This window comes from Nostoc sp., assembly GCF_036919495.1.
GTDB lineage: Bacteria > Cyanobacteriota > Cyanobacteriia > Cyanobacteriales > Nostocaceae > Nostoc.
The window spans coordinates 115,343-173,013 of record NZ_JBALBZ010000079.1 but is presented as its reverse complement, the minus strand read 5'-3'; the positions used below and the strand labels follow the sequence as shown (position 1 = coordinate 173,013).

Genomic DNA, 57,671 nt, shown 5'->3' with positions numbered 1-57,671 from the left:
ATATGATGTGCATCGAGTTGAACGGGGCGGCGAGGTTACTTACCATTGTCCTGGTCAATTGGTGGGGTATCCAATTTTAAATCTGCAACGTTATCGTAAAGACCTCCATTGGTACTTACGCGAACTCGAAGAAGTCATAATTCGCGTATTGGCAGTTTATGGGTTGCAGGGAGAAAGAATTCCGGCTTTTACTGGCGTTTGGTTACAAGGGCGAAAAGTTGCGGCTATTGGGATTAAAGTCAGTCGTTGGATTACTATGCACGGCTTTGCATTAAATGTTTGTCCAGACATGACAGGCTTTGAGCGCATTGTACCCTGCGGTATTTCTGATAGACCTGTAGGCAGTTTAGCCGAATGGATTCCAGGTATCACCTGCGAAGAAGTGCGTTTTTATATAGCACAGTCCTTTGCTGAAGTCTTCGGTGTGGAATTAGTCGAGTCAGTTCCTCAATAATAATTAACTAAGTTTTATTTTGGTTATTAGACTCCTTAGAAACATGATTATGTTTGTTTCAGCGATAACGAATTATTTTCGTTAGAGGTCACGTTTAATTAACGAAGGTCACGAACATAGCATACAGGTTCAGCACCTCCAGTTCTTACGTATGCTGACCTATCCCCGCATAAATCCCCTGTTTGGTCTAAATTATAAGGACAATAACAATAACCTTCAAATGTATACGGCTTATGAACAGGCGTATAAGGATTTATCTCTCTGTGCCTAGTGGATGAGTTTCTAGAATTAATAACCGTAACAAAGATAAAAATCCCCACAATCCAAGGGAGTTTTTTCATAACTTTTTGAATAGTTTTTCACTGCTATAATTTATTAAACTTTTATCTCATTATTTATCATCTCTGTTCGCAAATAACTCCAAACAATACACCAGGGTGAATTCCTTCCCACTTTGGATTAACAGAGACTATTGCCAAAACTTCACCATTACTTAAATAAAGTTGAGGTGGGTATTGTGCGCGGGGATTGTAGGCACTAAAGTCTGAATAGCGGCTGCCATAATCACCGTAACTATTGTGTATACTCAACTCTTCATACTTACTGCCATAAGTATCGTAGGGATTGCAGATTGACTTTTCATCATAACGATTACTGGAGACAATACCTAAAAACTTTCCTGTTTGAGGATTACCTAAGAAAGCATTGCCATCTAAATCAGATAAACTTTGAGCTTTGCTAGGTGTTGTTACACCACCAATAAGACCTAAGGTTAATGCTAAAACTAAAGCTGTTTGTTTCGGTTGCATGATAAGAGTTAGATTGTAGGTTGATACTCCTGGATAAACAAGCAGTAGCTTGTGCATCTTACCTAACATCTTGTCCTGCTCATAGTAATTGTGGCTTCCGAATTAATACCGTTCTTCTGACAAGCTTTCCTGAAGTTATAAAAACTTGATGGGTTTCCACAAGTTATGCAAATTCAAATTAATTTCTAAAGTGTGCAAGGTTTACTATTAACACTGTGACTACAACAGTCTAAGCTAGAATATAATTATTTACAAACCATTAGACTAATTTTTACGGCTGTCAACCACAACTTTGCGCGTGAATTACTCAAATAATCTCCAGGTATATCCCCCATCTTTAACGTCTTTGAGAGAACGTGATTGGACAGCTTTGATAGAACTATTTGATAGAGATGACGTTGATGAAATTGAAGCCGATATTCACAGAAGTTTGTTTTGGCTGATACCTGAACCTTGTTGGGAAGATGATCCCTTTGATTTCTTGCGTGAGTATCTTTGAATAGCGGGGAGTGGGGAGTGGGCAGTGGGGAGGCAGAAATAAGCAATGCCCAATTACGAATTACGAATTACGAATTACGAATTACGAATTATTTGAAGGCGACTGAGGAAAAGACGTAGGCGATCGCTTTGGGGATTGGTCAGCAGTTCATAGGCTGGGCCTTGTTCTGTCACAATACCGTTGTCTAAAAATATCACCTGATGGGCTACTTCTTTTGCAAATTGCATTTCATGGGTGACAACTACCATTGTCATCCCTTCAGATGCCAATTGTTGCATCACTTGCAAAACTTCGCCGACGAGTTCAGGATCTAAGGCGCTGGTGGGTTCGTCAAATAACATGATTTGGGGATTCATACATAAACTACGAGCGATGGCTACTCGTTGCTTTTGTCCCCCAGAAAGTTGTTCGGGATAAGCCGAGGCTTTTTCAGATAAGCCAACTTTTTCGAGATATAACCTTGCTAGTTGGGCGCTTTCCTTCGGTGTTTTTCCCAAGACTTTCTGAGGTGCAAGTGTCATATTTTCTAAGACGCTCAGATGGGGAAACAGGTTGAACTGTTGAAAAACCATACCTACTTGTGTTCGTAGTTGCCGCACTTGGCTATAGTTGAGAGTGGGCCTAGATAAGTTAATTCCGTTGATGATTAAACGCCCTTTATCAATTGTTTCTAGGCGGTTGAAGCAGCGTAGTAGGGTACTTTTACCACAGCCGGAGGAACCAATAACTGCAACGACTTCTCCCCGGTTAATTTCGCCGGTGATTCCTTTAAGAACTTTGAGGGAACCAAAGTTTTTTTCGATATTGTCAAAAATAATGGCGGGGATGGTATTGTTCATTACTTGTGTCAAACTACTCTACAGTTGATTGTAAGGTTTTAAGGTAGACGTGCAGCAGTCCTAAAAAACGCCTCAGAATTAATTTTGAGGCTAATAGCTAAAGTCTTCAAAAGAAGACTAAGTAAGGGTTTTAGTCTACTTCCAGTAGACTTAAGCTAGAAGCCTGTGAAATTTATTTCTTGACGGGAGATTGAACAGCTGCAAGATGTAACTTAAACGAACCGCCAAGACGCCAAGAGCGCAGAGAGGGAGAGAAAATAATATGGTTAAATTTGGTTTTGTGCGCTGGTGTGTGGTTGTAGGTTTTAGCTGTTTGTTACTAGCTGGCTGTGCTGTGAACTCTAGCGCGGGTAAAACTCTGCAAGTTGCTACTGATCCGACGTTTCCACCTTTTGAGTTTCAAAGACAAAGTGGTGAGTTACAAGGTTTTTCTATTGATGTGATGAATGCGATCGCAGTTGCTGCTAACTTTAAATTCAATTTTAAAAGTCTGCCTTTTGATGGCATAATCTCAGCTTTAGGAGCCAAAACGGTAGATGCGGCGATTAGTTCCATCACGATTACAGAGGAGAGGGCAAAGACTATTTCTTTTTCCCGTCCTTATTTTAAATCTGGGTTAGCGATCGCGATTCGTGTAGACAATCAAGATATTACTGGTTTTGACAGTCTCAAAAATAAAAAAATTGCTGTACAAATTGGTACAACTGGGGCTATAAAGGCTAAAAGTATTCCTGGGGTGCAAATTCGCAGCTTTGATTCTGCGCCCATAGCTTTGCAAGAATTGCTCAATGGCAATGTGGATGCAGTAATTAATGATGCACCTATGACTGTATATGCCATTAATACGGGCAATCTTCAGGGAATTAAAATAGTCCAAAAATTGCTGACGGAGGAGTTTTATGGAATTGCTACACCAAAAAACTCGCCGAATTTGGCATTGATAAATGATGGCTTGGATAAGGTGCTGAAAAATGGCACTTATTCTCAAATTTACCAGAAATGGTTTAAAGTCGAACCGCCATCACTACCAGCTAAATCACTATTTGAGAATCAAACTAACACTAACACGCCTAAAATATTTACCTCATTTGGCGTGATTTTACAAGCTTTTCCAACTTTATTACAAGGTGCATTGGTAACCTTGCAATTGACGATACTTTCTGTAGTGTTTGGTTTAATTGGGGGTTCCCTGATTGGTATTATCCGCCTTTCTCATATTGCACCTGTGCGTTGGCTAGCGAGGGCGTATGTAGATTTTTTCCGGGGAACACCATTGTTGGTGCAAATTTTTATGATTTACTTTGGATTACCTGCAATTTTGCAAGAACTTGGTTTGACATTTAGTTTTGATCGCCTAACTGCTGGGGTAATTGCTTTAAGTTTGAATAGTGCCGCATACATTGCCGAAGTTGTTCGTGCGGGTATTCAATCAATTGAACCAGGACAAGCAGAAGCTGCACAGTCATTAGGTTTGAGTTCTGTACAAACAATGAGTTATATAATTTTTCCCCAGGCTTTTCGACGAATGATTCCACCTTTAGGTAATGAATTTATTAGTTTGTTGAAAGATACAAGCTTAGTTGCAGTGATTGGTTTTGAAGAATTGTTTCGCAAAGGACAACTAATTGTCGCCGATAACTATCGCGCTTTTGAAATTTACGCGGCTGTGGCGTTGGTTTATTTATGTTTGACTTTACTTTCTTCACAAGCATTTAGTCGGTTAGAAGTGTGGATGAATCCAGTGAAACGGCACAGAAAGTACGATACTTAATAATTTTTGAGTGATGTTATGATTTATCCATTTCACATAGTCGTAAAAACCTAATCTCATGAGGATTTACTGGTTCCCATGATGAATATTTTCTACTGAGAAATAATCTGCGATCGCTTGTAAATCACTATTAGCTTTTTCTATGATAGAGCCATGATAATTAAGATCCTTAATTAGTAGGACTTACGCAAAAATCGTCCAAAAGCTTAATTTGTCGAACCGCCATCGCGCTTCGCGTCTCGCAGAGAAGACGCCATCTCTACGAGAGGCTTCCGCCAACGCGCAGCGTCTCGTTAGAGAAGAACGCCAAAAATTCGTAGAGTGTGCGTAAGTCCTATTAATGTATTAAGTTGGGTTGACGCTTGAAATAATCTTGCTGAAAAACGGGAAGACTATGGTTACTCTCTAATGGAGAAATTTCCATGAAAGCCCTCAACAGCAAAATTCTCAAAAAATCTCTGCTTAACTCTTTGATTTTGCCTTTTTCTATAGTGCCCTGGCTGTGTGTGGGAACGCTTTTTGATTCTCAAGCCAATGCTTTACCAGGGCAAAGTACAGAGGAAGTAGGCACTTGGATTAAAGCACATCCCACACTCCGCCCCAGGAGTGGGGAACAATTATTTGTGCAAAAGACTGATACAGCTGCTCAACGATTCACTTTTCAAGCATCGGTATTGCCTCCCGGTAGGGTAGAGTTTACCAAAGATCGTGGCACAATTCGGACTGAGCGCATTGCCATGTATGATGCCATTAATGGCATGACATTTACGCGTCTCCAAGAATCTTTGCGGGTGATTTATGGTTTAGAGATTTATCAAGATTACGATCGCGCCCAAGTCGTGTACCAGTATCCCAACGAAAACGTAGTTAACTCAGCGCGTTTTGCCAAAACTCCAATTCGGGAAGCTTTAAAGGGAGAATTACGAGTAGGCGATCGCTATGTATACTGGGTAGAAATTGCCCAACCCAAGACTGGCAAAGCTTTTACTGGTCAAATGACGATTTTGCTCAAAACTGATCTAGACAAGTTAGAAAGGGAACTCCAAATTCGATAATGGGCATCGGGCAGAAGTTCTTTAATTTTTAATTTTTAATTGATTTCTCCCCTGCTCCCTCATCCCTTCTCATTTAAAGATGACTGAATTTTCTACAACTTCCCCAACCCTATAGGAGCAAGAGTTTGCCATGTACCCGAAAAGATACTTTCAGATGCTAAGGAAATTCGTAGTAAATCTTCCTTTAGTAGTGGCGGCCAATCAACCCCGGCTTTACGCCCTGCGGCAAACAGCTGTTGCGCCTTAATGCTTAACTGAAAAAGGGTTAAAGCCAGCTCTCGGTCTAGGCTCTTTGCATCTTTGAGGGCTTCAAACACCACTTTCAATGCCAACAAAATCGAGGTGATCTGACCGGGTACCGGTGGTTTTCCCTGTTTCATACGCGTCAACAGCGCATCTGGGTTTTCCTCGGTTGTGCTTGTCTGATCTATGAGGAGTTTCCGAGCTGTTTCGTAATTCATGTAGCCAGTTTAGCGTACATTCTGCTTCAGCAGGAATACCTAATTAAAAAGTCATTAAACTGGCTTTTGGTTATTTATAGCAATCTCTTTTGACATCCACCTCGCCGTAAACGGCAGGGATTCCTAATACTCACGGATTAGGTTTCTGCAACATCGTATTCCTTTAGGACTGCAACACAATGTTGTCCTAAACTTTGGAGTCCGCATACTAAGAAAAGGTCTTGGCGTTTTTTTTGATTGGTGCTAGGAGGAGGATGCACTTTCTGTTGATAGCAGCATTCAATACTGCTAACAGTATGTGTTTGCTAATATTATACAGCAGTTTTCGTTTTTCACGACAGCAAACTAGCAGAATTGACATCCAAAAATAACGTCGCTTGGGATTGTTGACGGAGAATAGAAGCAGGACAGTCTGTACTTATAGCTCCTTGCAACATCTGTTTTACCACATTTGCTTTACGTGTTTCGGGAGCTAGACAGATAATTTTTTTTGCTGAACAAATCGTCGGGATGGTGACAGTAAAAGCATATTGTGGGACATTTTCTAGATTCGGAAACTGACCTGTGCTTACTTGTTGCTGACGGTTCACTGTATCCAGTTTTGCAAGTTTTACGCTGTAAGGATCTTGGAAATTCGCTACTGCTGGATCGTTAAAAGCCAAATGTCCATTTTCGCCGACACCAAGACAGCATAAGTCAATTGGTTGTGCAAGGAGTAGTTTAGTGTAGCGATCGCACTCTGCTACTGGTTGCAATGTATCACCTTCTATATAGTGAAATTCTTTAGGAACAACCCGCTTCTCTACACGTTCTCGCATATAGCGCCGGAAACTAGCAGAATGGTCAGCCGTAATTCCCAAATATTCATCTAGATGGAACAGAATAATCCGTGACCAATCTATACCACCCAATGCAATCAAAGCATCAAGAAATTTGAGTTGGGAGTTACCTGTTGCTAACAATACAGCAGTTGTATCCTGAAGATTAAGAACTTGCTGTAAATGCTTTTGGGCGATTTCGGCAACATCTTGAGCCATTTCGACTTCAGAGTTGTAAATCTGCACTAGTAAATCATCAACGCGAAAAAAGTTTGTAGCGGCTAGCATTTTGCTTACACAGAAGGTTATCAATTATACGGTAGTTACTTGAGAAGCTCTACCTGTCTGTCTTGACATCGCTTATCCAATATAGATTTTAGGATTTAGCAGATTAATTTATAGCTTTTTGCGCTGTATAAAGGCAAAAAAACAATGTAAACTATTTAAATTAAGTTAACAATTATTTACATTTTAACCAAAAATCATGCTGGCTGCAATTCTCTTTGACCTAGACGGCACTATTGTCAACACTGACCCCATACACTACCGAGCTTGGCGGGAAATGCTGTTAAATTACAGCATAGAAATTGACGAAACATTTTATAAATCCCGAATTAGTGGGCGGCTAAATCCAGAAATTGTTAAGGATATTCTGCCACAATTATCAACAGCAGAAGGGCAAAAATTTGCAGACGAAAAAGAGGCGTTTTTCCGCAAACTCGCCCCGCATCTAAAACCGTTAAGTGGATTTTCTGAACTACTAGCATGGACACAGACACATCAGTTAAAGCGGGCATTAGTAACTAATGCCCCTAGATTAAATGCAGAATTTATGCTAGAGGTTTTGGGAATCAAAGAAGCTTTTCATACAATTGTTGTAGCAGATGATTGTATTGCAGGTAAACCCGATCCTGCACCCTATCAAGTCGCCCTGAGTAACTTGGGGATTACAGCAGAGGAAGCGATCGCTTTAGAAGACTCTCCCTCTGGTATTCGGGCGGCGGTGGGCGCAGATATCCGCACTATTGGCATCGCCTCCACCCACGATCCCCAAGTATTGCAGGAAGTCGGCGCATTTATGGCAATTCCAGATTTTACTGATTTGCAGTTGTGGACATTGCTCAACTCACTCATTGAACCAGATTTGAGTGCGATCGCTTCTAACTTATAAGCACAAAATCTTAGAACATCAAGAGTAGAGACGCGAATTTGCTAACCCGTCTCTATTTATTTTTCCGCGAGAATTGCGTAAATTTCCCGTTTAACTTGCTCTAGAAGCTCACGCACCCGATTTATCCGCTCCATATTGCCACTACGAGCAACCTGCACCACAACAGCAGCTAATTCTGTTGCAGCATTCCGCAACTCAATAAACTCTTGAGGCTTACCTGTTACGAAACTTTTGAAGGCATCCCAAGGAGTGTCTGAAGTTTCCTGTTGGGCGCGTTCTGCCAATAATTGTCTACCTTCATCGGTAATCGTGTAAATCCGCTTGCCACCTTCCTGGGCGCTCTTGAGATAACTACCTTCCTCCAGCAATTGGAGTGTTGGATATACTGAGCCAGGACTGAGGCGACGGAAACCACCATAGCGAGTTTCCGCATCTTTAATTAGGTCGTAACCATGACTAGGATGCTCGGATAACAATTCCAGCAGGATGAACTTGATGTCACCCCGACGAGTCCGATGTTCATCTCCCCAACCACGACCAAACATTTCATTGCCAAAGTGTTTGTCATGATCTCTACCATGATGCTTGCCATGCCCAAACCATGACCTGACAAGCAATGAATCGTCTTCGTTAACTCCTGCCCATGCAGGTGCGCCAAAGCGTGACCGAAAGTGTCTAAACATAAATGAATCTCAAATCAACTTTCTCTACTATACGATATATCGGAATATATCGCGATATATCGGAATAGAATTTTGATGAAGATTTATGAAGTAAAACTGTGCCAACACCACAAGCGATGGCTGCGACGGGCTGTGCTAATGCAAAGCTAGTCGAAACTGATGAAGACTCAGGAATTCAAATAGCTACGAGGTTGCACTTGTTGCACAAAAGACTCTACCCATTGTAAATATTGTGAACCGGCAACTACTGCTGTATCGTTATGATCTGCTCCTGGAACCAGCAATAGTTGCTTTGGTTGGGGAGCAGCAGCATAGAGTTTTTGGCTCATGAAAGAGGGTACAGTCGAATCAGCAGCGCCATGAATGAATAAAACTGGCATTTTTAGCTTTGGCAATTTTTTAATGGAATCAAAGCGCTGTGTCAAGATTAAATCCACAGGAAACATCCAAAACATGTTTCGATAAGTGATTAAATCGCGGATGGATGTAAAAGAGCTTTCCACGATTAAACCAGCAGCTTGTGGGTGTTTCACTGCCAAGTCGATGCCTATTGCACCCCCAAGAGAATGCCCATAAAGAAAAATTTGGCTGGGTGGAATCTCTTGTTGCTGCACCAAGTAATTCCAAGCTGTGGCTGCATCTTCATAAACCCGCTTTTCATTGGGAAACATACCCTCGCTGCGACCATAACCCCGATAATCAATCAGCAATACCGAAAACCCTAGCTGATGAAACCGATTCGCATGAGCTATATTTGCGCCAATATTGATACCATTCCCGTGTAAGTATAGCAACACCTTAGCATTGGGTTGTTTGGCTTCTATCCACCAACCGTGAATATGTTCTACCTTGCCTGTTTTAGGCACAGATAACCAAACCTCTTCGTAAGGGAGATTAAAAAACTCTGGTGTCTTTTCAATGACAGCAGAGGGAAAGAAAATGAAGCGAGGTTGCTTAATAAAAAGAAATAGACAGATGGCACAGTAAGCGATGCCTACGGCAACCTGAAGCAGGAACGCTGCAATTATCCCGCTCCAGAGTAGCAATTGCAAAAATACTTGTATAAATTGCAGTTTATTAACTTTCATACCTTAAGTTTTTAATAAATATGAAGTGTCTATATTAACAATATATTTACTTAGTATAAGCAGCTATAGCATTTTCCAATCTAGATTTCAACCATTCTTAAAAAATTTCTCCTAAAAATCAATTATCCAGTAAAAATACGTATGCGTATTTAGGGCTTCTAACTATATGAATAGTAGAATTAGCCCATACAGGAGAAGACAGTGACGCTCTTAAACCAAGCTCAAGTAGAGCAGCTAAAAGAAATAACTACACACTTGCGACAAGTAAGACAACAAAAATCTATATGTATAGAACAAATAGCTGCAAGAACACTCATCAGAGCAGGTGTTTTGCAAGCTTTAGAAGAAGAACGATTTGAAGAATTGCCTGAGCCTATTTTTATTCAAGGATTCATCCGTCGCTATGGAGATGCTTTAGGACTGGATGGAAATGCTTTATCACATACTCTTATAAGCAATGTAGTCTGTCAAGACTTGAAGAATAATCAGAATAATTCAGGCAACAAATCAAATACGTATATACCTCTTATTGTTACCTATATTCTCTTATTAGTAGCTGCATCTGTTGGTCTTTTACATACACTTAATCCACCACAAATTACATCTGAATTCCCGACTCCAGAAGTCAATAGTCAACAGTCAATGGTTAGTAATAAGTGAGTGGGGAGTGGGGAGTGGAGGGCAGGGGGCAGGGGGCAGGGGGCAGGGAGAGAAAGAATAACAAATGACAAATGCCATTTTCAAGATATTTGCGGTTTACGCAGATGCCAAGTAGTGGATTGCTCATAAGCGTAAGCTACTTGAAACAGTAGGTCTTCTCGCAGGACATTGCCAATTAGCTGTAATCCTATCGGTAGCCCCTGATCATCAAAACCACATGGCAAACTTAAACTAGGTAAACCAGCAAGATTCACAGGAATAGTCATCAAGTCAGTTAAATACATGCTCAAGGGGTCAGTAGTTTTTTCCCCTGCTTTAAATGCTGTAGTGGGGGATGTGGGACAAACTAACACATCAACTAAGCCAAAAGCCTTTTCAAAATCTCGCTTAATCAGGGTGCGGACTTTTTGCGCTTTCAGGTAGTAAGCATCGTAATAGCCAGCCGAAAGTGCGTAAGTACCGATCATAATCCGGCGTTTGACTTCTGTACCAAAACCAGTAGCACGGGTACGAGTGTACATCGATAGCAGATTATCGGCATCAGGGGCGCGATAACCATATTTAACGCCATCGTAACGAGCTAGGTTTGCTGACGCTTCAGATGGGGCGATGATGTAGTAGGTGGGTAAGCCGTAGCGAAAGGTAGGACAGGAAATTATATGAATTTCCGCTCCCAATCTTTGTAGTTGATCTACTGCTTTGGTAACAGCTTGTTCCACTACGGAGTCTAAACCTTCACCAAAAGTTTCTTTGATAATCCCAATTTTTAGCTGACCTCTGGGTTTGAAGTCTGGTTTTAAGCTGGCGGCGTAGTTGGGAATGGCAACTTTGAGGCTGGTAGAGTCTTTGGGATCGTAACCTGCGATCGCATTTAATAATATTGCCGCATCTTCTACTGTGTTTCCAAATGGCCCAATTTGATCCAAAGACGAAGCGTAAGCCACCAAACCATAACGAGAAACCAAACCATAAGTGGGTTTCATCCCCACCACACCGCAAAAAGATGCAGGTTGCCGAATAGAACCGCCAGTATCAGAACCAAGAGCAACGACACATTCTTGAGCTGCCACCGCCGCCGCAGAACCCCCCGAAGAACCACCTGGAACTCGTGATAAATCCCAAGGATTAGCTGTGACTTGGTAGGCAGAGTTTTCTGTGGAACTACCCATTGCAAACTCATCCAAGTTGGTTTTGCCTACCATTACCGCGCCAGCATCTGCCAGTTTTTGCGTCGCTGTTGATTCATAAGGCGGCACGAAATTTTCCAAAATCCGGGAGGCGCAGGTGGTAGGAATGCCCTTAGTACATAAATTGTCCTTAATCCCAACAGGAATGCCTGCTAGCAGCCCAATTTCTTCTCCCGCAGCGATTTTCGCATCCACAGCACCTGCCTGCTCTAATGCCCGTTCTGCGGTGATACATAAAAAGCTGTGCAATTTCGGCTCTAACGCTTGAATGCGCTCTAAAGCTTCTTGGGTAATTTCAACGGCAGAACGTTCTTTCTTAACCAGCTGTTGGTGCAACTCGCGGATGGATGCCATGATTGCTCTCTTTGTGACTCAAGTCATTGATTTTAGTACATATTGGTCGAGATTGGGTATGGGGTATAAGAGGCAGAGGGGCGGGGTGCGGGGGGCAGAGGGGAAAATTCTTCTCCCTTGCTCCCTGCTCCCTGCACCCTGCCCTCCACTCCCCACTCACTTTACTTCCAATACACTCTTCCCTAAAGACTGGCAAATAACATCATTTTGCGGTGTATGGATACGGCTGCACAGGATGTCTCGGTAGTGTCGCTCTAAAGGATTCTTTTTTAACAGACCAGGATTACCAGTCAGTTCTAAGGCAATCTCTACAGCACGAATTGAGTTAGTTGTGGTGAGATATTTAACAGCTTGTGCCTGTAATCCTACGTTAGGCTCATACTCGCCCCGATCAATATCTTGAGCCAAGCTATAAATCAATCTATTGTTAGCAAACAGCAGTGCTTCTATCTCACCCACAGCAGTTTGGAAGCGTGGCAGAGTTGCCAGTGGCTCTTTGAGATTAGAAGGCGATCGCTCCCAAAGATATTTTACAAGCCAGTCTCGCGCACTACTAGCAACACCAAGATATAAAGCACTCACTGTCAAACTGCCCCAAGTGGAAATTAGAGGATCAAAGGATGGCGTAGCAGATATGGGATTGATATTCAAAGCATACTCTCTGGGGATTAATACATTCTCCAAAACGAGATCGTGGCTGCCTGTAGCTCTCATCCCCAAGTGATCCCAGGTTTCGACAATTTGCAAACCGGGCAGATCGCGCGGAACTAGAAAATTCCCAACTTGTGGTTCATCCTCAGTTGTCCGTGCCCAAACAACAAAGTAGCTGAGGATGGGGCTGCCCGTGGTGTATTGCTTGTGACCCGTTAAACGCCAACCCTCTGTTGTCCTCTCGGCAATTGTGGCAGGCAATCCGCCTCTAGCTGGCGTTCCTAACTCAGGTTCGACACGGGCAGCATTTAGCAGGGTAATACCTTCAATCGATTCACGACACAGCCGTTTATATACTTCTGGATGCCAGCGACGGCTACGGGCTGCATGGGCATGTTGGAGATAGTGCATTGTCAGTACTAGCGCCGTGGAAGCATCGCCACGCGCTATCCCTTCAATCACTCGGCAGATAGTTGCTAGCCCCAAACCTTGACCACCTAATTCACGGGGAATGGTAAGGCTGAGTAATCCTGCCTCATGCAAAGCTGTAAAATTCTCGAAGGGAAAGGAACCGTCTTTGTCGTGTACTCCTGCACGGGTGGCAAAGTCTTTGGCCAAAGCCTCAACCTGGTCGAATATATTGGGGAGAGTTTCTAAGCTTTTGGCTACAAAGGTGTCTGACACTACTTGCTCCAACTGTGACATAAATATTCCTTATAAAATTCACTCTACTACTAAATCCCATCTTGCGAAAAACTGATGTTTCTGCAACCTTGAGATGTTTTCATCGGAGTTAAGCGATCGCAACTACTTGTAGCCTAAACCCTACTTTCTTTTCTGCCTCAGCATTTGACCTCAAACTCAGGTCTTTTGGTGATTTTTGAAATACTACTTAAAGTCGATCGAATTTAAGTAATTAGTAATTATTACACAAATAACTTTCTTAGAGCAAGCCAAGCATCCGAATTTACGTTTGATTTTGACTTGGCTTGATTGGATCTATGCGTTGTTTATTGTTTGACAGTCGTTCAAACATTTGTATTAAGGCTAACTGCATTTCTGGCGTAAATTCCAACGTGCCAGAACGCAGATGTAAATCTAACTGAGGGAAGGGGATTTCAATTTGTCTTTGCTCTAATGATTCGTAGATATTGTAGTATAAATCACTTTTGAGCAAGAATTGTTTATTAGGTTCCGCAGTCCATACTAATAACTCAAAATTTAAGCTGTTGTTGCCAAACTCTTTAAACAGTACTAAAGGAGAAGGAGCCTGTAATACATTGGGATGCTTAGAGGCTGCTTCTAACAAAGCAGCTTGCACGACTTTGGGATCTGAACTATAAGCAACGCCAACGGGGAGATGAAGGCGAGAAATTGGGTTGCGGTGACTCCAGTTAATTACTTCTTTTTCCAAGAAGCGAGAGTTGGGTACAATAATTGAAACGTGGTCAAGAGTCCGAATCTCGGTACTTCTGCCACCTATTCGCTCGACAGTACCTGTATATTCCCCAACTTCCACAAAATCTCCAACCTGAATCGGACGCTCAAATACTAGTACTAAACCACTACCAAAATTCTTAGCAATATCCTGTAAACCAAAGCCAATTCCAACGCTTAAAGCACTTGCTAAGATTGTCAAAGAGCTAATGTCAAGCCCCCAGATTTGTAGCAGTACCAGTGTGCCAATAAAAATCAGACCATATTTGAAAAGTATTACAATCGCTTCTTGAGCGCCACGATTGATTCCAGTAAAAGATAAAATGCGAGAACGTAAAAAATTGGTTAAAGTTCCAGCAAAGATAACTAAGCCGAACAACAAACCAATTAAAATTATTAATTCAGTAAGAGAGTAAGGATTCTTGCCTAATGTCAGAATAGGTGAGGTGAAACTGGTGATCAGGATATTGGAAATTTGGTAGCTCCATTGACGAGTGAAAGGAAAGAGATTAGTGATATAAAGAATCGCACTTATCCAAAGTGCAATACGCATACTCGCTAATACTAATTTGAAAAATAATTCCAGTACTTTTAGTAGTTCCGAATTAGATATCTCATTGTTAAGAGTAGTTAAGCGTTGTGAAGCTGCTCGGAAAAAGTGATGCTTAATCCATCCTAATAGCCAAGTGAATCCGGCAGTTATGAGTAAAATTGCTACTGCTACAAAAGTTGTATGTTGCAGATAGGTTTTAGTTCGCTCTAAGCGAGCTTCCTGTAACGCTTCTTCAATTTGCTGCCTCCAAATCCTTGCCTGCTCATCAACTGTGCTACCTGGAACAGTATCTTTTTCTGTAACTGTTAACAGATAGCGCCCGTTTAGCAAAATAGTAGGCAGCTGGTTGCGTTGTTCAATTTTAACTTGAATAAATTCAGAAGTTTTAATCGCATATTTTATTTGTGAGTTGATTATATTTGTCCGTTCTTGAGCGCTATATTGACCAGAATTGCTGATCTTAAAAAGCTCTTGCCCATCCAAAATAACCGGAGCTTTAGTTAATGTTTGAGCAGCGACAGGAGTTAACCAGATAAACAAAATAAAAATTAGTACTGCAATGAAAATATTGAAATATTTTGATGGCAGTTGCAAACGGTGAGAATAACGCATTAGGATTCTAACAATATAATTTTACTCAAGCTAATTAATATTAGCTAGATTTTGTCACAATCAATTTTTTACCATAAAATAAAACCAATATAGCAATCCGCTTTAAGTTTTGAAATTATTTGCGTGATGCGCGTTCGCGCAGCGTCTCGCAGAAAAGCGCGATATGTAGGGAGTAGGGAATCAGCCTTTGAGAGTTGATGGCGAGTTTTTTCACGCAATCAAATACTACTCCTATAGAAAGAATTTGATTTAGAGTTATATAACTGTTAACTAGCGACAAGCCAAGGAAATATTTATGCATTGTTGCAGTGCCACAGACAAGCGATGCTGTTGATGCATTTGTAATTGTTGCGACAGAGACAAGCCATCCAGATTCCGGTTCCTTGGCGATGGTTGGGCCTGCGCTCTTCCCCGCCAGCAGGATCTGTGACTTTCCCTCTACTGGGATTTAAGAAAAAATATAGATAGTATAATTACTCATGCATCTTCCGAGAGAAGCCAGTCAGGTGAAATATTTGTAATAATTCTCAGTAATTGCAGTTACATAATTTTATTTATGAAATTTTAATGCCCTAACCGAATATGACAACTTGATTAAAGGAGAGTTTTTTATGTCAGTCCAAAACTTAGAAGAATTTTTTCACACACAATTAGTCAAACACGGTGTAAACTACAACTTGGCTGCAAAAGCAGCTAAAATATTGGCTTCTGGCAAATCTGATGAACTATTAACACCAGAAGAAAAGCATTTGGCTACAGAAGTTTGTCAGCAGTGGTTTAAACAGCGTCAACGTCTAGAGCGACTCAATTCTCATTTATAGAAGTGAATGAAGGCGATCGCAATTAAGCTCATGATGCCAGTTAATTAAATCGACAAAACAGATAAATAACAATTCTTTGACAGGGTTTGAAATTAGGCGTTGTACAATCACAGGGTGGTGATTGTGCAACGCTATTTAGTTTAAAAGATGTGTACAGTGACTAATTAACTGTCGCCGTGACAAATTAATGTCATCTGTAAAATTGTTGTGCAGTAGACTTTTCAGGTTTTCAGTACGTAAATCCTAGTATAGGACTAATAATTGATTTCTGAAAAAGCTCGGTACAGCTCAAAAAGCCTTATTCGCTACTCCCTACTCCCTACTCCCCGCCCACGTAGATAATTTCAAAAATCAAAATAGTGCGAGATGAAGCTATTTTTGCTATTAAGTCTACGCTGTATGTGAAAGCACAAGTTACCTGGTTACAATCTCGCTTTCCCGAAGCGCTGTTTGTGGATGTATCAGGGTTGTGTAAAGTGGTAACGCGGGATGAAATAACCCATTAATTATTGTTCAGGCGTAGGCGTAGGTTGGGTTTTGTTCCTCAACCCAACATTATCAAGGCTTTCGTTCAGAACATAAGGGCTTTCGTTCAGAACACGAGGGCTTTTGTTCAGAACACGAGGGCTTTCGTTCAAAACACAAGGACTTTCGTTCAGAACACGAGGGCTTTCGTTCAGAACACGAGGACTTTTGTTCAGAATACGAGGGCTTTCGTTCAGAACACAAGTATTTTCGTTCAGAACACGAGGGCTTTTGTTCAGAACACAAGTATTTTCGTTCAGAAAACAAGTCAATGCGGTTCGGATAAGGTTTTTTGCTCACACGCCCTAAATGGCAAAGACGCGATAAATCGCCGTCTTTACAATAATCAGTCCTTTGTAGAGACGGCGATTTATCGCGTCTCCTTTGATTTTTTAACCTCATGAATATATTTTAACCAAGTACCAGATTTGGTTACAGGAGATTGGACAGTATAAATAAATTACCAATTGGAAATTAAAATTCTCAGTTTTGGCTAGGTAATACTTGCTACTTAGCCAATTCCAAAGCTATCAATATAATAGCTACCTGTATCACCTATCACCCCCATGAGTGCCGAATATTCCGAAGACCGCCTGGTGCAACAAACTACCGCTAACTTCTTTGAACAAACCCTGAAATGGCACTCAGTTTACGCATACAAAAAGGAAACTTTCGGCACTAACGGCACACTAGGACGCAAAGACAAACGGGAAGTTGTTCTCACACGCTATCTACGCCAAGCACTAAAGAAATTTAACCCAGATCATCCAAACCAAGTATACGATGATGCGACTCTTGCATTTACCACATCCAATATTTCAGACCAATTAATCACCATCAACCAGAAAATTGATTTGGGTTCGTTCTGACGAGGAAAAGATACAACCAAGTTTAAGGGAGAGGATACAGTTAGCGTTTGACCATCCTGAGCTATTAAGACGGTTTGGCTGTTTATTTTTGGGATTGGAGTGTAAAGCTATTAAACTTAAAAGGGCAGAGTAAGTTGGCTTCTTTCTCTACACCTGGAAAATTGGAAGCATAACTTTGCCGCTCCCTATTGGAACCATAAGCTTACCGTTGCGGCAAAGTTATGGGTAAAGTCACAACAAATAATTAATCACTGTACAACAATAAAAAATGGACGTAACTGGATTCGAACCAGTGACCTCTACGATGTCAACGTAGCGCTCTAACCAACTGAGCTATACGTCCTTATCTACACGATTATCAACAATAACACATACTTTCTTGATAAAGCAAGATAAAGGTGTAAATCCATCTTAGGAACTCCAAAAAATAAATTATCCAATTTTTGGAATCAAAACGATTTTTCCTCCCCCTGCTCCCTGCTCCCCTGCCCTAAAAGCAATGAGATATATTTTTTTATTTGGAAGTCCCTAAATCCATCTTATAAGCGAAGTCCCATTCGAGTAGGGTGTATGATCAATTAAGGTTATTCGGTTCTGGTGGGGAGCAGCTACCAGAGGTAACGGGGAAAGTTCGGTGCAAATCCGGCGCTGTCCCGCAACTGTAAACCCATTTGAGATATAATCTAAAATCCTAAATAGAGTAAGTCAGGATGCCCGCCGAAATAGATTTATCAGTTCCACATATCTGCGAGGTACAGATGACTACTAGTGTAAATATTTCCCCAACTAGTTCCTTGGGTGGTGCTGACCATACTTTATTTGTTTGCAAAACTTGTGCTAGCGTTTGGCAAGATGGAAAACGCTTAGGTGAAAGTGGCGGTGAAAAACTTCTATCTCAACTTCAGCAACTTGCACAAGATTGGGACTTACGAGATAAATTCCCAATTCAGGAAGTTGAATGCATGAGTGCTTGTAATCGTTCCTGTGTGGTTGCCTTTGCTGCTAAAGGTAAATTAACATATTTATTTGGTGATTTAGCTGTTGATGGTAGTGCATCTGCGATACTAGAATGTGCTAGTCAATACTATGCCAAAGCAAATGGTTTACTCCCTTGGTCAGAGCGTCCAGAAGCGTTGAAAAAGGGCATTTTGGCAAAAATTCCACCTTTACCTTTATCTCAATGATGCGCGTTTTGATTCTGGGTGGGACGGGAGATGCCGCAGAACTAGCTGCCAAAGTGGCGACTATCCAAGGGTTAGAAGCAATCACGTCTCTAGCTGGGCGCACCCGTGAACCATCGGTACCATTAGGCGATTTCCGGGTTGGAGGCTTCGGTGGTGTGGCTGGATTGGCTAGCTATTTGCGAGTCATGCAAATCGACTTATTAATTGATGCAACCCATCCTTTTGCTACTCAGATTTCCTTCAATGCGGCGGATGCTGCAAGCGAAGTTGGAGTACCCTGTCTGATGTTAATACGCCCACCTTGGGAAAAAGAAAGTAGCGATCGCTGGATTGAAGTTAATAGTGTCGAAGCCGCCGCCGCATCTCTAGCAAACCAGGCACAGCGAGTATTTTTAACAGTTGGAAGGCAAGAACTCGCCGCCTTTGCTCACCTAGAGAAAATTTGGTTTCTGATGCGGATGATTGATCCTCCTACCAATGATGCTTTAGTCCCAGCAGGAATGATATTGTGCGATCGCGGGCCCTTTACCCTCAATAATGAAAGGCAAATCCTGATTCATAACAAGATTGATACCATAGTAAGTAAAAATAGCGGTGGCGATGCAACAAAGCCCAAGATTATTGCAGCGCGAGAACTGGGCGTAAACGTTGTTATGGTAAATCGTCCACCCATACCGCCAGGGGAGCAGGTTGCTGATGTTGATGGTGTTTTGGCATGGCTATTTGACAAGTTGCACGACTAGTGCAGCAAGCTAGAAGTTAAAAGTCACGCATAATTGTATTCCAACAAAATTCAAAAAATAAATCTTAGTATTGTTTATCAGTGCTAGGCTTTGCCTTTAGGAATTGACGCTTCAATTCCCTCAACATACCAATCCATCACCAGTTGTTTCTGATCATCCAAAACCTTACCTTTTGGCACTCGCACCACCCCTTTTTGATCTTTCACCGGGCCATCAAAAGGATGTGCAGTACCCTGAATAAACTCATCGCGCTTCGCATTTACCAGTTGTTGCACATCCCCCGGAATTTCCTGATTCATCGGGGAAATATCCACCATTCCTTGACCAATTCCATCCCAAACCTCTTGAGATTTCCAAGTATTACTCATGACAGCCAAGGCTTTATCTGTATAGAATTTGCCCCATTTGTTAATAGCTGATGTTAAGTGGGCTTTTTGACCAAACTTACTCATATCAGTGTTGTAGCCAAAAGCATAAATGCCTTTCTCTTGTGCAAATTGGACAACAGCACTAGAATCCGTATGCTGCGTCAGTACATCCGCACCTAAATTGACCAAAGCTTGAGCCGCTTCTCTTTCTTTAGCTGGATCGTACCAATTTTGTACCCAAAGTACCTTAACTTTTGCTTGGGGATTTGTTAGCCTTACTCCTTGAGTGAATGCACTGATTCCCCGAATTACTTCTGGAATTGGGTATGCGCCAATAAAACCAACTACATTTGATTTTGTCATCTTGCCAGCAATCATGCCGGTTAAGTAACGCGGTTCTTCAAAGCGTCCCAAATAAGTGCCGACATTGGCAGCACGTTTGTATCCTCTACAGTGTTCAAAGACAACATCACTAAAGTCCTTGGCAACTTTAATTGTTGGGTTCATGTACCCGAAGGAAGTTGTAAAAATCAACTTATTACCATCTAATGCGAGTTGCCGAATCACTTTTTGGGCGTCAGCACCTTCGTTGACATTTTCCACAAAGGTAGTTTTTACCTTATCTTGAAGATTAGCTTCCATGTCTCTGCGACCTAAATCATGGGCATAAGTCCAGCCAAAATCACCCACAGGGCCGGCATAAACAAATCCCACCTTCAGAGGTTCATTTACCGCCACAGGCGACGCTGAGGGAGATACTTCACCCTGCGATTTGGAATTTTTGCCTTGAATGCAACTAGTTAAGGTAAAGCTAGATCCTGCTAAAGTGGCATACTTTAGAAAATTGCGACGATCCATATTTTATTAATTAATAGGTTTACCTGTTAAAAAGATTTTTATGATTCCTGGTAATGGCAGAAACGGTTTAGATTAGCTATTTACTTAATTTTAACTTTTTATTTCTGCCGTCAAGTTACTTGAGAAAGAAGGTAAACAAGTAAGTAGATCAAATTAAACTAAAAAACTGCTATTGGTTTGGGTTCGTGACATTAAGGATTAATGCAAGTGAGAAAACTTGAGATTATTTCTTACTACAGATTTTCCCCTACTGGGAAAGTGATAAATTTGACAACGGATTAGGGACGAAGCCGACCGGGAGCAGTGCGTTTGGTAGAATTGGCGGCAAGTCAGAGCAAGAGGTTTATGGAAGTGAAGGGAGTTTTGAGATGATCTGTAGTAACCAGGTACAGATTGTGGAAGCTTTTTATTACGTGGCCTATAGTGATGTGAGGTTAAATCAAACAACAATAAAAAGATAGAGGGATAACAATGTTTAGTTATTCTAGCCCCGCAATCGCCACATATCTTAATATTGCATCTCCAGTAGCAGCTTGTGTCAACGGCAGCAAAGTTGCGGTCATTAATACTGAGGGTGTATGGGAAGTAGAAGCTGATGGCAGGAAAAAACTAATTCCAAACTCTTATCAGGATGCTCGTGACTGTACAGCTATTGACGGTAAGACTTATGTTCTCGCTGTTCCAACAGGATTAGTAAAAATAAAAACTGATGGAACTACCCAAAAAATAGTTAACAGTCCTGTATCATCAAAGACAAGAGTTAAGTTTTTAGATGGCTTGATTATTCACCAGTCTGTAAATACTCTATCGATATATGATACCAGCCTCAACTTTAAAGCTAAACGTAGCTTTGAAGTAACAGAGGTAATGGATTTTGAGTACAAAAATAAGTATCTCTACGTTAGTGGTTTTCAGCAACAAAAGCGGTCAGGCATTCCAGTACAAATTGCTTTTCTTTACCGAATGGGTTTTAATGGCATAAGTATATTTGGTTTGCCAAATTTGCAAGGAAAGAACCAAGGTAAGCTTTGGGGTTACAGTCCTGCCAGTCTTGTTGACAACATGGCAGATACCCGACTCAACAGATTACACATCTCTGGGGATAAACTCTACGTACTTGGTTCGGTCTATGGGGGTAATTCAATCTTTAGGTGGAATGGTAAAGACCTCTTAACACAAACTTTGATCACTACAGATAAATATACTAATGCTGCCCAAACTCGTGATGAGACAAAAGTTTATACAGGAGTTGTTGATTTAACGTCATTCTCTGTTGAACGCGGGCAACTAAGTATTACAAGACTTCCTTCAACAGGAGGATTGGGAGACGGCAATAGCAATTTCCCCAAAACTATTTACTCAAATGGCACTGATATTTTTGTTGGTTCTAGTGCTGCTTATGCAATTCCCAATAGAGATAGCCAAACATTTTTAGGTAAACTGATTCCACCTTACCGTGGCGATGCAAGTTTTTTAGTTTTTCCGAATAATCTCAATAGTCGCAAAGCTTGGATAACGCCTGGTAATGGTGAAGTCTTGCTATTTAATGGTAAGTTTGCAATCATCAAAACAGGTAAAGTTAATGATTTGTCTACAAATTCAGGAACCGCCCAAAGCCTACCAACAAATACTTATTTTATTAAGTTTTGACAGAGCGATCGCAATGAGAACACCGCAGGCATCGTTATAGAGAATTTTCACAAAGGGATATACCATTTTTGGTACACGGGATAACTCCCTACTCCTCATCTTCTAAATTCGCGTAAGCGGTGTATGTTGTCAGGCTTGATCGTTAGCAGCATAGGTTCACGGTTCACTTTGAAATTATTTCCAATTGGGAACATTTGGAACACTCATAATTTCTTACTTCTTTATTCGACTTTAGATAAATAAATAAGAAGTGGTTCACTTGGATTTTCTGTAAACCACTTCTTATTCGTCCAAACAAAAAAAATTAGTTAGTAATCGCAAGATATTTAAAGCCAGCTTTTTGATAAAACTGCGATCGCACGTTGATAAAGTTTGATTTGCTGACAAGAAAAAGTGAGTATTATATATAAAAAAAGGTCGAGAGCAGCAAGAAACTGACCCAAAGACTCTCCTCCAAAAAATAACTTGGCATCTTCGTCTCGAAAAGCAAAAAATCTTAGTTAAGCTGTTGCGCCTTTAATTTGCACTAATATTTTTTCAAGATGATTGTGGGGTGGGCATCCTGCCCGCCCTGATAATGCAAGTTGTATACGTAACAGCTTACTCATCGAATTGTAGATTTTAAATTTTCGATTTTGGATTGAATAATTCAAAAACATTCAATGGTTCCTGAACCCTTAAAGGGAAGCAAAGCATCCCGCAGGGAAGGACTGAGCGCTCACGCCGTACCCTTTGGGGAAGCAAGCTACGCGTAGCGTTCCGCAGGAAAGTCCAAAATTTCAAAAGGTCTGAGAGTAAGCGAATTTAAACGCGAGACAAAATTTCGAGAAAGTTTCCTTAAAGGTTGTTTGAAAAGTGTTTCGCTGTGACTTTAGGTATTTTTAGATCCCCTTTAACCTTCCGAGGGTTGGAAGCTGTTCCTCGTAATATACGTGTATATACATAAAATACCAGTATCAAAAAAATAAAATTCTTAACTAGAAACTTGACATTATAATAAGTTTTGATAATTTTTAGTTTATATTGATTATTTCCAAGCTTGCTTTGGGAAAAAAACCTTGTAAGCATCTAAATACTCAGGGAATTTGCACAGTGAAAGTTAGGGTGACATGAACAATAGAGCAAACCAAAGCCATGAAGAACATCATGTAATACAATATTTTTGTATATTCAACCGAATGTTGATTTTCGTTGCAGAGATATTTCTATCACGCAGCCTTTATGCTGGAAAGGTAATCCTGCGATTGTTGCAAAATTTCCAGCGTACCCGACTTTCGTGGCTAAGGTTTAGACACTCATCTGTGAAAACGCAAGCTGTTCCTCTACCTGAGAATGAAGCAGAAAGGCTCAAAGTATTGGCGGCCTACAATATTTTGGATACCTTACCTGAAGAAGCATTTGATGACTTAACTGCTCTTGCTGCTTACATTTGTAAGACTCCAATAGCTTTAATTAGCTTAGTTGATGCCGATCGCCAATGGTTTAAATCTAAGGTTGGACTAAAAGCTAGGGAAACACCCAGAGAGTGGGCTTTTTGCTCCCATGCCATTCTTAAACCAGATGAGATATTAGTGGTTCCTAACGCCATCAAGGACGATCGCTTTACTAACAATCCCCTAGTCAAAGGTAATCCCAAAATTCGTTTTTATGCTGGTGTCCCGCTGATTACGCCCGATGGTCTTCCAATTGGGACGTTGTGTGTTATGAATACAATCCCTCATCACCTAAGTTACCAGCAGTTAGATGCACTGCGCCGCTTAAGTCGTCAGGCGATCGCTCAGATGGAACTTCTTCAGGAAGTTCACAACCGCAAACAAGCAGAAATCGAAGGAAGACAGTTATCGCTAACCGATGAACTAACAGGTTTGCATAACCGACGTGGCTTCTTTCTGATGGCTGAACAACAGTTAAAAATTGCTCACCGGACGAGAGTGTTGTGCTGGGTTATCTTTATTGATTTAGATGGGCTAAAACAGATTAACGACACCCTTGGACACGACATAGGAGATGCCTTAATTGTTGATGCTGCTCAATTACTCAAGCAAAGTTTTCGGAACTCGGATATTGTCGCCCGCTTGGGTGGAGATGAGTTTGTTGTTTTCATCTCCAGCTACTTTAAGGACGCTGACAGTATCCAAGAATGTTTGCAGACAAATATCGCCAACTTTAATCAACAGCAAAACCGTAACTATGAACTTTCGATGAGTATTGGGATAGAGCGTTACTCAGCAGAAAGCAATATGTCACTAGAACAACTAATCGCCAAGTCTGACGAATTAATGTACGCTCATAAGCGTCTCAAGCAGCAATCGATCGCCTGAAGGGAACTCCTCTGTGGGGATTAGGTAGTTGATGTTTTCCTGCCCCATGCCTCCAAAGTGCTAATTTACCACTTGACTGCCATGACTGCGGGGATCATCTTGATTAGCCGTTGGTGCTACTGGGGCTGAAAATTTGGAAACTTTGCCGCTAGCTTGAGCATAAGGGAGAGACGAACCAGTAACCAAAGCTTCTAAGTTGCTAGCCATAATCGTCCGGGGTTGATCGCCGATCGCTTGGGCTATAGTTTCCCCTTGTTGACTCAAAAATACAAAATGGGGAATCCCATCTACCCGATATTTCAACATCTCTGGTAGCCACTTGGTATTATCCACATTTAGCATCACAAAATTCATCTTGTCAGCATACTCTGTTTCTAGTTGAGTTATATCTGGTGCCATTTTCTGACAGACAGTACACCAATCAGCATAAAACTCTACTAGAGATGGTTTGCCGTTGCTGATTGCTACTTCTAACGGTGTGGACGAATCGCTTAATTTAGCTAAAGTTGCCGAGGTTGTTTCAGTTCGCAATCCTAAGACGAGGGCAACGCTAAGAGCGATCGCTACCATTACAATTAAAAAGTTTCTGAAACGCTTCCCTAAGTTGGATTCAGACTTATCGGGAGAATTAACAGGTGAATCAGTACTCATAACAAAATTATTAAAACTTATTAAGTAATTTCTTCTTCAGTTTAGCTGACTCCAGCCGCTCTTAAATACCAAATTTAAGCTTCAAAATGGGTATTACAAATAAATACTTTAGATGAAATAGGTTTTAAAGGATGATTTTAAGCTTCAGAAATACCAGTGCTGTGTGTGCCATATTTTTACTAGTCAGCGTTGGCAGTTTTCACACCTCAGCCATAGCCACTGTAAATAAGCAGTCTCAATTGATAGCACAGCAGAGTAAAACCCCGCCACACCCAGTTTTTAAATCTATTTTGCCCAAGTTAAAGCAGAAGACTCAGATTCGTATTCTATTGCCGAAGTTTATTCCTGAGTCAGATGGGGAAAATCCAATTTACGCGATTATAGAAGCTGTTACGCAAAAAAAGTACGAAATTTTACTGGGTTTTAGTCCCGACTGTAATGGTGCTTCTGCGTGTCGTTTGGGCGTTGTTTCTGCTGAAGCTGTAACCCGCAAAACACTTCACCTTACTGGAAAACCTGTATCTTTAGCTAGAGGCATCACTGGGTATTTTGTAGATTTTTCTTGTGGTGCTGGTTGTTCAGATGCTACCTTGACTTGGAGACAACAAGGTGTGCAATATGTTGTTGGGGTGAAAGCAGGCGATCGCACTTCTTTGGTAAAAATGGCTAATTCTGCGATTAACTAATTCTGTAGGTTTCAGTAAAGAGATTTTCTCGGAACAAATAGAGGTTGATATTTAAAGAAATCATCATGGTAATATCAACCTCTGGTCTTAGTGTGTCATTCTAATAGTCTAGTGATGTATCACCAATATCTAACCAAATTTAGTAAATAAATATACCTAATATTTACACAAAACACAAAAAATCTTTCAACTTTTGTTTGCTCTATTTTCTTGTATTAAATGAATAATCGATGGCAGTAAAGAAATAACTATAATTAATCCAATAATCGGTAATAAATACTTATCTACCTGTTCAGGTGGCAGAGATTTTCCTAAGAAAAACCCTAATATGGTGATTCCGAATGTCCAAATAAAGCCACCGATTAAGTTGTAAGACATAAATGTGTGATAATGCATCGCAGCAATCCCAGCCACAATCGGCGCAAAAGTCCGTACAATGGGTAAAAAACGTGCTAAAACAACAGTTTTTTTACCGTGCTGTTCATAAAAGTTTTGGGTTTTAACAAGATGTTTTTTGTGAAATAACCATGAATCTTCCTTATTAAATAGTCTTCTACCAAATTTATGCCCAGTAAAATAGCCAACATTGTCACCTAAGACTGCACAAACAAAAGCACCAAAAATCAGAACCCAAATGTTCAGTAAATTCTGAGACGCCACAAATCCAGCAGTGAACAATAAGCTATCCCCAGGCAGAAAAAAACCAATTAACAAACCAGATTCAGCAAAGACAATCGCCCAGACTCCAAAATAGCCGATTGATTTTATCAGTTGTGGTAAATCCAAATGCATAGAATTTTTTAGCTTTCAACAATAGATCCACAACATCTTAACGTTTAGCAATTTTCCTGAATAAAAAGTAATATTAAATTTACATAAAGTTATTATGTAATCTTTGGAAATATAGTGACAGATGGTACATTTTAGGGTAAGTGTGCAAGATGCAAAGGTATTTGAAAGTACTAAGACTATTTTGGAGTGCTGCGATCGCAGCTGAGTTAGAGTATCGGATTAACTTTTTCATAGCTACCCTCAGCAGCTTGGGAAATCTCGCAGGTAGCCTCTTTGGATTATTCTTGTTTTACCGGACTGGTTATACTTTTAGTGGCTGGTCATGGGAAGCAGCCTTAGTAGTTCTAGGAATTTTTACCTTACTACAAGGATTTTCTGCTACTTTTCTGGCGTCTAACTTGAATCGCATTGTCCGCCATGTGCAAGAAGGCACTTTAGACTTTATATTATTAAAACCTATCCGCAGTCAGTTCTGGCTTTCCACCCATACCCTGTCACCTTGGGGACTACCAGATATAATTTTTGGTAGTATTATTATTGGTTACGCAGGTAAACGCCTTGGTGTAGGGATAGACGACTATCTACTTGGTTTGCTGCCGTTATTGTTCAGCTTTGTGATTTTGTACAGCCTGTGGTTTATGCTGGGAGCGACGAGTATCTGGTTCGTAAAAATATACAACGCTACCGAAGTATTACGTGGTTTGTTAGAAGCTGGACGATATCCCATCGCAGCATATCCTACTGCTTACCGCTTTTTCTTCACCTTTGTAATGCCAGTAGCGTTTTTAACTACTGTACCAGCCCAAGCGCTACTGGGTCGGAGTGACATTAGTTGGTTAATAGGTGCGGCAATATTAGCAGTAGCGTTGTTTTTCGCTTCCACTTGGTTTTGGCGATTTGCGTTGCGGTTTTATACCAGTGCTTCGAGTTAGAGAGCTACAGCAACGGCTGGCTTTCATGTTAAGTTGACACCAATGAGTCCCTCGTCTCTCCAATCGATTCTCTCTCTTATTACCGAAAGTCCTACTGAGATGGACTATTGGAGTCATAAGTGGGGAGTTGGTAGGAAATCTTGGGTCAAGATTCGTTTTACAAGCTTTTTAGGCTGATCCCCACTAAGACAGTTAGGTTAAATTGCAAATCAAATCATATCCCTGCCTAATTCCTTGATTTAGGTGTAAATCCAGGTTAAGACTGCGGATTTTGCCTAAGCCCTAACAAATTTCCGTCAATATCCTTGAAAGTGGATAATTGCACTCCATGACCGACATCTGTAATTGGCCCAACTGAGACTCCTTTTTCACTCAGGCTTTGACGAGCAGTAACTATATCATTGACAATAAAGGTACTAACAGTATTACCTGGTTCAACTGAGTTACTCAAGTTCAATCCAATTGCAAAGCGTGGAATATCAGGAAAACTAAATTGTCTCCAGCTAGGTGTGTCATATTTTTCTTCAGGAACTAACCCAAGCTTGGACTTGTACCACTCGGCACTAGCTTCGAGATTAGTCACGTCTAGTTTAGTGACAAAACTATATTCACCAAAAGTGTTTTTCAATGTCATATTCTACTGTGCTAATCCAGAACTTTTGTAATATGGCTATTATAAGCTTTTTAGCACAATATACTGCAAGCTTACCAATTAATAGTAGTTTAGTTTTGCTCGTGTACTTTTACTCTAAAAGCCGCGCTTTTACGTCTACGCACTTCAGCAAAACTTCAGCCACGGTGAGCTTTTGTCCACTACTGGAATTATAAAAAATAGGGAAAAAGGTTAAAGGGATGAACAGGTTGCGCCACTTGCAGGCGAGGTTTTTACCTTGCCCCCTTCCCCTTCTTCACCTAAAACTTGTATCCCTTGTCCAGTTTTCCGACTTGAATCAATTTCATTCATGGATATTGGATTTAAGTGGGATACAGGCCCAAGAGGAAATAAAGGCAGTTTAAGCGTAAGCTAAAAATAAAAGACTTGGGTGCTATGTCGATTCCAGAAATTTCTGAAGCAATAATACGTCATAACTCCAACGCTTCATCCTACAGTCGTGGTGAAGAATATTACCGCAGGGGTGCGATACCTTTCCTGCGGAACGCTACGCGAACGGTGAGCTTCGCTAACGCCGATCTCAAAAAACGAGGTAATCTGATTCAAGCAGAGGTAGAAGGTGGCGAAATTACACCATATCAAGTCAGTATTCGTTTTGATGCAGGTGGAATTACCTCAGCAAGTTGTACTTGCCCTTATGATTATGATGGTTGGTGCAAACATATTGTTGCCACCTTATTAAGCTGTTCGCGTCAATCAGAGATCGTTGAAGAACGTCCAACACTAGAACAATTATTAAATCGCCTTGATATTCTTCAAACACAGCGATTACTGCAAGAACTGGTGGAAAATAGACCGGAACTAATTGATGATATTGATGAGTTTGTAAGTTTGATAGACTTGCCAAAACCAAAACAAAACAGTCTTCTACCCGTCAAAGCAAAATTGACACATCACCTTTTCGCTCTCATGTCAAGCGAATTTTGCGGGACGGATTGAAAGAATTAGAGTATGGTTCAGAAGAAGACCCATTTACAGATGATTTACTGGCTGTAATTGAGAAAGCGCGAGAGTTAGCAGAAAATGGAGATGGCAATAATGCGATTGCAATTCTCGAAACTATTACCGAAACTTATGCCCAAGAATGGGACGAGTTGCTAGATTACGGTGGAGACAGTTATTCTATCGTAGAACCTCTTGATAGCGAGTGGACAGAAGCAATTTTGTGTGCACAAATGTCTACAGGAGAAATAGTAGATTTGCAGTTGATGTTGGAATCATGGCAAGACGAAATCAGTGCAGACTTTAGTATGAGTTTAGAAGCATTGCGTCAAGGTTGGGATTATGAACCACTGCAACAAATTATGCAAGGAGATGATACCGCAGAACTTTGGGAAAATGAACGACCAAGCTTTGCTGATGATTTAGCATTGATTCGCTTACAAATTCTTGAACGTCAAAATCGTTACACAGAGTATTTAAATCTAGCTTTAGCAGAAGAAATGACTCTGCAATACCTAACGCAATTAGCAGCTTTGGGAAGAGTAGAAGAGGCCATGTCTGCGGCTAAAATCCTGATGGAAAAAGCAGAAGAGGGTTTTGCCCTGGCAAAAATATTGCGGGAAGATGGGTATTTAGTTGAAGCGTTAGAAATATGTCTTGCAGGTATAAATTTAACAGGTAACTGTTTACATGAATTTGCTACTTGGACAAGTGATTTAGCCCAAGGATTAGAAGATAATGCCACTGCCTTAACTGCCAGCATCATTGCTTTTAAAATCAGACCATCGTTTCGAGACTATGGTAAAATTCAAGACTATGCAGGAGAAACTTGGTTGACGCTCAAACAAGATTTACTGCAAACACTACGAGATCAGCCAGATTGGGGAATACGAGAAGCTCAAGTTGATATTTTCCTCCATGAAGGATTAATTGATGATGCAATTAAAACAGTAGAAAGAGATAGTTACTATGCTTCAGAATTGGTTCATCGAGTCATGGATGCAGCAGTTTCCCATCGTCCTGATTGGGTAATTGATAACGCTCGCAGACGGGCGGAACCAATTATAGAACAAGGAAAAGCTGATCGTTATGATGCTGCGGTTAATTGGCTAAAAAAAGTAAAAGCTGCGTATCTCCAACTAGGACAAAAAGCTGAATGGTCTGCTTATCGCTCACAACTAGAAGCGGCTCATGGGCGTAAACGTAAATTGATGGAATTATTTAAAGAACTGAATAAATAATATGACTATTTTTGAGCCTAATTCCACAATACAACAAGCACTACTAGCGAAGAAATATTTCAAATTAGATCCTTCCATACAAAAAGTTATCCAGTTATTTTCGGTAATTTATGCACCGATAGACAAAAATTCATTTGTAAGTTGTCTTAGTAAAACTGGTGCTTTAGATGAAAACAATAAACCTTGGGGTACTAAAACCCTTAGTCCCCAGATTGATAAATTATTAAAAGCAGGCTTGTTAATACAGGAAAACAGGCAAGGTGCTGAATGTCATCCGTTACTCACAGAAATTGCTACTCGCCATGCTGTACAAACCGGACAGTTTGAAATCCTCGTCACAGCAGTAGAGGAGAAGCTATCAATACGTACTCACTGGAACAGAGATTCTCGGATATTCTACAGCTTACGCCAGTGTATCAGAGAAATCCGCATTGGTATTTATCGTCAAGACCTTAGTTTTATTAATCAGCAAATTGAAGATTACCAGAAGTACAGTGATAGCGAAGAAAAAATAATAATAGAAAATATCTTTGAGCAGATATACAATAATCCATTTGATGCAGATTGGTTTAACTCCCTTCCACAAGAATTATATGAAAGTGGCATATCAAGTATCCTATTCAATTCAGCCTTAAAATTATCCGCTTCTGAAGATGCGTTGACGCTGCTAGAAGAAGAATGTTCTAACAGCGAAAAAAATTGTTCAGATTATCTACATCTGATTTTGACAGAACAACTGTTGTTACAGGGTTGTACCCAAGAAGCACAAGAAAGTCTGGAGCGTATATCAAATGAATATCAAAATAACGCTGCTATCTTTTGGGGTTGGTTAAGTTTTCTACGGGGTGAAAATGAACAAGCCATAAAATATTATACAGATGCCCTGAAAGCCATCAAAAAGGCTACAGGCAAACGCCAAATATATTTCAATACAATTGGGGGCTTATTTTTTATCCTTGCACTTTTAAAAGATGGTTCAGTGCAACGCCTCCGAGAAGCAGAAGAGTACACCAGTTTGATGTCCCGTCAATCAGATCATTGGCTCAGGTTCACTTATGGCAGACTGAACATGGTACTGCAAGTTCACCTTGGCGACATTACCCAAAAAGAATTTGTAGTTAGCGGTCATATTTCTTCCGTGGAAGAAGAAAATAGCTTACAAACATTGTTTTGTTCACTATGCCTTTACTGGATGGATGCCCAGAGTGCTAAAAAACGCTTACCTAATTTACTAGAACCATTGTATCGGCGATCGCTTGCCTCTGGTTATCACTGGTTGGCAATGGAAACCGCAGAACTCCTATCCCGGCTCAAACCAAGTAGTAACTATAATCAACTTGCAGAGGCACTGCGAGAAGATAGCAAGATCCAAACCATCGTAGACTTAATTCGACCCCAAGAAGCTTGGGAAATGTGCCTCAATGCGCTGGCAAATCTCCAATCAAGACCACAAACATCCCTAAAACCAGAATCTGAACTGCGTTTAGCATGGTTCATTACCTTCTATCCCACCAGATGTGTTTTGCAACCACGAGAACAAAAAGTTAATGCCAAAGGGGAGTGGAGTAAAGGTCGCCCCATAGCCCTCAAACGTCTGAATAGTGCATTATCTGAGTTTGATTACATCACACCCCAAGATATGCGGGTATGTAATTGTATTGAAACATATAATGATGGCTCTTATTACGGCAAAGTTGATTATACCTTCGGTGAAAAAGCCATCTCTGCTTTAATTGGACACCCGTTGGTTTTTTGGGAAGATACACCGACTATCCGTGTAGAAATTGTCAAGGGAGAGCCAGAACTACTGGTTAAGAAAGAAAAACTTGGCCGTCTCACCTTGGAATTTTCTCCTAAGTTACCAGACTCACAGAATATTCTACATATTAAAGAAACTCCAACCCGCATCAAAGTCATTGAAATTACTGCCGAACACAGACGCATTGCGGAGATTATTGGTAAAGATAATAAATTAAATGTGCCTGCCTTCGCCGAAAAGCAAGTTTTGGCAGCGATTAATGCCGTCTCTGGCATCGTCACCGTACATTCTGACATTGGTGGCGGCTCAGAAGGAGCAAAAGAAGTACCCGCCCAGACTCTACCCCATATTCACCTTTTACCTGCTAACGCCGGCTTGAAAATCAGCCTTTTGTCGCGCCCCTTTGCCCAAGGTGGCCCCTACTACCGTCCTGGTACAGGTGGTGAAACTGTAATTGCCGAGATTGACGGGAAACGTCTGCAAACCAGACGAAATCTACCTGAAGAGAAACAGCTTGCTAAAGCTGCCATCAAAGCCTGTCCCACGTTGACACGAACTGAAGAACAAGATGGTGAATGGGTTATAGCTGACCCAGAGGACTGTTTAGAATTGCTGCTAGAACTGCAAGCACTGGAAAGTAGCGTAGTCATAGAATGGCCACAAGGAGAAAAACTGCGTGTTAGCCACAATGCCGACCTAAAAGACTTTAATTTATCAATTCAACGTCAGCAAGACTGGTTTGCAGCAACTGGGGAGTTGAAATTGAATAACGACCTAGTGCTGGATATGCAGCAACTACTAGAACTATTAGAGAAAACCCCCAGCCGTTTTATCCCCCTTGGTGATGGTCAATTTCTGGCTTTAACTCAAGCCTTTCGGAAACGCCTTGACGAATTACGGATGTTTTCGGAAAAGCATAGTAAAGGTATTCGTTTTCACCCCTTGGCAACATTAGGGTTAGAAGATTTTGTCGATGAGGTAGGTAAGGTAAAAACAGATAAACACTGGAAAACACATAGAGAGCGCCTTAAGGAGGTGCAAAACCTCCAGCCAGAACTGCCATCTACGCTTCAAGCAGAACTACGTGACTACCAGATGGAGGGTTTTTGTTGGCTGGCGCGTCTGGCACATTGGGGTGTAGGTGCTTGTTTGGCAGATCAAATGGGACTCGGTAAGACCGTGCAGGCATTGGCTGTGATCCTCAGAAACGCCCATGAGGGGCCAACCCTAATTATTGCGCCGACTTCCGTGTGCATGAATTGGGTGAGTGAAGCGCATAAGTTTGCCCCAACTCTGAATATTATTCAATTTTCTGGTGCTAACCGCCAAAAATTATTAGATGGTTTACAACCATTGGATATGTTGGTATGCAGCTATGGCTTATTACAGCAAGAAGAAGTAGCGCAAATGCTTTCTGGTGTACAGTGGCAAACGATTGTCCTGGATGAAGCCCAGGCGATTAAAAATATGACCACTAAACGTTCTCAGGCAGCCATGAACCTAAAATCTAATTTTAAGTTGCTGACTACTGGGACTCCCATTGAGAATCACCTGGGTGAGTTGTGGAATTTGTTCCGTTTTATTAATCCTGGGTTATTGGGTTCATTTGAAAGCTTCAATCAACGCTTTGCTACCCCCATTGAAAAATATCAGGATAAACTTGCACGTAATAAACTCAAAAAACTGATTCAACCATTTCTGTTGCGGCGCACAAAAAATCAGGTATTAGAAGAGTTGCCATCTCGTACCGAAATTCTCCTTCATGTAGAGTTAAGTCGAGAGGAAAAGGCATTCTATGAAGCGTTGCGCCGTCAGGCAATATCTAAACTTACCGAAAGTAATGCAGAAGCAGGAAAGAAACATTTGCAGGTTTTGGCTGAGATTATGAAATTACGTCGCGCTTGCTGTAATCCCAGCCTCGTTATGCCTGACACTGAATTACCCAGTTCCAAGTTGCAACTTTTTGGTGAGGTGCTGGGTGAACTGCTGGAAAATTGCCATAAGGCGTTAGTGTTTAGTCAGTTTGTTGACCATTTGCACATTATCAGAGATTATCTGGAACAGCAAGGTATTAATTATCAATATCTAGATGGCAGCACTTCAGTGGCAGAACGGAAAAAACGGGTGGATGCTTTCCAGGCTGGTTCAGGGGATGTATTTCTGATTAGTCTCAAGGCGGGGGGTACAGGACTGAATCTAACTGCTGCTGATTATGTGATTCATACAGATCCTTGGTGGAATCCCGCAGTGGAAGACCAAGCCTCAGACCGCGCCCATCGCATTGGGCAACAACGCCCTGTTACCATTTATCGTCTAGTAGCAAAGGATACTATAGAAGAAAAGATTGTGCAATTGCATCAGCACAAGCGAGACTTAGCAGACAGCCTATTGGAAGGTGCTGATATTAGTGGCAAGATATCAACGGAAGTCTTGTTACAGCTGATTAGTGAAGGTTAAGGCATTTACCAAGGCTTTTTTGACAATAATTGATCATTCAGTAAGTTGCTTTTATCTTCCTTGGGCGAGCGCAAAACTTGTTGCGCCATAATTATTACCTGGAAATAAGGTTTTGGCACGGTGATGCCTAACCGCCCAATTCAAATTATAGAAAGATTTAATCATGATGCAAGATGATGAAATACTTAACGTTATATTAATACTGGCTACATTTCTAGCAATTAGCAATTAGTTGGAAATAAATACTAAGAGAGCGGAAATTATGCAAGTGTGTCTGGTTACAGGTGGTAATTCTGGTGTAGGTTTAATGACTGCTATAGGTTTAGCCAAATTAGGCAATCATGTATTTATTGCCTGTCGTTCGGCAAATAAAGCCGCAAAAGCTATAGACTACATCCGCCAAACCACCGGAAATGAAAATGTGAAATTTTTACCTCTCGATCTAGCTTCTTTAGATTCAGTTCGTAAGTGTGTAAAACTATTTAATGGGTATAATTTGCCATTACATATATTAGTCAATAATGCGGGGATATTCAACAACAGAGGTACAACCAAAGAAGGTTTTGAACTGATTTGGGGAACGAACTATTTAGGTCATTTTTTGCTGACTTATTTATTACTAGAGAATTTGCAAAAATCTGCTCCTAGCCGCATTATTATGTTAGCATCCGATTTGGCATTATCTCCAAGTGGTATTGACTGGAATTTATTAGTTAAAAGAACACCTTTAAATTTCCTAAAATTATATGCCGTTTCAAAACTCTCTTTATTACTTTTAACAAGAGAACTTTCTCAGCGATTAAATAATTCTCAAGTCACTGTTAACGCCATACATCCAGGCTTTGTGCAATCAAATATTACTATATGGCATCGTCTCAGTAAATATTTAGGTTTAGGTATTTCTTCAGAAGCCGGAGCATATAGTACCCTTGTTTGTGCTACTTCCCCAGATTATGAAAATATTAGTGGAAAATTTTTAGATAGTCACGCTCAAGAAATTATATTACCTGAGATAGCACAAAATCAAGAATTATCACAGCAATTATGGGAATATAGTTTATTATGGACTGGTTGCAACCAAAAGCAGAATACAAAGAAAATTAATTATGATGGTACTGATGAAATATGGGGGCCAAATTCTCTGAGTTTAAGCAGTAATGAAATAGCTGAGATTACCCAATATATTTTTGATAAAATTATTATAAACATCCCAATAAAAATATTATTAAAACAGGTAGTTAAATCATGTATTAGAGTTGATATTGGTTCGTTATTCATTATATCGCTTCAAGTGTTTACCAGATGTTTTTACATGGAAAGACATTTAGATTCACCTGTAATTTTGCAATTATGTGAAGATAAAAACTTATTAGAGAGGCTTAATGCTCATTTAGGGGATAATTTAGTATTATGGCGGTCAGAACTATGGGTAAATTATCCCGCCCAGCAATTAATTCCTTTTTGGCATCAAGACTCTTATTCTAAACTCCTGGAAGGAGATGGTAAAACTATCAATGTTTATATAGCTTTGACAGAAGTGAATGAATATAATGGATTTGAGTATATACCTAATATTTACTTAAAAAATTGCCAGATAAAAGGAACCGATCCTTTTAGTGGAAATAACTTTTTTGAAATCATTGATGAAGTTGCAAAAAAAGCTATTCCTGTAGTGTTACGTCCTGGTGAGTTTGTACTATTTACTAATACACTATTACATCGTTCAATACGTAATAATAGTGGTAAAGTTAGACTTTCTTTAACGCTAAGATTGACTCAGCCAGGGGTAAAAGTTTTACCAGGTTATACTTCTAATTACCATAAACCTGTAATTTTGCAATCACAAAATAGCGTTGCTCCTAAATAGAATGTCTGAAAAGTAAGAAAGCTCAGGTAACAGTATCCTGTCGTGAAAACAAATACTTAAGTATTGAAAATAATTTTGCAAGAGGCCTATTAACTAGTAGTAAATCATCAAGTCACTCTGAAGTCGTATTTGTATTGTTTAAGTGCTTCATAACCGCCTCTGTGATTCAGCAATGCCTTTGCAGACTAAACTTTCAGGCTGCTATTTGTCCAATATCTTTTCCAGATGGGGGAACTTATCGGTTAAATTAAGCCTTGGTGTAATTGAAAATATTGTAGAGTATAGAACTGTCCTAAGTATTGCCCTACGCAACTCCCTCTATGACTACCGCACCCTTAAGCTGGGAAGAACTAGAAACCCTCACGGATTATCAAATAGATACCGTTAATGGTCTCACCAACGCTAGAGCCAGGTTGCGCTTGTTTGGTCAGGCGGAATCTGATGTGCGGGTAACGCTGTACCGCGATAACCATGCCTGGTGTCCTTACTGTCAAAAAGTTTGGTTATGGCTAGAGGAAAAACAGATCCCCTATCGGATCGAAAAAGTGACAATGTTCTGCTATGGGGAGAAAGAAAGTTGGTATAAACGTAAGGTACCATCAGGAATGCTCCCTGCAATCGAGCTAGATGGACGGATTATTAAGGAAAGCGATGATATTTTGATCGCTTTGGAAAAGGTTTTTGCTCCATTGAGCCAAGGGATGGAAGACCGCACAGTGCTTCCTCTGCGTCAATTAGAACGACTTTTATTTAGAGCCTGGTGCGCTTGGCTTTGCTCTAAAGCCAGTTCCTCTCAACAAGAACAACGCAACCGAGAACAATTTATTGGAGTGGTGGCTAGGGTCGAGGAGGCTCTGGGTCATACCCCAAGCCCTTACTTTCTATCGGGCTTTGGCATCGTCGATGTCATTTTTACGCCATATCTCGAACGGATGAATGCGAGCCTTTACTACTACAAGGGCTACTCCCTACGAGAAGAAAACCCTCGCTTGAGCGCATGGTTTGCAGCAATGGAAAGCCGACCTACCTACTGCGGAACCCAAAGTGACTTTCATACCCATGCACATGATTTGCCGCCACAAATGGGGGGCTGTTGGGAAAATGGCGAAACCCAGATGCTTCTCAATAAAGCACGGGTGGATAAGGGCCCCTGGTTTGGGCTACCAGACGTTACTTATCCAGAACCGGAAAACTCCCGCATGGAAGCTCTTCAACGAACTATCGAACACCGCATCAATATTATCCGAGTCAACCCTTTAGATTATAAATTGTTTGATCAAGCTCTACGTTGTGCTTTAACACAGATGATGACAGGTGCAGACTGTGTACCTCCATCGGGTTCTGATGTCGCTCTACGATATTTGCGCGATCGCATTAATGTACCGCGAGATATGTCCATTTACGCAGCCAAGCGATTGAGGGAATCCCTGGAGAAAACCGCAGCTCTTGCGGGTGATGGGCAGCCAGCCCCCATTCCCACTAAGCATCGACGAGATCAAGACCCGTCTAACTTTGTCATCAAGTAGAACCAAATCGTCTGGAGCAAGAGTATTCTAAGCTGATGCAGGTAAAAAACTATAACGAAAATTTTCAACCACCATTCCGGCTAGGGGTGGGTTGAAAGGTAATTTTTGTTGTTACTACGTGAGATATTTGTTTCAATTAGGAAGGTTGAAAGGCGCACTTCGTTCGGGAATATTCTGAGCTTTTTACTATATTCTACAAGTGTAGTGGAATCAACTCCACCACATCATAGTCGCGACATTAATTTGCGAAAATTCAGTATAATTAAATTGACTCTAAAAAACAGTCAAAGCGGCACTAATTTGCAAAAAACGACATTAATTTGCGAATAGCGACATATTATAATTTGCGAATGTACAATCGGGATGACTGGATTCGAACCAGCGGCCCCTTCGTCCCGAACGAAGTGCGCTACCAAGCTGCGCCACATCCCGGCATAAAAATGCCATTATAAATTAACAATATCACAACCCGTGCCAAATAACAGAATTACATCTATATATATATGATCACTTTACCAAAGGCTTTGCTTGCTACGATTAAATTTGTATAACTCTAGTGGTAAAAGCAGATTGTGACTGTAAAACCAGACTGGTTGCGGGTAAAAGCACCTGGGCGTGAGCGCATTGGTAACGTTAAAGATATTTTGCGGGATTTAGCCCTCAATACAGTTTGTGAGGAAGCATCCTGTCCGAATATTGGTGAATGCTTCAATGCTGGGACTGCCACATTTTTAATTATGGGCCCGGCTTGTACACGCGCTTGTCCCTACTGCGATATTGATTTTGAGAAAAAACCCAAACCACTAGACCCCACGGAACCTGCACGACTAGCAGAAGCTGTTCGCCGCATGAAACTTAGCCATGTTGTGATCACTTCTGTAAACCGAGATGACTTGTCAGATGGTGGTGCGTCTCAGTTTATAGCGTGTATTAATGCAGTTCGTACTGTTTCACCCAGTACCACAATTGAGGTACTAATTCCTGACTTGTGCGGTAATTGGAATGCTCTAGAGTTGATTCTACAAGCTGCACCAGAGGTATTAAACCACAATACAGAAACAGTTCCCCGCCTGTATCGCCGGGTGCGTCCCCAAGGAAACTACGATCGCACTTTAGAATTATTGCACCGCTCTCGCCAAGTTTCTCCTAGCACATATACTAAATCTGGTATCATGGTCGGACTCGGTGAAACTGATGCCGAAATTCGCCAGGTTATGCAAGACTTGCGAACTGTAGATTGCGACATTTTGACAATTGGGCAATACCTCCAACCCAGTCAAAAACATTTGCAAGTAAATGAATTTATCAACCCAGAACAATTTGCTGCTTGGAAGGCATTCGGAGAAGAAATCGGATTTTTACAAGTTGTTTCTTCACCATTGACAAGAAGCTCATATCATGCTGAACAAGTTAGGGAATTAATGCAACGCTACCCCCGGAGCCAATTTTAGATTTGAGATTTGTTCTTGCGTTTAAATTCGGGCACAACTCTTGGAGATGCTGTTCGCATTCAGACCTTTTTAAATTTTGGATTTTGAATTATTCAATTCCAAAATCCAAAATTTAAAATCTAAAATCCAGTCAGTTAAGAGAATGGGGTGATGGGGAGACTTTTGATTAATGACTAATCCAAAAACTGTAGCAATTCTTGGTGCGGGTGCTTGGGGTGCATCTCTGGCAAATCTCGCCACAGCAAATGGTCATCAGGTGCGCGTGTGGTCACGTCAAGGTTCGCAAACTATCCAAGCAGTTTTAAAAGATGTCCAAATCATCCTATCCGCTATCTCGATGATTGGTGTGAGGGATGTTGCTTCTCAAGTCCAGTCTTTCCCCCTTTCTCCAGAGACAATTTTTGTCACAGCGACGAAAGGCTTAGACCCTCAAACCACCTGTACGCCGTCGCAAATTTGGCAAACAGTATTCCCTAACCATGCAGTAGTTGTTTTGTCTGGGCCAAATTTATCAAAAGAAATTCAAATGGAATTACCAGCAGCCACGGTGGTAGCCAGTAATATTCCCACAGCTGCGGAAATAGTGCAGTTAGTATTTTCTTCTGGGCGTTTTCGGGTATATACCAATCCTGATCCTTTGGGAGTGGAATTGGGAGGAACACTGAAAAATGTGATTGCGATCGCAGCCGGTGTGTGCGATGGTTTACAACTGGGAACCAATGCCAAAGCTGCTTTAGTCACCCGTGGACTCACAGAAATGGTTCGCATCGGCAACAACTGGGGTGCGAAGACAGAAACATTTTATGGTTTATCAGGTCTAGGAGATTTGTTAGCAACCTGCAATAGTCCCTTAAGTCGCAATTACCAAGTAGGCTATCAGCTAGCTGGCGGTAATTCACTTACAGAAACTCTCGCAAATTTACAAGGAACTGCTGAAGGAGTGAACACTTGCCGAGTTTTGATGCAACGAGCCAAGAAACAAAACATTCCTGTTCCAATTACCGAGCAAGTTTATCGTTTACTTCAGGGTGAAGTCACACCTCGACAAGCGCTTGATGAACTGATGCTGCGAGATATCAAGCCAGAGTACAACTACTAGTAGTTTTTTTTGGTAAATAATTTTGTAGTAAGGACTAAAGTCCTTGTAGTAAGAACTTCAGTGCTTACTACATACCAGGCTTTCGTTAGCTTGACAGACATTAGTCTATCAAGTTGAAATTGGCAGGTTAAGGCTAACATGCGTGAGGACGCGGGGACACGGAGAGAGTATTATTTCCCCACTCTTCTATATCCGTATCAATAGGATTTTTGCCGTTAATACTAATCACTTCTTCAATATCTATTAGCTCTACTTATACCTGAATAATCCTGAGAAAAAATTGCTAAATCGTCAGGATATTACTTTTGTAGCCATGTAAATGTGACTATGCCAATTATAAAGATGACATTCACTTAAGGATGTTTATACCGTGTTAAAAAAGCTACTATTAAAAACCATCAAGGTTGAAATGTTAACTAAGTAGTTGAAATATTGAAAACCTAGCTGCCGATTTGAATAGCTATTGGTTCAATCAAAAGTTTAGCAGCCGATTAAGTTCAGTAATGCTGTATCCAATAAAACCATTACAGTTAATTTCAAAAAAAAATTGTAATGGAACGTTCAACCATGTTAGTTCATCGTAAATCACGGGAACAATAGCAACAGTTGAATAGCTGACCGTAATCTAAGCTGACCGAAATCTATTGTTACCTGGAGCCATTGAGACGATCTTTATGCCAGCAACATCTTTTTATGCAGATGCCCCCTACAATACCAAAAAGTCCCGCCAGGCTTTGGACTCGGATCTCACGGTTGACGAAAGTGAGTTATCGGTAGATGACCTACAAGAGCTAGAGATAGCTTCTGCTGACAATGCTAACTTTGCTGCTAACACTAACCGTCGGAGTACAGACCTAGTACGTCTATATCTTCAGGAAATTGGTCGGGTTCGCTTGTTGGGGCGCGATGAAGAGGTTTCAGAAGCTCAAAAAGTCCAACGCTACTTGCGGATGCGGATAGTACTTGCTAAAGCCGCCAAGGAAGGGGATGAAGTGATTACGCCCTATCTTCGGTTAATTGAAGTTCAAGAGCGTCTTACTTCCGAACTGGGACATCGGCCGTCTTTGGAAAGATGGGCTGCTACTGCTGATATAGTTTTATCGGATCTTAGGCCGACTTTGGCAGAAGGCAAACGTCGCTGGGCTGAAATCGCCAAGTTGACTGTAGAAGAGTTGGAGCAAGTTCAGTCCCAAGGACTCCAAGCAAAAGAACACATGATTAAGGCGAATCTTCGCCTAGTTGTGTCTGTTGCTAAGAAGTATCAAAATCGCGGTTTGGAATTGTTGGATTTAGTCCAAGAAGGCACACTTGGTTTGGAGCGGGCTGTAGAAAAATTTGACCCAACGAAGGGTTATCGCTTCAGTACCTATGCTTACTGGTGGATTCGTCAGGGAATTACACGGGCGATCGCTACTTCTAGTCGCACTATCCGCCTCCCTGTCCATATTACCGAAAAGTTAAACAAAATCAAAAAGGCCCAACGCAAAATTGCTCAAGAAAAAGGTCGCACCCCAACTCTAGAAGATTTAGCAACTGAGTTAGAGATGACACCGACCCAAGTACGAGAAGTTTTGTTGCGGGTTCCTCGCTCCGTTTCTTTGGAAACCAAAGTAGGTAAAGATAAAGACACTGAGTTAGGCGAATTACTTGAAACCGACAGTGTAACTCCAGAAGAAATGTTAATGCGAGAATCTTTACAAAGAGATTTGCATCATCTTCTGTCAGATTTGACTAGCCGGGAACGCGATGTAATTTTGATGCGGTTTGGTTTGGCAGATGGTCATCCTTACTCATTAGCAGAAATTGGTCGCGCTCTCGATTTATCACGGGAACGAGTCAGACAAATCGAATCCAAGGCTTTGCAAAAGCTACGTCAACCCAAGCGTCGCAACCTCATCCGTGACTATTTGGAATCTTTAAGTTAGTCATTTGTCATTAGTCATTTGTCATTAAAAAACTACATTTGACAAATGACTACCGACAAATGGCTGATTTTATCCCATATTTAAAGCCTTTTAGAGGCTTGTAGCAAATTATTTGCATTTAACTGTGCAAGAGTTTCCCCATACCCTTGCTCAAATATCTTGAAGGTGGGGAGCAACTGCACAATTCAAAATTAACTTATACAAAATTCAAAGTCAAGGGATGCAATCGTTACAAGTATCCTAACTATTAGCTGTATGCAAATTAAATGCACTACAGCTTATTACTTAATTTTTGCTCAAGATTTGATGAATTGTTCTTAAATATTTAGTAAGAATTCTCAATAGACAATGATTGTTGCAAATTGCTCCCAAGATTTGTTATATTCTCAACTAACGAGCTTTGTTGAGAAATATTAGTATGACTGTCTACACAACTACTTCGCTCAAGGCAGAACTGAACGAACGAGGCTGGCGATTAACTCCCCAGCGCGAAACAATTTTACACATTTTTCAAGAACTTCCGCAAGGTGAACATCTAAGCGCCGAGGATCTTTATCATCGGCTAGAAACTGATGGTGAAGGGATCAGTCTGTCAACTATTTATCGAACTTTGAAGTTGATGGCAAGGATGGGAATTTTACGGGAACTAGAACTGGGCGAGGGACATAAGCATTATGAAATCAACCAGCCCTATCCCCATCACCACCATCACTTAATTTGTGTTAGATGCAACTCAACTATTGAGTTTAAAAATGACTCAATTTTAAAAATTGGGTCGAAAACTGCTCAAAAAGAAGGTTTTCACCTACTGGACTGTCAAATGACCATTCATGCAGTGTGTCCCAAGTGCCAACGGGCACTGATGCCGCTTTAGCACTTGGGTAGATAAAAAACAAAACTACTCAAATTAACCAAATAAACGGAATTTTGAGCAGTTTGTAATTTGTTGTTACTGGAGGCAAGCAACCAGTTGGGGACTGATACTAACAACGCCAAAGCGGATGTTAAAAGCGTCCGCTCTTAAGATCCTTGAGACTGATGCCGTAGAATTCTTGGGCTTGTTTAATTGCTTTTTTGGTGTCAGATGCCATCACACCGTTCAGCTTGCCTTTATAAAAACCGCGCTCCCGTAGTCGCGTTTGGATTTCTAAAGTATTAAATTCGCTTTTGCTAGTAGTATTAACTGAGCTATATAACTTAGCTCGCGTAGTTGGGCCAGCAACACCACTTGCTGACAAGTAATTAGCTGCTTGGAATCTCCGTACAGCATCGGCAGTGTAAGGGCCATAGTAGCCATTTGGCTCTCCCTCTAAGTATCCTGCCTGGATTAACTGTTCTTGAAGTAGTCTAACTGGCTCGCCGCGATCGCCTACACGAAGTTTATTGCGATTGACTACCTTTGTGGGAGCCTCTTCTCCATCACCAATGCCAATTCCCGGCAATTTAGCTAATGTTGCTGGGCCAACAACACCGTCAACGCTTAATTTGTAAGAATCTTGGAACCGCTTGACAGCTTCTTCGGTAATTGGGCCAAATATTCCTGTGGCGTTTCCGTAATAAAAGCCTGCGATTCTTAAGCGTTCTTGCAAAGCTCTGACATCTTCACCTTCAGCGCCTTTAGTAAGGTAGTTGGAATTGCGGCGTTGGCTAGTTGCTGAACTGGCTGAACTAGTTGTGCTGGGATTTTTAGCTTGTGCGCTTCTTACAGCAGTAGTTTTTTTAGCTTGCCAAGTTTCTAATTTTTGCAGGGTGTTTGCTCCAACAATGCCGTCCACTGGTAAACCAGCAGCCTTTTGAAAGCGCCGCACAGCTTCTTGTGTGGATGCGTCATATAGTTGGGTAACAGAAGCTTGGTAAAAGCCTGCTGTTTTTAACTTTTGTTGTAGATTTCTAACGGAAGGGCCTTGATCGCCTTTTTCCAGTGCCATGACGCTAGTAACAGCGCCAAGAATAGATAAAGACAGAGCAAGGGGCAACATATACTTCCAAGCCCTACCTGAAAGCCGTTTCCAGTCTGGTGCAGCTGCGTCCTTAAACAAGGAACTGAGGGAGACCAATTCACTGGGTGTGCTGTCTTCGTAGGCGAAAGCTAGGTGCAAATACGCAAGATTTTCCATATTTGTTTCCTACACCATTGATTTTTCTTCGATCACTGCTTCAGCTTGATGTACTAGGTTCCTCAAAGCTTCTAATGTTCCTATATTTACATCCTCCCACAAATTGCGCTTGTGTGCTTCTAATAATTTTTCTGCAATATCACGCAGTGCATAAGGGTTCTTTTCTTGAATAAATTCTACGACTACTGGATCGAGTAAATAAGCGTCTACTATGCCTTGATACATGTAATCTTCGACACATTTAGCTGTTGCATCGTAGGCGAATAAAAAATCTACCGTCGCCGCCATTTCAAAGGCTCCTTTGTATCCGTGGCGCATAACTCCGGCAATCCACTTGGGATTAACTACGCGAGAACGATACACCCGGGCAATTTCTTCTTTGAGTTGGCGGACTCGTGGTTTAGCGGGTATAGAATTATCACCAAAATAAGTTTCGGGATTTTTCCCCTGTAGAGAACGCACCGCCGCAGTTAAGCCACCCTGAAATTGGTAATAATCATCAGAATCTAGTAGATCGTGTTCACGATTATCTTGATTGTGTAGGACAACTTGCATTTGGGATAAGCGTTGTTTGAAGGCTTCGGGATTGGGGATTGGGGATTGGAGACTGGGGATTGGGGACTGGGGGGAAATTTTATCCTCCCCTACTCCCCCTACTCCCCCAGCTCCCTCTGCTCCCCCTACTCCCCCTGCTTCTGCTCCCGATGAGTAGGCGTAAGAACTCCAGTTGATGTAGGCGCGGGCTAAATCTTCGTCGTCTGTCCAGTTTTGCGATTCGATTAAACCTTGGAGTCCGGCGCCGTAAGCACCTGGGCGAGAACCAAAGATGCGATAGCGCGATCGCACCACGGCTTCTTCTACAGTTAATCCTTGGCTTGTCCACAAATCAGTTTCTTGCCGAACTGCATCCGCTAGAGGATTTTGTTCTGGCGGTTCATCTAAATCTGCTACTGCTGACACTGCTTGAGCGAATAAGTCAATTAAGTTGGGAAAAGCATCTCGGAAGAATCCCGAAATTCGCAAGGTGACATCTACACGGGGACGCCCCAAAATCGCCAAGGGCAAAATTTCAAAATCCACTACTCGCCGCGCTGCACCATCCCAGACAGGTTGCACTCCGAGTAAAGCTAAGGCTTCGGCTATATCATCACCGCCTGTTCTCATGGTGGCTGTTCCCCACAATGATAAGCCTAGTGTTTTTGGATACTCACCGTGTTCTTGAGTGTAATATTCAACGAGGGTTTCGGCGGCTTTTCTCCCGATATCCCAAGCTGTTTCTGTGGGAATGGCGCGAATATCGACAGAATAAAAGTTTCTCCCTGTTGGTAGAACTTCTGGGCGGCCGCGAGTGGGTGCGCCAGATGGGGCACTTGGGACGTAACCGCCATCGAGTCCGTGTAATAAGTGGGTGATTTCTTGATCGGTTTTTTGTAAGGCGGGAAGGAGGCGATCGCGTATCCAGGTAGAGACGCGATGAATCGCGTCTCCCCCCCCAGCAAAGACGCGATTCATCGCGTCTGTACAAGAATTCTGATTTATTAGTTGTTCGACTAAGAGGGCGGCGTATTCTTCTAGGACTTCAACGATATCACCGAGGGTACGGCATTCTGTGCCATTGACTATTGAGTATTCACCGCTAGGCATTGACAAATCGGCTGTGAGGGGATCGAAATCTAGTCCCCAATCTTGAGCGATCGCACGGGTAATACCTGAAGAATGGCGATTGGGGATGCGAGCGATCGCTACTATTAAATCTCGTAGCTGTCTTCCTTGGGGGCATTGCCCAAAAATATGCAACCCATCGCGGATTTGGGCTTCTTTCAATTCACAAAGATAACCACCGATGGAATTCAAAATTAAGGATGACGCTCGCGGACTCGCTAACGCTGCGCTAACAGACTTAAAAATTTCTGTTTCATTTTGGATTCCTAAATCTAGATGGAGATTTTCTTTGATTACCAGTTCGTGGATGCGATCGCGAATCACTGGCAAACGCGAAGGATCTAAACTGTCCGCTTCATAATACTCATCAATTAAATTTTCTAACTGCTGCAAAGAACCGTAGAGTTCCGCACGAGTCATCGGCGGCGTTAGGTGATCTATAATCACCGCTTGAGCGCGACGTTTAGCTTGGGAACCTTCACCAGGATCATTCACAATAAACGGGTACAGGTGGGGAAGTGCGCCAAAAGCCACTTCTGGATAACAATTACTCGATAAAGCCACACTTTTACCCGGTAGCCATTCTAGATTTCCGTGTTTCCCTACATGAACTACAGCATCAGCACCAAAAGTTTCTCTAACCCAATAGTAGAAAGCTAAATAAGCATGGGTTGGTTCTAAATCCGGTGCATGATAATTCAAACTGGGGTCATTATCATAACCTCTTGCTGGTTGAATTCCCACGAAGATGTTGCCGAGTTGAATTCCGGGAACGGGGAAAGAGGCAGAGGGGCAGGGTGCAGGGGGCAGGGGAGAAGAGTTTTCACCTTTGCCTCCTGCACCTTGCCCCATTTCCCACCGTTCGCTAATACCTTGCTGAACTGCTGGCGGTAATGAAGCGAAATATTTTTGATACTCTTCCCAAGAAACACTTTGGTTTACCGGAAGCCATTCTCGGCCTTCTGGATCATTGGTTACGCCATCTGTCAGGCGTTGAATCAACTCATCTCCTTGAGCAGGTGGATTTTCTACTTCATACCCAGCCTGATGTAAAGCTTGCAGGATTTCTACACAGCTAGCTGGAGTGTCAAGTCCCACACCATTGGCGAGGCGGCCATTGCGGTTGGGATAGTTTGCCAAAATTAGGGCTATTCGCCGTTCTTGGGGTGGTTTAGAACGTAGACGCGCCCAATTTGCTGCTAGTTTAGCAACGAACTCGATGCGATCGCTCACTGGTTCATAAACTACCACATCTGTCTCTAGATGGGGATTACGAGTTTGTACGGCTTTAAAAGACACAGCACGAGTAATAATTCGCCCATCTACTTCTGGTAGCGCCACATTCATCCCAATATCGCGGGGAGAAAGCCCTTGAAACTGTGACTCCCACTGCTCAATTGATCCGCCACTGAGGATCACTTGCAACACAGGCACATCTAATTTTTCCCATAGTTCAGTTTGGGGTGTTTCGCTTTCCAAGCGTGCTAGAGAAAAACTGGTGGTATTCAGCAGTACAGCTATTGATTCGCCTTCTTTGGGTTGAAAAAATTCACTCAACTCAACTTGCACATCCGGTTCACGCAATGAGGAAACAAATACTGGCACTGGTTGTAAATTTTTCTGTACTAAAGCTTCGCATAAAGCATCAATTACTTTAGTGTTTCCCGCTAAATAATGAGCGCGGTAGAAAAGGATGCCGATTTTGGGGAGTGGGGATTGGGGACAAGGAGACGAGGTGGATTCATCCGGTTCAAAGGTGGATGAACGGAGTTCCGAGGTGGATTCATCCAGTTCAAAGGTGGATGAACGGAGTTCCGAGGTGGATTCATCCAGTTCAAAGGTGGATGAACGGAGTTCTGAGGTGGATTCATCCAGTTCAAAGGTGGATGAACGGAGTTCTGAGGTGGATTCATCCAGTTCAAAGGTGGATGAACGGAGTTCCGAGGTGGATTCATCCGGTTCAAAGGTGGATGAACGGAGTTCTGAGGTGGATGAACGAGGTTCTAACTCTCCCCTGCTCCCCTGCTCCCCTGCCCCCCCTGCTCCCTCATCCCCCACTCCCCATTCATACAATCCCACACACTCAACTGGACGGGGTAACGGCGGATTGTATGCAGTTGACAAGCAAGTATCAGAGATAAATTGGAGAGCATTAACGAAATTTTCTACGCCGCCTTCGCTGAAATACTGCCATACCTGATTAACAATACTCACAGGCACGGTAGACTGAGAAATTAAGTCGGGATCAAAAGCGTCGTCCCCTGGCATTACAATGAGGGTTCTACCATTACGTTGCACAATTTCTTGCACTACTTCTAAGCCATAACTCCAGTAGGAACGTCCTCCTAACAGGCGCAAAATAATTACTTGGGCAAGTTCTAAAACTTGCTCTCCATAAGTATCTATACTTAATTGTTGCTGCAATTGCAACAGATTGGCAACTCTTAATGCCGGAAAGCTTGCAGGTAATTTTGTCACCGCAGCCGCTAAAGTTTGAATGTCGGTATCAGCAGCCGTAATCAACACGAAAGGCGCTGGAGTTTGTTCTAAAAAAATTAAGCTCTCTGACTGATTCCATCCGCCTGGTGTGCTACTTATACGATGCATAATTCTGTCTTACCGTTTTAAACTGTTGGTTAATACATAATCAAAACAAATTTTTTCCCCTGCATTTAGCCCCCTCTCACTAAAATGATTGAAAATGCTTAGTTCTCCTGATTTGAGCTTTTGTCGAACCTTGCCTATTGTTGTATTTAATCAGCTTGGGGAATTGTTAGAACAGATGGCTCAAACTGTAGAATGTGACCCTCTGGTACTCACAGAAGCTGTTCTGGTGCGAATTTGTATACCTCCAGCGCGGCAAAGGCAAAGGTTTACATTAGTGGTTTCTGAGCGGTTTAGTGTCCTTTTGGCAGGAAACTTTGACGAGGAGCAGGGAAGTTATTCAGGAATCAATGCTCGCTTGACATTTAATTTGGATGCGATCGCAACATTTGTCTACGAATTAAGAGACTTGTTTGAGTGTGATTCCTCCACTTACCAAAATCTTGAAGGCTATCGCCAAATTATTCGCCCTAATAATGCCACGCTGCAAAGTCAATTTTCATTGTTGTTATTAGAATATCTCCTAACTCAGCCAAACCAAGAAATAATAGCACCTCCAAGCTCAACTGCGCCGACAATTTATATCTGTCAGCCAGTGGAAGATGCTTTAAAAAAACAGATTTCCCAAGAGCGGTTGTTAAATCAGGTAACAACGCAAATCCGCAAAAGCCTGGATTTGCCGGTGATTATGGCAACAGCAATTACACAAGTGCGTGAGTTTCTAGAATTAGACAGATTAGTAATCTATAAATTTGAAGGTTCCAAAGTCAAGGCTCAACAATACCAGTCTGACACTATTCCCTTCAGTGGAAGCGCACTGCTAACGGGTATGGAACAGTCGATTGGGGAATCTTCCAAAATCTATTTTTCTATACCAGAGAACAAGGATAAACCCTCGCCTTCTGTGTCAGCCAATAATCAACCATTACTAGAAAACTGGCAAAACTATCGAGGTTATATTGTCTATGAAGCCCGGGCTACAGATGCTATTACATCGGTGTTGAATTATACGGAAAAAAATTGCTTTATCCGAACCTCCCAATGTTGGGAAAAGTATCGCCAAGGCTTTACCTTAGCTGTGGATGATGTCGAAAAAACTTATGCTCTAGAAGAGTGTTTGTTGAATTTTTTGAGGGAAAGCCAAGTTAGGGCTAAGTTAGCAGCACCGATTATATTTGAGGACAAATTATGGGGATTGCTGATTGCTCATCAGTGCGATCGCCCACACCAATGGACTGAGAGTGAAAAAAACTTGCTGACTTCGATCGCAGAACAATTAGCGATCGCAATTCACCAAGCTGAGTTAATGCAAACGCTTACCCAAGAAAAACAAACTCTCGAACAACGAGTTATTGAACGCACAATAGGATTACGTGATGCTCTCCTCGCCGCCGAAGCTGCTAACCGTCTCAGAAGTGAGTTTCTCGCTACTATCAGTCACGAATTGCTCACGCCTTTAACTTATGTGATTGGGATGTCATCTACATTGTTACGTTGGCCTTTGGGTGAATTGAGTCAACGACAACGGGGTTATCTGCAAACAATCCACGACAGTGGAGAACATTTATTAGAAATGATTAATGACATCCTCGATTTATCACAAATCGAGGCTGGGAAAACAGCTTTAAATATTTCGGAATTTTCTTTAGTGAATGTTGCTGAAAATGCTATAGAGTCACTGCGAAAAAAAGCAATCAGTGAACAAATTAATCTCAACCTTGATTTGCAAATCGATCCTAAGCGCGATCGCTTTACCGCCGATGGAGAACGAGTAGAACAAATTCTCTGGAATCTGTTAACTAATGCGATTAAATTTACTCCCGAAAATGGCAGCGTAACCTTACGTCTTTGGGTGGAAGATGATACTGCTATTTTTCAAGTGGAAGACACCGGGATAGGCATTCCCGATGAACAATTACCATTAATTTTTGATAAATTTCAGCAACTCGATACACCCTATCGCCGCCGCTACGAAGGTACTGGACTTGGACTAGCTTTAACTAAACAACTTGTGGAACTCCATCGGGGACGAATTGAAGTAGAATCAACTGTAAGTATTGGCTCAATTTTTACTGTATGGATACCAACTCAGGCGATGAGAGCGGTGAGTTAGTAGTTAAGCAAGAGACGCGATGAATAGCCCAATAATCAGTATTTTGTAGAGACGGCGATTTATCGCGTCTTTGTAATGATTTATTCAATTTGAGGCTAGACTAATAAGCATTTTTTCAAATATTTTCAACACAAGCTCCTCTCCGTTGTCTCTAGTAAAAATACTATAATTTGGATGAGAATTGATTTCAATCAACCAATATTGGTTATCTCGATCTAAAACTATATCTAAACCACCATAATTAAGGTCTAATTCTTCAAAAATTGGTTGAGCAAAATTAGCAATCTCTGACAATATTTTTGGTTCGTTGATATACTTTGCTTTGGCACCATTCCAGTGCAGAGGGCTGAGGTTACCCACAAACTCTGCATCACTTATATCTTTTTCATAGAGCAAAACTAATTCTTTATTTAAAAAAATCGCTCTATATTCAGATTTAATGTGAATAAATTCTTGAGCGATCGCAACGTAATCATACTTATGATTAATATTAAAAATTTCTTTTACAGCAGTTTCAATTTCATCTGTATTCTGACATAAAAAAACGTTATGCCCACCAGAGCCAGAATTCCTTTTCACAATCACTGGTGTTTCAAATTTTTCTTTAATCTCTAATACGATATCTTGAATACTGGGAAATTTTAAATAAATTTTATATTGAATGTCACAAAAAGGGGAAAGAAAACCTACTGTTCGAGGAAGTTTAATTTTTTGCTTTAAAATATGGTAAGTGTATTCTTTATCTTTTATTAGTTTTGCTACTGCTTGATTAATTAACGGAGTGCTATAGTTACAAAAATAATGCTGTTTATTATTGAGTTTAATTTTTATTAAATTTTCAGCAGGTTTAAAAATTTCATAGCTGATATTTAAGTTTTCACAAGCTTGGAGCAATAGCGAAACATTATCTAACATAAATACTTGAAGTGAAACGTCCAAATTACGAATTACGTAGCTTGCTTCTCGCCTTCTCTACGAGACGCTACGCGAATGGCGAGTATTACGAATTATTTTTACTTGCTGTTTGCCGTTTAAAAATTACTATCTCAGTACCAACAACTGGGTTACGCGCTATCAACCTATTTTGGGAGTCAACAATTTCTAAATGAGTAAAATCCAATTCTTGAGAGCGTTGTAATATCTCCCCAGCTAGTTTGTCCTGCTGAGATTCTTTGAGAGTGTACCAATCGTCACTAATTTTCACAGTCAAGTTACTTGTACGGAAGTTGGCTTGAATTGACTTTATCAGACCAGAGGCAATGCGATCGCTAATTTCGGCTACCTGATTTTCAATAGCTGCAATCAAGGCTTGTTCTGGTGTCAATTCTATCGCTGGTGTTGGCTTTGGCGTGGGAATTGGTTCGGGTTCCGCTTTCGCTTCCGGCGTTGGTGGTGGCGGAATTTCTACTTCTGGCGGCGGCGTAATTTCCTCTGGTGGCTTTGGTTCGGGTGCAACTGACTCAGGTGGAGTAGTTATCGTTGGTGTCGGTGTTGGTGCAGGAACTTCTTCAACGGGTGGAACTGTTGCGATTTCAGTAGGTTTACCAGTAAAGACACTCGCAGTTGTCCAAACGATAATTACAGCAATTGCAGTAACAATTCCGGTCAAAGCCGTATCAGATAACTTTGTTGACAAATTTGATGGCAAAAACAAGCGGATTGTCCTTAATAGTCCACCCCACCACAACTGAAACTGTTGGAAAAAGCCAGGTTTTTCCTCAGTACCAGGTGGGGGTGCTGTCTCCAGTTTCTCCACGGTGACTTCTAAAACCCCAATCGTCCCTTGCAGAAGTTGGATAATTTTAGCCTTCCAAAATGGCTGAACTCTCTGGTAAGGTTTTTGGGGAGGTTGATTTACTTGCTTATCCGTCGGTTTTGACTGATTGTCTTGTGACATGGAACTTTCACCAAAAGCAGCGAATCAAAGACAAACAACGTACATTATTACTGGTGCTGCCTTCTTTTGCCTTAATGTATCACTTCAATTGCACATTGCTTCAGCTAAACTGACTATTTATTAAATTTGGTGAGTTATGAACCTAAAACGCCGTCAATTTTTATTTTTAAGTAGCTTCAGCGCCATTAGTACGGGATTTTTAGCCTGGATGTTAGCTGATAAAAATCATCAAACTGCTGATATTACCGATTCAACAACAGCTATAGCCGCCAACCCAGCCAAAAAAGACTTGTTATTACGTTTTGTATCTGTGGCTGATACAGGGACTGGAGCTAAAGGACAGTATGCTGTGGCTGGAGCGATGAACGCATATCACAAGCGAAATCCTTATGATTTAGTTGTTTTAGCTGGAGACAACATTTACAATAACGGCGAAATTGAAAAAATTGGCGAAGTTTTTGAACGTCCCTATCAAGCTTTGCTAAAGCTTGGTGTGAAATTTCAGGCTTGTTTAGGTAATCACGATATTCGTACTGAAAATGGCGAACCACAAATCAAGTATGCTGGCTTTAATATGAAGGGACGTTATTATACATTTAAACGTAATCAAGTACAATTTTTCGCTTTAGATACTAACGGTAATGCTGATTGGAAAAACCAGCTAATTTGGTTAGAAAAAGAATTAAGCCTTAGTAAAGCTCCTTGGAAAGTTGTATTTGGCCATCATCCGATTTATTCATCGGGTCAGTATGGGAGTAATCCAGATTTTATTAAAACTTTCACTCCTCTATTTCAAAAATACGGCGTTCAACTTTACATCAATGGTCACGAACATAGTTATGAACGCACTCGTGCTATTGATGGTACAACTTATTTAATTTGTGGTGCAGGTGCTGGGAATCGTCCTGTAGGGCGTTCTGAGTGGACAAAGTATTCTACAAGTGATTTAAGTTTTGCCTGTTATGAGGTGTATAAAGATAGAATAGAAGTAAGTGCGATCGCTACTGATAATCGCATTTTTGATAAAGGGATTATTCAATTGAAATCAGCTTAGTTATATGACTCAGCAAGAACTTCCTTCTGCGCTTAACAATATTGTAGAATCATCTCAATCACCAGATGCTCTCTTTTCTGCACTGTTACCAGCTATAGGCAATTTTTTGCAGTCTGATAGATGTTTTCTATACCTGCATAATCCACAAAATAACCTTGGTAGAGTTGCCTTTTGTTGGATTCGTACTCCAGATGTACCTACTGTTTATAATGAAAAATGGGAAGCTCAACCTCCATCTTTACCCGATGAAGATCCGATGTTTGCTGCTGCACTACGTGCTGAACCTTCAATCTTTGTCGAAGATGTAGAAACAGCTGATTCTCAGATTTTAAATCGGGAATATGAACAGAAGAATTTTGGACATCGCGCCCTTATACATGCTCATATCCGCCAGGATGGTCAACTCTGGGGAATTTTACAACCATGCATTTTTGGTCATCCCAGAATTTGGACTGAATATGAACGAGGGGTAATTAATAATCTTGTCGATAAAATCACACCTTTTACAGTTTCTTATGTCAAGTCTGCTTTTGATTAGCTGTTTTTTATCACCGATTTATTAGCTGTATTAAATTACGTTCAGCATTGTTAAAACTATGAAAGTCAAGCGCTTGAAAATGCAATCCTTCCGTGGAATCGGCGATTTGACGCTTGAGTTCGATGAAAGAGAGCCAACGGTATTTATTGGTATCAACGGTGTAGGTAAATCGAGTATTATTGATTGCCTTGCTATTCTTCTATCGCGTTTTACTAGCTCGATTCAACACTCAACATCTTCGGGAAGAGTCTTCAGGGAGGAAGACATCACTAATGGGCAAAAGGAAACACATAACGAAATCACTGTTTCATTGAATTCTGAAGAAGCAATATGGTCTCTAACCAAGGTACATAAAGGATTAAGCAAAGATACTAACACTAATCTGTCAGCCATAACAAAGGTTGCTGAAAATATCAAAAAAGATTTATATATATCTAATGAATTAAATATTCCTGTCTTAGTTTATTATTCCACCAATCGTGCAGTGTTGGATATTCCTTTGAAGATTCGCACAAAGCATTCATTTGAACAAATAGATGTATATGAAAACGCACTTACAGGAGTAGGAAGTGAGTTTAGAATCTTCTTTGAATGGTTTAAAAAGCAAGAAGATTTAGAGAATGAGTTACGCCTGGAAGGTAATTCTAGTTATCGAGATAGGCAATTAGAATCAGTCAGGCAAGCCATATCTTCATTAATACCGAGTTTTTCTAATTTACGCGTGCGTCGTTCACCGCTAATGAGAATGACTGTGCAAAAACAAGGTAAAGAACTCATAGTTAATCAGCTATCTGATGGGGAGAAGTGCTTACTAGCAATGGTTGGAGATTTAGCAAGACGATTAGCGATCGCTAACCCTAGTTTACCAGATCCGCTCCAAGGTAGTGGTGTTGTTTTAATTGATGAAATTGAACTCCACCTACATCCAAAATGGCAACGGGAAATCATTCCAGCTTTGACAAGAACATTCCCTAATTGTCAATTTATCGTCACTACTCATTCGCCTCAAGTAATTAGCCAAGTCAAGCCGGAAGGAATTTTTATTCTAGAAAAAACAGACGAAGGTGTTGTTGCTAAAAAACCAGAAAGTTCCTTTGGGAGAGATAGCAATCGCATTTTAGAAGACCTCATGGGTGTTCCAGAACGTCCGCAGGAAATTAAAGAAAGTCTTTTAGAACTTTTTCGACTAATTGATGCTGGAAATATTGAAGGTGCTAGGCAATTACGTCAACAATTGGCTATTGAAATTGGAGCAGATGAGCCAGAGTTTGTTAAAGCAGATGTACTCATTCGGCGGAAGGAAATTCTCAACCGATGAAGCACATCAAAAAGAGTCAGGAACCAGAACGATTTACCAAGTGGAAGGCTCTGGAAAATGATGATTGGAAACCTAGCTGGGATGATAATTTTCAAATACCAGAAAAACCTGTTGTACATGATGCTTTACTGAAGGAACAGGGATATATCTGTTGCTATTGTGGAATGCGTATCACTAGAATAACTAGCCACATATAACACTTCAAACCTCGTAGGACTTATCCAAATCTGGCACTGGAGTATACAAATCTTATTGCTTCATGTCAAGGAGAAAGTGAAAAACCTCCTACTGTTCCGGTGCATTGTGGACATAAGAAAAAGTATTGGTACGATGAAAATCTCATGGTTTCACCTTTGGAAATAAACTGTGCTGATTTTTTTAAATATCCTGCTTCTGGTGAAATTCTACCGACAGATAATCCAGGTAAAAAAGCTATTGCTGACACAACAATTAAGAAGCTTGCACTTGATATTGACAAACTGCAAAAGATGCGTAAAGTAGCAATTGATGCTGCATTGCTGGCTACTGAAGGTTTGACTGAAATAGAAATACAACTGCTTGCTGAAGGTTATCAGAAGTTAGATGCTAATGACCAATACACTCCGTTTTGCGCTGCAATTACCTATTTACTCAAGAATTATTTTTGATTCATATTATATTAAATAGTATTAACTTAATTCTTACCAAATAGTATATGATTACTGAGGCAGTTATGCTTCATGTTAAACCTGGTCTAGAATCAGATTTTGAAGCTGCTTTCAAAAAAGCTTCTAAATTTATTTCCTCAATGGACGGATATTTATCCCATGAATTGCATAGATGTATAGAAGTCCAAGGTAAATACTTATTACTTGTCAGATGGGAAACTTTAGAATCTCATACTGTAGGATTTAGATGTTCTGCTGAGTATCAAGAGTGGAAAAAACTTCTGCATCATTTTTATGAGCCATTTCCCACTGTTGAACACTTTGAAGAAATTGAAATATGAAAAACAAGATCCCCGACTTCTCAAAGAAGTCGGGGATCTGCGATTGTATCACTCTACTCGTTGCAACTGCGCTACTCTTGGGTCAACAATTTTTTGTCCTAAGCTATCAAATTTAATTGCTACAGACATCTTACTACCCGTTCCGAAAACATGGGTAATTTCACCAATTCCAAAAGTTTTATGTAATACTCGATCGCCTACTTGCCAATTATGCTTCGTGTCTTGCTTTCCATTCGGAGTAGAGGCACTTTTAGTATAAGTTTGACGACTCAGGCGTTGAGTAGTTAATAATTCTTCTGGTAATTCGTCGAGAAATTGCGATCGCATCGCAGGTTCACGAGAACCATACAAACGACGTTCTCGCGCGTGTGATAAATACAACCTTTCTTGGGCGCGAGTAATTCCCACATAACATAGGCGGCGTTCTTCTTCCAAAGATGCAGGATCGCTTAGGGAACGGTAGCCGGGAAATAGCCCCTGTTCTAATCCCACCAAAAATACTACGGGAAATTCCAAACCTTTGGAAGCGTGCAAAGTCATCAAAGAAACGGCTGTCTGTCCTTCTTTTAAGTTATCCAAATCGGAACTGAGGGCAGCACTACTTAAAAAATCTCGCAGGGAAATCTCTTCGTTTTCTTCTTGAAATTGCAGCGCGGCGTTATAAAGTTCCTGGACGTTTTGTACCCGATCTGTGGCTTCATCTGTGCCTTGATTCATCAAGTCTTGAACGTAACCAGAATCTTCTAGTATTCCTTGCAAAACCTCTGTCACCGGAAGCGTGGCGACTTGTCCTTGCCAACGGCTAATCATTGCGGCAAAGTTATTTACAGCTTTTGTCGCCCGTCCAGCTAATGTATTAACTGATGTTTCATCGCTGAGTATTTCCCACAAAGTTGTCCCTAATTGCTGAGATGCGTTTATCAAAGCGTCAATAGTGG

49 protein-coding genes, 2 tRNA genes, 1 pseudogene and 1 riboswitch (2 of these 53 running past the window's edge) are annotated in these 57,671 nt (G+C 41.2%); of the genes and pseudogenes, 32 read left to right on the top strand and 20 right to left on the bottom strand.

Features of this window, described 5'->3' with window-relative positions; translation table 11 throughout:
• Positions 1-454, top strand: partial view of a lipoyl(octanoyl) transferase LipB gene (lipB, locus tag V7K25_RS11340; RefSeq protein WP_335157875.1) — the 3' portion only. Its footprint begins 209 nt before the window's first position; the window shows 454 of its 663 coding nt (coding positions 210-663); its start codon lies off the left edge, out of view; the stop codon is at positions 452-454.
• 398 nt (positions 455-852) lie between these two features.
• On the opposite strand, the gene V7K25_RS11335 is transcribed toward lipB, so the two are convergent.
• The gene (locus V7K25_RS11335) at positions 853-1,263 is read right to left on the bottom strand and encodes a hypothetical protein (RefSeq protein ID WP_335157873.1); all 411 of its coding nucleotides are present in this window, start codon (positions 1,261-1,263) and stop codon (positions 853-855) included.
• A 298-nt stretch (positions 1,264-1,561) separates the two neighbouring features.
• Here V7K25_RS11335 and V7K25_RS11330 point away from each other — a divergent pair, with 298 nt between their 5' ends.
• Complete coding sequence (locus V7K25_RS11330) at positions 1,562-1,762, top strand: hypothetical protein (RefSeq protein ID WP_335157872.1); 201 nt, start codon at positions 1,562-1,564, stop codon at positions 1,760-1,762.
• 74 nt (positions 1,763-1,836) lie between these two features.
• On the opposite strand, the gene V7K25_RS11325 is transcribed toward V7K25_RS11330, so the two are convergent.
• Positions 1,837-2,601, bottom strand: a complete 765-nt coding sequence (locus V7K25_RS11325; RefSeq protein ID WP_335157871.1) for an amino acid ABC transporter ATP-binding protein — start codon at positions 2,599-2,601, stop codon at positions 1,837-1,839.
• Positions 2,602-2,863: 262 nt separating this feature from the next.
• On the opposite strand from V7K25_RS11325, the gene V7K25_RS11320 reads away from it, so the two are divergent.
• Entirely contained in the window at positions 2,864-4,372 is a 1,509-nt protein-coding gene (locus V7K25_RS11320) for an ABC transporter permease subunit (protein ID WP_335157869.1), read from the top strand.
• Positions 4,373-4,815: 443 nt separating this feature from the next.
• Positions 4,816-5,427, top strand: coding sequence for a hypothetical protein (locus V7K25_RS11315; RefSeq protein ID WP_335157929.1), 612 nt, complete (start codon positions 4,816-4,818; stop codon positions 5,425-5,427).
• Positions 5,428-5,519: 92 nt separating this feature from the next.
• On the opposite strand, the gene V7K25_RS11310 is transcribed toward V7K25_RS11315, so the two are convergent.
• Together V7K25_RS11310 and V7K25_RS11305 are read right to left on the bottom strand one after the other, a co-directional pair.
• Positions 5,520-5,888, bottom strand: a complete 369-nt coding sequence (locus V7K25_RS11310) for a Dethiobiotin synthetase (protein WP_109008224.1) — start codon at positions 5,886-5,888, stop codon at positions 5,520-5,522.
• Positions 5,889-6,220: 332 nt separating this feature from the next.
• Positions 6,221-6,994, bottom strand: a complete 774-nt coding sequence (locus V7K25_RS11305; protein ID WP_335157867.1) for a glucosamine-6-phosphate deaminase — start codon at positions 6,992-6,994, stop codon at positions 6,221-6,223.
• A 196-nt stretch (positions 6,995-7,190) separates the two neighbouring features.
• Here V7K25_RS11305 and V7K25_RS11300 point away from each other — a divergent pair, with 196 nt between their 5' ends.
• Complete coding sequence (locus V7K25_RS11300; RefSeq protein ID WP_335157865.1) at positions 7,191-7,877, top strand: HAD family hydrolase; 687 nt, start codon at positions 7,191-7,193, stop codon at positions 7,875-7,877.
• Positions 7,878-7,933: 56 nt separating this feature from the next.
• On the opposite strand, the gene V7K25_RS11295 is transcribed toward V7K25_RS11300, so the two are convergent.
• A complete protein-coding gene (locus V7K25_RS11295; RefSeq protein ID WP_335157863.1) occupies positions 7,934-8,560 on the bottom strand; it encodes a PadR family transcriptional regulator in 627 nt (208 codons plus the stop codon).
• Positions 8,561-8,727: 167 nt separating this feature from the next.
• Positions 8,728-9,648 (bottom strand): alpha/beta hydrolase, encoded by a 921-nt coding sequence (locus tag V7K25_RS11290; RefSeq protein WP_335157861.1) that lies wholly within the window; start codon positions 9,646-9,648, stop codon positions 8,728-8,730.
• Positions 9,649-9,849: 201 nt separating this feature from the next.
• Between V7K25_RS11290 and V7K25_RS11285 the strand changes: the two genes are divergently transcribed.
• On the top strand, positions 9,850-10,308 hold the full coding sequence (locus V7K25_RS11285) for a helix-turn-helix domain-containing protein (protein ID WP_335157859.1): 459 nt from the start codon (positions 9,850-9,852) through the stop codon (positions 10,306-10,308).
• An 80-nt stretch (positions 10,309-10,388) separates the two neighbouring features.
• Here V7K25_RS11285 and gatA read toward each other — a convergent pair whose 3' ends face one another.
• The 3 genes from gatA to V7K25_RS11270 form a co-directional block, all read right to left on the bottom strand.
• Positions 10,389-11,849: an Asp-tRNA(Asn)/Glu-tRNA(Gln) amidotransferase subunit GatA gene (gatA, locus tag V7K25_RS11280; RefSeq protein WP_335157857.1), complete on the bottom strand. Its 1,461-nt coding sequence runs from the start codon at positions 11,847-11,849 to the stop codon at positions 10,389-10,391.
• Between the two features lie 156 nt (positions 11,850-12,005).
• A complete protein-coding gene (locus tag V7K25_RS11275; RefSeq protein WP_335157855.1) occupies positions 12,006-13,205 on the bottom strand; it encodes an acyl-CoA dehydrogenase family protein in 1,200 nt (399 codons plus the stop codon).
• Between the two features lie 262 nt (positions 13,206-13,467).
• A complete protein-coding gene (locus V7K25_RS11270) occupies positions 13,468-15,102 on the bottom strand; it encodes a mechanosensitive ion channel family protein (RefSeq protein WP_335157853.1) in 1,635 nt (544 codons plus the stop codon).
• A 308-nt stretch (positions 15,103-15,410) separates the two neighbouring features.
• Here V7K25_RS11270 and V7K25_RS11265 point away from each other — a divergent pair, with 308 nt between their 5' ends.
• The 4 genes from V7K25_RS11265 (at position 15,411) to V7K25_RS11250 (ending at position 17,317) form a co-directional block, all read left to right on the top strand.
• Positions 15,411-15,554, top strand: coding sequence for a hypothetical protein (locus V7K25_RS11265; RefSeq protein ID WP_335157851.1), 144 nt, complete (start codon positions 15,411-15,413; stop codon positions 15,552-15,554).
• Positions 15,555-15,713: 159 nt separating this feature from the next.
• On the top strand, positions 15,714-15,923 hold the full coding sequence (locus V7K25_RS11260; protein WP_335157849.1) for a hypothetical protein: 210 nt from the start codon (positions 15,714-15,716) through the stop codon (positions 15,921-15,923).
• Between the two features lie 359 nt (positions 15,924-16,282).
• Positions 16,283-16,429, top strand: coding sequence for a hypothetical protein (locus V7K25_RS11255; protein WP_335157847.1), 147 nt, complete (start codon positions 16,283-16,285; stop codon positions 16,427-16,429).
• A 585-nt stretch (positions 16,430-17,014) separates the two neighbouring features.
• Positions 17,015-17,317, top strand: a complete 303-nt coding sequence (locus V7K25_RS11250) for a hypothetical protein (RefSeq protein WP_335157845.1) — start codon at positions 17,015-17,017, stop codon at positions 17,315-17,317.
• Between the two features lie 269 nt (positions 17,318-17,586).
• On the opposite strand, the gene V7K25_RS11245 is transcribed toward V7K25_RS11250, so the two are convergent.
• Positions 17,587-17,660: transfer RNA gene (locus V7K25_RS11245), tRNA-Val, on the bottom strand.
• Positions 17,661-17,889: 229 nt separating this feature from the next.
• Positions 17,890-18,053, top strand: a riboswitch (cobalamin riboswitch).
• 22 nt (positions 18,054-18,075) lie between these two features.
• Here V7K25_RS11245 and V7K25_RS11240 point away from each other — a divergent pair.
• A complete protein-coding gene (locus V7K25_RS11240; protein ID WP_335157927.1) occupies positions 18,076-18,501 on the top strand; it encodes a DUF1636 family protein in 426 nt (141 codons plus the stop codon).
• Positions 18,501-19,244 (top strand): cobalt-precorrin-6A reductase, encoded by a 744-nt coding sequence (locus V7K25_RS11235; protein WP_335157926.1) that lies wholly within the window; start codon positions 18,501-18,503, stop codon positions 19,242-19,244. Before V7K25_RS11240 ends, V7K25_RS11235 begins: the two co-directional genes overlap by 1 nt.
• A gap of 83 nt (positions 19,245-19,327) precedes the next feature.
• Here the strand turns inward: V7K25_RS11235 and V7K25_RS11230 are convergent, their stop codons facing one another.
• Positions 19,328-20,470, bottom strand: coding sequence for a BMP family ABC transporter substrate-binding protein (locus V7K25_RS11230; RefSeq protein WP_335157843.1), 1,143 nt, complete (start codon positions 20,468-20,470; stop codon positions 19,328-19,330).
• Between the two features lie 471 nt (positions 20,471-20,941).
• Between V7K25_RS11230 and V7K25_RS11225 the strand changes: the two genes are divergently transcribed.
• Together V7K25_RS11225 and V7K25_RS11220 are read left to right on the top strand one after the other, a co-directional pair.
• Entirely contained in the window at positions 20,942-22,120 is a 1,179-nt protein-coding gene (locus V7K25_RS11225; RefSeq protein ID WP_335157841.1) for a hypothetical protein, read from the top strand.
• 1,109 nt (positions 22,121-23,229) lie between these two features.
• Complete coding sequence (locus V7K25_RS11220) at positions 23,230-24,441, top strand: sensor domain-containing diguanylate cyclase (protein ID WP_335157839.1); 1,212 nt, start codon at positions 23,230-23,232, stop codon at positions 24,439-24,441.
• 60 nt (positions 24,442-24,501) lie between these two features.
• Here the strand turns inward: V7K25_RS11220 and V7K25_RS11215 are convergent, their stop codons facing one another.
• On the bottom strand, positions 24,502-25,092 hold the full coding sequence (locus V7K25_RS11215) for a thioredoxin family protein (RefSeq protein ID WP_335157837.1): 591 nt from the start codon (positions 25,090-25,092) through the stop codon (positions 24,502-24,504).
• Between the two features lie 131 nt (positions 25,093-25,223).
• Here V7K25_RS11215 and V7K25_RS11210 point away from each other — a divergent pair, with 131 nt between their 5' ends.
• Positions 25,224-25,778, top strand: coding sequence for a hypothetical protein (locus V7K25_RS11210; protein WP_335157836.1), 555 nt, complete (start codon positions 25,224-25,226; stop codon positions 25,776-25,778).
• A 186-nt stretch (positions 25,779-25,964) separates the two neighbouring features.
• Here the strand turns inward: V7K25_RS11210 and V7K25_RS11205 are convergent, their stop codons facing one another.
• Entirely contained in the window at positions 25,965-26,570 is a 606-nt protein-coding gene (locus V7K25_RS11205; protein WP_335157834.1) for a DedA family protein, read from the bottom strand.
• A 149-nt stretch (positions 26,571-26,719) separates the two neighbouring features.
• Between V7K25_RS11205 and V7K25_RS11200 the strand changes: the two genes are divergently transcribed.
• On the top strand, positions 26,720-27,502 hold the full coding sequence (locus V7K25_RS11200; protein WP_335157832.1) for an ABC transporter permease: 783 nt from the start codon (positions 26,720-26,722) through the stop codon (positions 27,500-27,502).
• Positions 27,503-27,758: 256 nt separating this feature from the next.
• Here the strand turns inward: V7K25_RS11200 and V7K25_RS11195 are convergent, their stop codons facing one another.
• Complete coding sequence (locus tag V7K25_RS11195) at positions 27,759-28,136, bottom strand: VOC family protein (RefSeq protein WP_335157830.1); 378 nt, start codon at positions 28,134-28,136, stop codon at positions 27,759-27,761.
• Between the two features lie 414 nt (positions 28,137-28,550).
• Here V7K25_RS11195 and V7K25_RS11190 point away from each other — a divergent pair, with 414 nt between their 5' ends.
• The 5 genes from V7K25_RS11190 to V7K25_RS11170 all read left to right on the top strand — a co-directional run bounded on the left by V7K25_RS11190 (position 28,551) and on the right by V7K25_RS11170 (position 37,967).
• Complete coding sequence (locus V7K25_RS11190) at positions 28,551-29,114, top strand: SWIM zinc finger family protein (protein WP_335157829.1); 564 nt, start codon at positions 28,551-28,553, stop codon at positions 29,112-29,114.
• Entirely contained in the window at positions 29,111-30,358 is a 1,248-nt protein-coding gene (locus V7K25_RS11185; RefSeq protein WP_335157827.1) for an SWIM zinc finger domain-containing protein, read from the top strand. The genes V7K25_RS11190 and V7K25_RS11185 overlap by 4 nt, the downstream gene beginning before the upstream one ends.
• 1 nt (position 30,359) lies before the next feature.
• Positions 30,360-34,574 carry a DEAD/DEAH box helicase gene (locus V7K25_RS11180; RefSeq protein ID WP_335157825.1) on the top strand — a complete coding sequence of 1,405 codons (4,215 nt, stop codon included), beginning with the start codon at positions 30,360-30,362 and terminating at the stop codon, positions 34,572-34,574.
• 262 nt (positions 34,575-34,836) lie between these two features.
• Positions 34,837-36,441 (top strand): SDR family NAD(P)-dependent oxidoreductase, encoded by a 1,605-nt coding sequence (locus V7K25_RS11175; protein WP_335157823.1) that lies wholly within the window; start codon positions 34,837-34,839, stop codon positions 36,439-36,441.
• Between the two features lie 320 nt (positions 36,442-36,761).
• Complete coding sequence (locus V7K25_RS11170; RefSeq protein WP_335157821.1) at positions 36,762-37,967, top strand: glutathione S-transferase family protein; 1,206 nt, start codon at positions 36,762-36,764, stop codon at positions 37,965-37,967.
• Positions 37,968-38,325: 358 nt separating this feature from the next.
• Here V7K25_RS11170 and V7K25_RS11165 read toward each other — a convergent pair.
• Positions 38,326-38,399 (bottom strand) — tRNA-Pro (locus V7K25_RS11165).
• Between the two features lie 140 nt (positions 38,400-38,539).
• Here V7K25_RS11165 and lipA point away from each other — a divergent pair.
• The 4 genes from lipA (at position 38,540) to V7K25_RS11145 (ending at position 43,316) form a co-directional block, all read left to right on the top strand.
• Positions 38,540-39,418 (top strand): lipoyl synthase, encoded by an 879-nt coding sequence (gene lipA / locus V7K25_RS11160; RefSeq protein ID WP_335157819.1) that lies wholly within the window; start codon positions 38,540-38,542, stop codon positions 39,416-39,418.
• A gap of 169 nt (positions 39,419-39,587) precedes the next feature.
• On the top strand, positions 39,588-40,517 hold the full coding sequence (locus V7K25_RS11155) for an NAD(P)H-dependent glycerol-3-phosphate dehydrogenase (RefSeq protein WP_335157817.1): 930 nt from the start codon (positions 39,588-39,590) through the stop codon (positions 40,515-40,517).
• Positions 40,518-41,191: 674 nt separating this feature from the next.
• A complete protein-coding gene (gene sigC / locus V7K25_RS11150; RefSeq protein ID WP_335157815.1) occupies positions 41,192-42,442 on the top strand; it encodes an RNA polymerase sigma factor SigC in 1,251 nt (416 codons plus the stop codon).
• Between the two features lie 418 nt (positions 42,443-42,860).
• The gene (locus V7K25_RS11145) at positions 42,861-43,316 is read left to right on the top strand and encodes a Fur family transcriptional regulator (RefSeq protein ID WP_012407750.1); all 456 of its coding nucleotides are present in this window, start codon (positions 42,861-42,863) and stop codon (positions 43,314-43,316) included.
• Between the two features lie 130 nt (positions 43,317-43,446).
• Here the strand turns inward: V7K25_RS11145 and V7K25_RS11140 are convergent, their stop codons facing one another.
• Together V7K25_RS11140 and cobN are read right to left on the bottom strand one after the other, a co-directional pair.
• Positions 43,447-44,559, bottom strand: coding sequence for a peptidoglycan-binding domain-containing protein (locus V7K25_RS11140; protein ID WP_335157813.1), 1,113 nt, complete (start codon positions 44,557-44,559; stop codon positions 43,447-43,449).
• 9 nt (positions 44,560-44,568) lie between these two features.
• A complete protein-coding gene (gene cobN, locus V7K25_RS11135) occupies positions 44,569-48,828 on the bottom strand; it encodes a cobaltochelatase subunit CobN (protein ID WP_335157811.1) in 4,260 nt (1,419 codons plus the stop codon).
• A gap of 94 nt (positions 48,829-48,922) precedes the next feature.
• Here cobN and V7K25_RS11130 point away from each other — a divergent pair, with 94 nt between their 5' ends.
• The gene (locus V7K25_RS11130; RefSeq protein ID WP_335157809.1) at positions 48,923-50,938 is read left to right on the top strand and encodes a GAF domain-containing sensor histidine kinase; all 2,016 of its coding nucleotides are present in this window, start codon (positions 48,923-48,925) and stop codon (positions 50,936-50,938) included.
• Positions 50,939-51,022: 84 nt separating this feature from the next.
• Here V7K25_RS11130 and V7K25_RS11125 read toward each other — a convergent pair whose 3' ends face one another.
• Complete coding sequence (locus V7K25_RS11125; RefSeq protein WP_335157807.1) at positions 51,023-51,853, bottom strand: ATP-grasp domain-containing protein; 831 nt, start codon at positions 51,851-51,853, stop codon at positions 51,023-51,025.
• An 85-nt stretch (positions 51,854-51,938) separates the two neighbouring features.
• Positions 51,939-52,835, bottom strand: a complete 897-nt coding sequence (locus tag V7K25_RS11120; RefSeq protein WP_335157805.1) for a hypothetical protein — start codon at positions 52,833-52,835, stop codon at positions 51,939-51,941.
• 136 nt (positions 52,836-52,971) lie between these two features.
• Between V7K25_RS11120 and V7K25_RS11115 the strand changes: the two genes are divergently transcribed.
• The 6 genes and pseudogenes from V7K25_RS11115 (at position 52,972) to V7K25_RS11090 (ending at position 56,733) form a co-directional block, all read left to right on the top strand.
• On the top strand, positions 52,972-53,889 hold the full coding sequence (locus V7K25_RS11115; protein WP_335157803.1) for a metallophosphoesterase family protein: 918 nt from the start codon (positions 52,972-52,974) through the stop codon (positions 53,887-53,889).
• A 4-nt stretch (positions 53,890-53,893) separates the two neighbouring features.
• Positions 53,894-54,427 carry a GAF domain-containing protein gene (locus V7K25_RS11110; protein WP_335157801.1) on the top strand — a complete coding sequence of 178 codons (534 nt, stop codon included), beginning with the start codon at positions 53,894-53,896 and terminating at the stop codon, positions 54,425-54,427.
• 58 nt (positions 54,428-54,485) lie between these two features.
• Positions 54,486-55,745 (top strand): AAA family ATPase, encoded by a 1,260-nt coding sequence (locus V7K25_RS11105; protein WP_335157799.1) that lies wholly within the window; start codon positions 54,486-54,488, stop codon positions 55,743-55,745.
• A complete protein-coding gene (locus V7K25_RS11100; protein WP_335157797.1) occupies positions 55,742-55,942 on the top strand; it encodes a hypothetical protein in 201 nt (66 codons plus the stop codon). Before V7K25_RS11105 ends, V7K25_RS11100 begins: the two co-directional genes overlap by 4 nt.
• A 12-nt stretch (positions 55,943-55,954) precedes the next feature.
• Positions 55,955-56,392 (top strand): annotated as a pseudogene (locus V7K25_RS11095) (retron system putative HNH endonuclease); the annotation flags it as partial.
• 47 nt (positions 56,393-56,439) lie between these two features.
• Entirely contained in the window at positions 56,440-56,733 is a 294-nt protein-coding gene (locus V7K25_RS11090) for an antibiotic biosynthesis monooxygenase family protein (RefSeq protein WP_335157795.1), read from the top strand.
• A gap of 48 nt (positions 56,734-56,781) precedes the next feature.
• On the opposite strand, the gene pcrA is transcribed toward V7K25_RS11090, so the two are convergent.
• Positions 56,782-57,671, bottom strand: the final stretch of a protein-coding gene (pcrA, locus tag V7K25_RS11085) for a DNA helicase PcrA (RefSeq protein ID WP_335157793.1). It continues 1,435 nt past the right edge of the window; the window shows 890 of its 2,325 coding nt (coding positions 1,436-2,325); the start codon falls outside the window, past its right edge — the gene reads right to left on this strand; its stop codon occupies positions 56,782-56,784.

Coding starts and splice junctions, on each gene's coding strand:
- V7K25_RS11215 (WP_335157837.1), bottom strand. CDS start 25,092: ATGAGTACTGATTCACCTGTTAATTCTCCCGATAAGTCTGAATCCAAC.
- V7K25_RS11325 (WP_335157871.1), bottom strand. CDS start 2,601: ATGAACAATACCATCCCCGCCATTATTTTTGACAATATCGAAAAAAAC.
- V7K25_RS11250 (WP_335157845.1), top strand. CDS start 17,015: ATGAGTGCCGAATATTCCGAAGACCGCCTGGTGCAACAAACTACCGCT.
- V7K25_RS11200 (WP_335157832.1), top strand. CDS start 26,720: ATGCAAAGGTATTTGAAAGTACTAAGACTATTTTGGAGTGCTGCGATC.
- V7K25_RS11270 (WP_335157853.1), bottom strand. CDS start 15,102: ATGCGTTATTCTCACCGTTTGCAACTGCCATCAAAATATTTCAATATT.
- V7K25_RS11090 (WP_335157795.1), top strand. CDS start 56,440: ATGATTACTGAGGCAGTTATGCTTCATGTTAAACCTGGTCTAGAATCA.
- V7K25_RS11275 (WP_335157855.1), bottom strand. CDS start 13,205: ATGTCACAGTTGGAGCAAGTAGTGTCAGACACCTTTGTAGCCAAAAGC.
- sigC (WP_335157815.1), top strand. CDS start 41,192: ATGCCAGCAACATCTTTTTATGCAGATGCCCCCTACAATACCAAAAAG.
- V7K25_RS11175 (WP_335157823.1), top strand. CDS start 34,837: ATGCAAGTGTGTCTGGTTACAGGTGGTAATTCTGGTGTAGGTTTAATG.
- V7K25_RS11240 (WP_335157927.1), top strand. CDS start 18,076: ATGACTACTAGTGTAAATATTTCCCCAACTAGTTCCTTGGGTGGTGCT.
- V7K25_RS11145 (WP_012407750.1), top strand. CDS start 42,861: ATGACTGTCTACACAACTACTTCGCTCAAGGCAGAACTGAACGAACGA.
- V7K25_RS11170 (WP_335157821.1), top strand. CDS start 36,762: ATGACTACCGCACCCTTAAGCTGGGAAGAACTAGAAACCCTCACGGAT.
- V7K25_RS11105 (WP_335157799.1), top strand. CDS start 54,486: ATGAAAGTCAAGCGCTTGAAAATGCAATCCTTCCGTGGAATCGGCGAT.
- V7K25_RS11290 (WP_335157861.1), bottom strand. CDS start 9,648: ATGAAAGTTAATAAACTGCAATTTATACAAGTATTTTTGCAATTGCTA.
- V7K25_RS11115 (WP_335157803.1), top strand. CDS start 52,972: ATGAACCTAAAACGCCGTCAATTTTTATTTTTAAGTAGCTTCAGCGCC.
- V7K25_RS11180 (WP_335157825.1), top strand. CDS start 30,360: ATGACTATTTTTGAGCCTAATTCCACAATACAACAAGCACTACTAGCG.
- V7K25_RS11100 (WP_335157797.1), top strand. CDS start 55,742: ATGAAGCACATCAAAAAGAGTCAGGAACCAGAACGATTTACCAAGTGG.
- V7K25_RS11225 (WP_335157841.1), top strand. CDS start 20,942: ATGTTTAGTTATTCTAGCCCCGCAATCGCCACATATCTTAATATTGCA.
- V7K25_RS11305 (WP_335157867.1), bottom strand. CDS start 6,994: ATGCTAGCCGCTACAAACTTTTTTCGCGTTGATGATTTACTAGTGCAG.
- cobN (WP_335157811.1), bottom strand. CDS start 48,828: ATGCATCGTATAAGTAGCACACCAGGCGGATGGAATCAGTCAGAGAGC.
- V7K25_RS11320 (WP_335157869.1), top strand. CDS start 2,864: ATGGTTAAATTTGGTTTTGTGCGCTGGTGTGTGGTTGTAGGTTTTAGC.
- V7K25_RS11310 (WP_109008224.1), bottom strand. CDS start 5,888: ATGAATTACGAAACAGCTCGGAAACTCCTCATAGATCAGACAAGCACA.
- V7K25_RS11195 (WP_335157830.1), bottom strand. CDS start 28,136: ATGACATTGAAAAACACTTTTGGTGAATATAGTTTTGTCACTAAACTA.
- V7K25_RS11140 (WP_335157813.1), bottom strand. CDS start 44,559: ATGGAAAATCTTGCGTATTTGCACCTAGCTTTCGCCTACGAAGACAGC.
- V7K25_RS11120 (WP_335157805.1), bottom strand. CDS start 52,835: ATGTCACAAGACAATCAGTCAAAACCGACGGATAAGCAAGTAAATCAA.
- V7K25_RS11295 (WP_335157863.1), bottom strand. CDS start 8,560: ATGTTTAGACACTTTCGGTCACGCTTTGGCGCACCTGCATGGGCAGGA.
- V7K25_RS11260 (WP_335157849.1), top strand. CDS start 15,714: ATGTCAGTCCAAAACTTAGAAGAATTTTTTCACACACAATTAGTCAAA.
- V7K25_RS11235 (WP_335157926.1), top strand. CDS start 18,501: ATGCGCGTTTTGATTCTGGGTGGGACGGGAGATGCCGCAGAACTAGCT.
- V7K25_RS11155 (WP_335157817.1), top strand. CDS start 39,588: ATGACTAATCCAAAAACTGTAGCAATTCTTGGTGCGGGTGCTTGGGGT.
- V7K25_RS11125 (WP_335157807.1), bottom strand. CDS start 51,853: ATGTTAGATAATGTTTCGCTATTGCTCCAAGCTTGTGAAAACTTAAAT.
- V7K25_RS11230 (WP_335157843.1), bottom strand. CDS start 20,470: ATGGATCGTCGCAATTTTCTAAAGTATGCCACTTTAGCAGGATCTAGC.
- V7K25_RS11110 (WP_335157801.1), top strand. CDS start 53,894: ATGACTCAGCAAGAACTTCCTTCTGCGCTTAACAATATTGTAGAATCA.
- V7K25_RS11300 (WP_335157865.1), top strand. CDS start 7,191: ATGCTGGCTGCAATTCTCTTTGACCTAGACGGCACTATTGTCAACACT.
- gatA (WP_335157857.1), bottom strand. CDS start 11,849: ATGGCATCCATCCGCGAGTTGCACCAACAGCTGGTTAAGAAAGAACGT.
- V7K25_RS11205 (WP_335157834.1), bottom strand. CDS start 26,570: ATGCATTTGGATTTACCACAACTGATAAAATCAATCGGCTATTTTGGA.
- V7K25_RS11210 (WP_335157836.1), top strand. CDS start 25,224: ATGATTTTAAGCTTCAGAAATACCAGTGCTGTGTGTGCCATATTTTTA.
- V7K25_RS11335 (WP_335157873.1), bottom strand. CDS start 1,263: ATGCAACCGAAACAAACAGCTTTAGTTTTAGCATTAACCTTAGGTCTT.
- V7K25_RS11220 (WP_335157839.1), top strand. CDS start 23,230: ATGAACAATAGAGCAAACCAAAGCCATGAAGAACATCATGTAATACAA.
- V7K25_RS11130 (WP_335157809.1), top strand. CDS start 48,923: ATGCTTAGTTCTCCTGATTTGAGCTTTTGTCGAACCTTGCCTATTGTT.
- V7K25_RS11190 (WP_335157829.1), top strand. CDS start 28,551: ATGTCGATTCCAGAAATTTCTGAAGCAATAATACGTCATAACTCCAAC.